This is a genomic window from Chthoniobacterales bacterium, assembly GCA_036569045.1.
GTDB lineage: Bacteria > Verrucomicrobiota > Verrucomicrobiia > Chthoniobacterales > JAATET01 > JAATET01.
Genome location: DATCRI010000041.1, coordinates 1 through 54,641, shown reverse-complemented (window position 1 = coordinate 54,641; position 54,641 = coordinate 1). Strand labels below are relative to the sequence as shown.

General features: G+C 62.8%; 49 protein-coding genes. 42 read left to right on the top strand and 7 right to left on the bottom strand.

Features of this window, described 5'->3' with window-relative positions:
- The coding region (locus VIM61_08375; GenBank protein ID HEY8900414.1) for a metallopeptidase family protein at positions 1–277 on the top strand (277 nt) is incomplete at its 5' end.
- Positions 278–358: 81 nt separating this feature from the next.
- On the opposite strand, the gene VIM61_08370 is transcribed toward VIM61_08375, so the two are convergent.
- Complete coding sequence (locus VIM61_08370; protein ID HEY8900413.1) at positions 359–2,080, bottom strand: serine hydroxymethyltransferase; 1,722 nt, start codon at positions 2,078–2,080, stop codon at positions 359–361.
- Between the two features lie 132 nt (positions 2,081–2,212).
- On the opposite strand from VIM61_08370, the gene VIM61_08365 reads away from it, so the two are divergent.
- The 6 genes from VIM61_08365 (at position 2,213) to VIM61_08340 (ending at position 6,378) form a co-directional block, all read left to right on the top strand.
- Positions 2,213–2,755 (top strand): L,D-transpeptidase family protein, encoded by a 543-nt coding sequence (locus VIM61_08365; GenBank protein HEY8900412.1) that lies wholly within the window; start codon positions 2,213–2,215, stop codon positions 2,753–2,755.
- A 69-nt stretch (positions 2,756–2,824) separates the two neighbouring features.
- Positions 2,825–3,313 carry a hypothetical protein gene (locus VIM61_08360; GenBank protein ID HEY8900411.1) on the top strand — a complete coding sequence of 163 codons (489 nt, stop codon included), beginning with the start codon at positions 2,825–2,827 and terminating at the stop codon, positions 3,311–3,313.
- Complete coding sequence (locus VIM61_08355) at positions 3,310–4,080, top strand: hypothetical protein (GenBank protein HEY8900410.1); 771 nt, start codon at positions 3,310–3,312, stop codon at positions 4,078–4,080. The genes VIM61_08360 and VIM61_08355 overlap by 4 nt, the downstream gene beginning before the upstream one ends.
- A gap of 56 nt (positions 4,081–4,136) precedes the next feature.
- Positions 4,137–5,342, top strand: a complete 1,206-nt coding sequence (locus VIM61_08350; protein ID HEY8900409.1) for an AI-2E family transporter — start codon at positions 4,137–4,139, stop codon at positions 5,340–5,342.
- A 252-nt stretch (positions 5,343–5,594) separates the two neighbouring features.
- The gene (locus VIM61_08345; GenBank protein HEY8900408.1) at positions 5,595–5,924 is read left to right on the top strand and encodes a YbjQ family protein; all 330 of its coding nucleotides are present in this window, start codon (positions 5,595–5,597) and stop codon (positions 5,922–5,924) included.
- 124 nt (positions 5,925–6,048) lie between these two features.
- On the top strand, positions 6,049–6,378 hold the full coding sequence (locus tag VIM61_08340) for a hypothetical protein (protein HEY8900407.1): 330 nt from the start codon (positions 6,049–6,051) through the stop codon (positions 6,376–6,378).
- Positions 6,379–6,390: 12 nt separating this feature from the next.
- On the opposite strand, the gene VIM61_08335 is transcribed toward VIM61_08340, so the two are convergent.
- Genes VIM61_08335 through VIM61_08325 form a run of 3 tightly spaced genes read right to left on the bottom strand, consistent with a single transcriptional unit; the run spans position 6,391 to position 9,241 of the window.
- On the bottom strand, positions 6,391–7,083 hold the full coding sequence (locus tag VIM61_08335) for a glycosyltransferase family 2 protein (protein HEY8900406.1): 693 nt from the start codon (positions 7,081–7,083) through the stop codon (positions 6,391–6,393).
- A gap of 56 nt (positions 7,084–7,139) precedes the next feature.
- Positions 7,140–8,597, bottom strand: coding sequence for a glycosyltransferase family 39 protein (locus VIM61_08330; GenBank protein ID HEY8900405.1), 1,458 nt, complete (start codon positions 8,595–8,597; stop codon positions 7,140–7,142).
- The gene (locus VIM61_08325; GenBank protein HEY8900404.1) at positions 8,594–9,241 is read right to left on the bottom strand and encodes a phosphatase PAP2 family protein; all 648 of its coding nucleotides are present in this window, start codon (positions 9,239–9,241) and stop codon (positions 8,594–8,596) included. Before VIM61_08325 ends, VIM61_08330 begins: the two co-directional genes overlap by 4 nt.
- 34 nt (positions 9,242–9,275) lie before the next feature.
- Between VIM61_08325 and VIM61_08320 the strand changes: the two genes are divergently transcribed.
- A complete protein-coding gene (locus VIM61_08320; GenBank protein HEY8900403.1) occupies positions 9,276–9,980 on the top strand; it encodes an outer membrane lipoprotein-sorting protein in 705 nt (234 codons plus the stop codon).
- 9 nt (positions 9,981–9,989) lie between these two features.
- Here the strand turns inward: VIM61_08320 and VIM61_08315 are convergent, their stop codons facing one another.
- From VIM61_08315 to VIM61_08305, 3 genes are all read right to left on the bottom strand, one after another.
- The gene (locus tag VIM61_08315) at positions 9,990–10,226 is read right to left on the bottom strand and encodes a histidine kinase (protein ID HEY8900402.1); all 237 of its coding nucleotides are present in this window, start codon (positions 10,224–10,226) and stop codon (positions 9,990–9,992) included.
- Between the two features lie 151 nt (positions 10,227–10,377).
- Positions 10,378–11,742 (bottom strand): sugar transferase, encoded by a 1,365-nt coding sequence (locus VIM61_08310; GenBank protein ID HEY8900401.1) that lies wholly within the window; start codon positions 11,740–11,742, stop codon positions 10,378–10,380.
- 57 nt (positions 11,743–11,799) lie between these two features.
- A complete protein-coding gene (locus tag VIM61_08305; GenBank protein ID HEY8900400.1) occupies positions 11,800–12,705 on the bottom strand; it encodes a WecB/TagA/CpsF family glycosyltransferase in 906 nt (301 codons plus the stop codon).
- A 119-nt stretch (positions 12,706–12,824) separates the two neighbouring features.
- Here VIM61_08305 and VIM61_08300 point away from each other — a divergent pair, with 119 nt between their 5' ends.
- From VIM61_08300 to VIM61_08135, 34 genes are all read left to right on the top strand, one after another.
- Positions 12,825–15,203, top strand: coding sequence for a hypothetical protein (locus tag VIM61_08300; GenBank protein ID HEY8900399.1), 2,379 nt, complete (start codon positions 12,825–12,827; stop codon positions 15,201–15,203).
- 10 nt (positions 15,204–15,213) lie between these two features.
- Positions 15,214–16,011: a polysaccharide biosynthesis/export family protein gene (locus VIM61_08295; GenBank protein HEY8900398.1), complete on the top strand. Its 798-nt coding sequence runs from the start codon at positions 15,214–15,216 to the stop codon at positions 16,009–16,011.
- Between the two features lie 46 nt (positions 16,012–16,057).
- The gene (locus VIM61_08290; protein ID HEY8900397.1) at positions 16,058–18,121 is read left to right on the top strand and encodes a polysaccharide biosynthesis tyrosine autokinase; all 2,064 of its coding nucleotides are present in this window, start codon (positions 16,058–16,060) and stop codon (positions 18,119–18,121) included.
- A gap of 36 nt (positions 18,122–18,157) precedes the next feature.
- Positions 18,158–19,018 (top strand): ABC transporter permease, encoded by an 861-nt coding sequence (locus VIM61_08285; protein ID HEY8900396.1) that lies wholly within the window; start codon positions 18,158–18,160, stop codon positions 19,016–19,018.
- Between the two features lie 37 nt (positions 19,019–19,055).
- Complete coding sequence (locus VIM61_08280; GenBank protein ID HEY8900395.1) at positions 19,056–20,330, top strand: ABC transporter ATP-binding protein; 1,275 nt, start codon at positions 19,056–19,058, stop codon at positions 20,328–20,330.
- Positions 20,327–21,301 (top strand): hypothetical protein, encoded by a 975-nt coding sequence (locus tag VIM61_08275; GenBank protein HEY8900394.1) that lies wholly within the window; start codon positions 20,327–20,329, stop codon positions 21,299–21,301. Before VIM61_08280 ends, VIM61_08275 begins: the two co-directional genes overlap by 4 nt.
- Before the next feature lie 9 nt (positions 21,302–21,310).
- Positions 21,311–22,594, top strand: a complete 1,284-nt coding sequence (locus VIM61_08270; GenBank protein HEY8900393.1) for a glycosyltransferase family 4 protein — start codon at positions 21,311–21,313, stop codon at positions 22,592–22,594.
- Complete coding sequence (locus VIM61_08265; protein ID HEY8900392.1) at positions 22,591–23,496, top strand: glycosyltransferase; 906 nt, start codon at positions 22,591–22,593, stop codon at positions 23,494–23,496. The genes VIM61_08270 and VIM61_08265 overlap by 4 nt, the downstream gene beginning before the upstream one ends.
- Before the next feature lie 68 nt (positions 23,497–23,564).
- Entirely contained in the window at positions 23,565–24,806 is a 1,242-nt protein-coding gene (locus VIM61_08260; protein ID HEY8900391.1) for an acyltransferase, read from the top strand.
- A gap of 45 nt (positions 24,807–24,851) precedes the next feature.
- The gene (locus tag VIM61_08255) at positions 24,852–28,163 is read left to right on the top strand and encodes a PEP-CTERM sorting domain-containing protein (GenBank protein HEY8900390.1); all 3,312 of its coding nucleotides are present in this window, start codon (positions 24,852–24,854) and stop codon (positions 28,161–28,163) included.
- 2 nt (positions 28,164–28,165) lie between these two features.
- Positions 28,166–29,092 (top strand): hypothetical protein, encoded by a 927-nt coding sequence (locus tag VIM61_08250; GenBank protein HEY8900389.1) that lies wholly within the window; start codon positions 28,166–28,168, stop codon positions 29,090–29,092.
- Positions 29,093–29,094: 2 nt separating this feature from the next.
- Positions 29,095–29,976: a DapH/DapD/GlmU-related protein gene (locus tag VIM61_08245; GenBank protein ID HEY8900388.1), complete on the top strand. Its 882-nt coding sequence runs from the start codon at positions 29,095–29,097 to the stop codon at positions 29,974–29,976.
- A 310-nt stretch (positions 29,977–30,286) separates the two neighbouring features.
- Entirely contained in the window at positions 30,287–31,162 is an 876-nt protein-coding gene (locus VIM61_08240; protein ID HEY8900387.1) for a hypothetical protein, read from the top strand.
- An 86-nt stretch (positions 31,163–31,248) separates the two neighbouring features.
- A complete protein-coding gene (locus VIM61_08235) occupies positions 31,249–32,361 on the top strand; it encodes a hypothetical protein (protein HEY8900386.1) in 1,113 nt (370 codons plus the stop codon).
- Positions 32,362–32,382: 21 nt separating this feature from the next.
- The gene (locus VIM61_08230; protein ID HEY8900385.1) at positions 32,383–33,474 is read left to right on the top strand and encodes a Gfo/Idh/MocA family oxidoreductase; all 1,092 of its coding nucleotides are present in this window, start codon (positions 32,383–32,385) and stop codon (positions 33,472–33,474) included.
- A complete protein-coding gene (locus tag VIM61_08225; GenBank protein ID HEY8900384.1) occupies positions 33,471–34,559 on the top strand; it encodes an NAD(P)-dependent oxidoreductase in 1,089 nt (362 codons plus the stop codon). Before VIM61_08230 ends, VIM61_08225 begins: the two co-directional genes overlap by 4 nt.
- The gene (locus VIM61_08220; GenBank protein HEY8900383.1) at positions 34,556–35,476 is read left to right on the top strand and encodes a glycosyltransferase family A protein; all 921 of its coding nucleotides are present in this window, start codon (positions 34,556–34,558) and stop codon (positions 35,474–35,476) included. The genes VIM61_08225 and VIM61_08220 overlap by 4 nt, the downstream gene beginning before the upstream one ends.
- Positions 35,473–36,597, top strand: coding sequence for a glycosyltransferase family 9 protein (locus VIM61_08215; GenBank protein HEY8900382.1), 1,125 nt, complete (start codon positions 35,473–35,475; stop codon positions 36,595–36,597). The genes VIM61_08220 and VIM61_08215 overlap by 4 nt, the downstream gene beginning before the upstream one ends.
- Positions 36,590–37,501, top strand: a complete 912-nt coding sequence (locus VIM61_08210) for a glycosyltransferase family 2 protein (GenBank protein ID HEY8900381.1) — start codon at positions 36,590–36,592, stop codon at positions 37,499–37,501. The genes VIM61_08215 and VIM61_08210 overlap by 8 nt, the downstream gene beginning before the upstream one ends.
- A gap of 3 nt (positions 37,502–37,504) precedes the next feature.
- Entirely contained in the window at positions 37,505–38,431 is a 927-nt protein-coding gene (locus VIM61_08205; GenBank protein ID HEY8900380.1) for a hypothetical protein, read from the top strand.
- Between the two features lie 4 nt (positions 38,432–38,435).
- Positions 38,436–38,810: a hypothetical protein gene (locus tag VIM61_08200; protein HEY8900379.1), complete on the top strand. Its 375-nt coding sequence runs from the start codon at positions 38,436–38,438 to the stop codon at positions 38,808–38,810.
- A 6-nt stretch (positions 38,811–38,816) separates the two neighbouring features.
- Positions 38,817–40,040 (top strand): hypothetical protein, encoded by a 1,224-nt coding sequence (locus VIM61_08195; GenBank protein HEY8900378.1) that lies wholly within the window; start codon positions 38,817–38,819, stop codon positions 40,038–40,040.
- Complete coding sequence (locus VIM61_08190; GenBank protein HEY8900377.1) at positions 40,037–41,662, top strand: GMC family oxidoreductase; 1,626 nt, start codon at positions 40,037–40,039, stop codon at positions 41,660–41,662. Before VIM61_08195 ends, VIM61_08190 begins: the two co-directional genes overlap by 4 nt.
- Positions 41,659–42,672 (top strand): glycosyltransferase family 4 protein, encoded by a 1,014-nt coding sequence (locus VIM61_08185; GenBank protein ID HEY8900376.1) that lies wholly within the window; start codon positions 41,659–41,661, stop codon positions 42,670–42,672. The genes VIM61_08190 and VIM61_08185 overlap by 4 nt, the downstream gene beginning before the upstream one ends.
- Before the next feature lie 4 nt (positions 42,673–42,676).
- The gene (locus tag VIM61_08180; protein HEY8900375.1) at positions 42,677–43,921 is read left to right on the top strand and encodes a glycosyltransferase family 4 protein; all 1,245 of its coding nucleotides are present in this window, start codon (positions 42,677–42,679) and stop codon (positions 43,919–43,921) included.
- A gap of 83 nt (positions 43,922–44,004) precedes the next feature.
- On the top strand, positions 44,005–45,210 hold the full coding sequence (locus VIM61_08175) for an acyltransferase (protein HEY8900374.1): 1,206 nt from the start codon (positions 44,005–44,007) through the stop codon (positions 45,208–45,210).
- A 102-nt stretch (positions 45,211–45,312) separates the two neighbouring features.
- The gene (locus tag VIM61_08170) at positions 45,313–46,425 is read left to right on the top strand and encodes a Gfo/Idh/MocA family oxidoreductase (GenBank protein HEY8900373.1); all 1,113 of its coding nucleotides are present in this window, start codon (positions 45,313–45,315) and stop codon (positions 46,423–46,425) included.
- Positions 46,426–47,703, top strand: a complete 1,278-nt coding sequence (locus VIM61_08165) for a hypothetical protein (GenBank protein ID HEY8900372.1) — start codon at positions 46,426–46,428, stop codon at positions 47,701–47,703.
- A gap of 4 nt (positions 47,704–47,707) precedes the next feature.
- Positions 47,708–48,958, top strand: coding sequence for a glycosyltransferase (locus VIM61_08160; GenBank protein HEY8900371.1), 1,251 nt, complete (start codon positions 47,708–47,710; stop codon positions 48,956–48,958).
- A 49-nt stretch (positions 48,959–49,007) separates the two neighbouring features.
- Positions 49,008–50,228, top strand: a complete 1,221-nt coding sequence (locus tag VIM61_08155) for a glycosyltransferase (protein ID HEY8900370.1) — start codon at positions 49,008–49,010, stop codon at positions 50,226–50,228.
- Positions 50,225–51,373: a glycosyltransferase family 4 protein gene (locus VIM61_08150; protein HEY8900369.1), complete on the top strand. Its 1,149-nt coding sequence runs from the start codon at positions 50,225–50,227 to the stop codon at positions 51,371–51,373. Before VIM61_08155 ends, VIM61_08150 begins: the two co-directional genes overlap by 4 nt.
- Positions 51,374–51,512: 139 nt before the next feature.
- Entirely contained in the window at positions 51,513–51,950 is a 438-nt protein-coding gene (locus tag VIM61_08145; GenBank protein ID HEY8900368.1) for a DapH/DapD/GlmU-related protein, read from the top strand.
- Between the two features lie 41 nt (positions 51,951–51,991).
- Positions 51,992–52,807 (top strand): glycosyltransferase family 2 protein, encoded by an 816-nt coding sequence (locus VIM61_08140; GenBank protein ID HEY8900367.1) that lies wholly within the window; start codon positions 51,992–51,994, stop codon positions 52,805–52,807.
- A 222-nt stretch (positions 52,808–53,029) separates the two neighbouring features.
- On the top strand, positions 53,030–54,641 hold a 1,612-nt coding region (locus tag VIM61_08135), incomplete at its 3' end, for an AAA family ATPase (GenBank protein HEY8900366.1).

Genomic DNA, 54,641 nt, shown 5'->3' with positions numbered 1-54,641 from the left:
CGAGCGGGTGTCGGTGTTTGTCGAGGATCGGCCGGGGGCCGATGACCTGGCGCATGGCGTGGGGGCGGACTGGCTGGGGATTTTCGAGGGCGCGAGCCACTCCTACCTGGACCTGCCGGATCCGCCGCGCATCCGCATCTGGGTGGACAACCTGTGGACCTTTGCGGGCGGCCGCGAGCGCTGCTTCCGCCGGGAGGTGCGGGTGACCCTGCTGCACGAGATCGGGCATTACCTGGGGCTCGACGAAGCGGGCGTGGCGCGGCTGGGGCTGGAGTGAGGAGTCATTGGTCAATGGTCATTTGTCATTGGGAAAGCGCGCGAAGAGCTCCCCCAATGACCAGTGACGAATGACCAATGACTAGCTCGGCAGCGGGAACTGCGCGGTGAAGGTGGTCACGCGCTTGCGCACGGCGGCGAGGGCGGCCTCGTCGTTGCGGGCCTCGAGGGCGGCGTGGATGAGGTCGGCGATTTCCATCATTTCCTCTTCCTTCATGCCGCGGGTGGTCATGGCCGGCGTGCCGACGCGGATGCCGCCGGTCTTGCTGATCGGCTCGGTGTCGAACGGGATGGCGTTCTTGTTGACCGTGATGGCGGCGTGATCGAGCGCGGTCTGCGCCTCGACGCCGGTGAGGCCGCGGGGGCGGAGGTCCACGAGCATGACGTGGTTATCCGTGCCGCCGGAGGTGATGGGGTAGCCGAGGCGGGTGAGGCTGGCGGCGAGGGCCTTCGCGTTGCTGACGACCTGCGCGGCGTAGGCTTTGAACTCGGGCTGGAGCGCCTCCTTGAGGCAGACGGCCTTCGCGGCGATCACGTGCATGAGCGGGCCGCCCTGGATGCCGGGGAAGGTGAGCGAGTCGATCTTCTTCGCGAACTGCTCCTTGCACAGGATGATGCCGCCGCGGGGGCCGCGCAGGCTCTTGTGCGTGGTGGTGGTGACGAAGTCCGCGTAGGGCACGGGCGAGGGGTGCGCGCCGCCCGCGACGAGGCCGGCGATGTGGGCCATGTCGACGAAGAGGTAGGCGCCGACGGAATCGGCGATCTCGCGCATGCGCTTGAAGTCGATCGTGCGCGGGTAGGCGGAGGCGCCGGCGGTGATCATTTTCGGCTGCACCTCGGCGGCGGTTCTCGCGAGGGCGTCGTAATCGATCATGCCCGTCTCGGGGCTGACGCCGTAGTGGGTGACCTGGTAGAGCTTTCCGGAGAAGTTGGCCTTGTGGCCGTGGGTAAGGTGGCCGCCGTGGGCGAGGTCCATCGTGAGGATTTTGTCGCCGGGCGTGAGGACGCTGAAATAAACGGCGGTGTTCGCCTGCGAGCCGCTGTGCGGCTGGACGTTCGCGTGGTCGGCGCCGAAAAGCTCCTTCGCGCGAGCGATGGCGAGCGCCTCGACGACGTCGACGTGTTCACAGCCGCCATACCAGCGTTTGCCGGGGTAGCCTTCGGCGTATTTGTTCGTGAGGCACGAGCCCTGGGCCTCCATCACGGCGCGGCTGGTGTAATTCTCGGAGGCGATGAGCTCGATGTGCTCGGCCTGACGGCGGGCTTCGGCGTGGATGGCCTCGGCGATTTCGGGGTCGACGGCTTCGACGTGGGGAAGGGTTTCGCTGGATTCGGTGATCATGGGTGATTGTTTTTCGAGGAATTCAAGAATGCCGGGTAGGGCGCGTTTAATGGTGTCCTTGCAACGCGCGTAGACTTCATGTCCCTGCCCGATGGGGTCGGGCACGTCGAGGGGGCCCCCCTCGAATTCGCGGAGCAAAAAGACCTTGCCGGAGGCGCCGGGATAGAGCGCCTCGAGGATGTCGCGATGGTCGCGCGTCATCGTAAAAATGGCGTCCGATTCGCGGACGAGAGCGCTGGTGACGGGCTGGCTGCGCTGGCGCGAGATGTCGATGCCTTCTTCTTTCCGAAGCACGCGCACGCCCTCGAGGCTGGGCGTCTGGCCGGAGCTCGCGCTGGTGCCGGCGGAGGCGACGGCGAAGTGATCGTCGAGCTTGCGGGACTTCACGAGCGCGCGGAAAAGGCCTTCCGCCATGGGACTGCGGCAGATGTTTCCGGTGCAGACAAAAAGAATGCGTTTCATGCAAGGCGACCTCCGGGCGCGTTGCGACCGGGGCGAGGGGAGAAGGTAAAAGCTCGGGCGGCCAAGTCAATCGATTCCCCCGATGGGCGCGCGGGGTTGACGCCCGGGCTCGCGCAGTGTCTTTGTTCCCGCATGAAATTTGAATTTACCAAGGTTTTGGGGAAGGCGATGCGGCTGGCGGCAGTCGCGCTGGTCGGCATCCTTGCCGGCTGTGCCACCGTTCCGGAGCTCGGCATGCTGTTCGACCGGGACACGTCGCAGCATTCGGTCATCGTCCGGCTGAAGGAGCAGAAGGCCTATCTCTATCGCGAGGGCAAGGTCGTGGCGATCTCCCCCGTCTCCACCGGTCGCGAGGGCTACGGCACTCCCGCGGGCAAATACCGCGTGACGCAGAAGGACATCGACCACCGCTCCACGCTCTATGGCGCCTACGTGAAGAATGGCCGGGTCGTGAAGGCGAACGTGAATGTGCGGAAGGACAAAAAGCCTGCCGGTGCCACTTTCGTCGGCGCTCCGATGCCGTATTTCCTGCGCATCAACGGCGCCGTCGGCCTGCACGCCGGGCACGTGCCCGACTATCCCGCCTCGCACGGCTGCATCCGCCTGCCGCAGCGCCAGGCGAGGCGATTCTTCCACGCGGTCGAGGTCGGCACGCCCGTTTTCGTCTATCGCTGAGGAAGTCGTCCCAGCGCCTGCAATCGACGCTTGTCCCCGCGGAGTCGCGTGGCCTAATTTGGAGGCTTGATGGCCGACCGAGACGCCTGGGAGCAACCCCTCTACCGCTTCGCCGCAGTTCTTCTGCAGGACGCCGAACTCGCCCGCAAGATTACCCTCGAGACGCTCGAGGCTGCGGTGCTGAAACCCCCGACGCATGACGAGGAACGCCTGGCGATGTTCCTTTTCCAGGCCGTCCGCCGCCGGGCGCTGAAGTCCCGAGCCACCGGGACGACCGGAGGAACCGCGCGCGGCGAGCTTCCGGCCGGCCCTGCCGACGTGGTCGCTCGCGCGACACCCGCCCGGGTCGAGGCGGCACTGCACGCTCTGCCGGAGCCCGGCCGCAGCGCGCTCGCTCTCCTCGTGCTCGACACGATGGAGGCCGACAATGTCGCGAAGCTGCTCGGCCTCGGCGAAGCGGAGTTCGCGAATATCCTGCATGGCGCGCGACTCGCCCTGCTCGCGGCACTTTCCGTCGAGGAGCCTGCTCCGACCACGCAGCCGGAGATCGCGCCATGAACATTCGCCAGGCCCGCCAGATCCTTCGCAGCTATCGTCCCAGCGGCGAGGACGACAACGAACGCGACGTCCGCGAGGCCCTCAGGTTCGCCGCGAAGAATCCCGCGCTCGATGCGGAATTCCAGTCGCAGCTAGCCTTCGACCGCGCGCTCGCGGCCCAGCTCGAGGCGCTCCCGCTTCCCGCCGGAGTCGACACCGCGCTCGAGGACGTCGCCCTTCGCCTCGAGGCCCGGCGCGTGCGGCGCTTTTCGTTTCGCGACCCCGCGATGCTCGCGGTGGGGCTCGCGTTCCTTTTCCTTGTGGCGTTGATTGCGTGGATGTTCGTCGGCCAGGGCTCGTTTGCCGGCATGCAGGAAGTTTCCGAGATGGTCGTCGCCGGCGATGGCGCCGGGCCCGACCAGTTCAGTGAGATCGAGACCAACGCCGGCGCGCTCACCGACTGGTTCGTCATGAAAGACTTCGACGGCTTCACCGTCGCGAAGGGCCTGGAGGCTGCCCCGGTCGTCGGCGTGCGTCTTTTCAAATACGAGGAGGTGCCGGTGGCCGTCGCCGCGGTTGCAAAGCCCAAGGCGCTCATCTACGTGCTCGCCGCCCAGCCGCTGGGCATTTCTCTCCCGGAAGGGCAGTGGCGCACGGCGACCTACGGACCGAAACGCAACCGCGCCTTCGCCATCCAGCAGATCGGGCCGATGGCATTTATTCTCACGCTGCGAGAGGGCGGCGAGGCCGAGCTGAAGCAATATCTCGGCACGCTTCCCGGCCATTGAGGCTCCGGCCTCCGCCGCAGTTGCCGCGCGCCCGAAAACCCGCTACAGCCAAGCGCATGATTTCTCCCAGCCGGTTCCAGTGGAAAATGTGGTGGCTCGCGCTCACCGTGCTGGCCATCGCCATCACCCTCTCCGGCATTTACTACGCGGGCAGCTACATCCTCACGGCCATCGGATTTCTCCAGCCGGTCGTCCTGCCGCTTGCGATCGCCGGCATTCTCTCCTACCTGCTCGACCCCGTCGTGAGCTGGCTCGCGGACCGCGGCTGGAAGCGCCTCTGGGCCGTCATCACGGTCTTCCTCACGGTCATCGCGATCCTTGCTGGCATGGTCCTCTGGGTCGTGCCGACGATTCACCGGCAGGGCGACAGCTTTCGGCAGAACCTGCCGACCTACAGCAAGCGCGCCCAGGATCTCCTCAAGTCCACGGTCGACAACGCAAAGCACCTCGCCGAGCGTTTCCAGCCCGTCGAGGCTGGCGAGAAGGCGGCCGATCCCTTCTCAGCGGCGATTCAGCAGGCCATCACCGAAAGCACCGACGCGATCCAGAAAAAGGCCGGCGAGCTCCTCGGCAACGCCGGCGGCTTCCTGTGGAAGAGTATCGGCAGCACGCTCGGCGTCCTCGGCGCGATGCTCAGTCTCATCCTCGTCCCGATCTTCCTCTTCTTCTTCCTGAACGATGGCCCGCAGATCGGCGCCACGTGGGCAAACTACCTCCCGCTGCGAGCTTCGCCGCTCAAGAGCGAGCTCGTCTCCCTCATCAGCGAGATCAACAGCTACCTCATCAGCTTCTTCCGCGGCCAGCTCCTCGTCAGCCTCATCGACGGGGCGCTCATTGGCACCGCCCTCCTCATCATGGGTCTCGACTTCGCCGTGCTCATCGGCCTGCTCGTCGGCGTCCTCGGGCTTATTCCCTACGCCGGCACGCTGATCTGCTGGATTCCCGCCGTGCTCATCGCTACCGCGCAATTCGGTGACTGGGGCCACCCGATCGCCGTCACCATCATCTTCATCGTCGCGAACCAGCTCGACGGTCTCTTCATTGCGCCGAAGATCGTCGGTGAATCCGTCGGCCTGCACCCGCTCACGGTCATCATTTCCGTTCTCGCGTGGAGCCTCGTGCTCGGCGGTCTGCTCGGCGCGCTGCTCGCCGTGCCGCTCACTGCCACGCTCAAGGTTCTCCTGAAGCGCTATTTCTGGGACCGCGATCCGGCGCTCGCCGTCCCCGAAGGCCCGCCCGGCCCGATCACGCCGCCGGTGTGAGTCTCGCGAAATCTCCGCGGCGCAGTGGGACGTGGCGCGGGTCGTGATTTCAACGACAGTCTGTCGGCATTGGTAGTGTCCTGATTTTCTCTTTGCCTTGGTGAGGGACACTGATCCAATGGGCATATGAAGAACACGAACCTTGGCGAGCTCAGCCCACGCGAGAAAATCGTTTGCGGATTTCGACGCCTTCGAGGGGAAACAAGAAAACGGAAACCAAGGAAAGACTGATCGCTCGCTCCTATTGCTTTCATGAAGACCACGACGGGGTTCGACTTCGAAGGTTACGTCATCACCGATTACAAGGGGCTCGTCCGCGGGATTACCGTGCGTTCTCCGACCCTCGTGCAGGGGCTGTTGGGCGGCTTGAAGAGCATCGTTGGCGGGCGCATCGGCGCCTACACCGAGATGTGCGAGCAGGCGCGCCAGCATGCCCTGGATTCGCTCATCGAGCATGCGACGCAGCTGGGGGCGAACGCGATCATCGGGGTTCGTTACGACGCATCGGAAGTCGTCAGCAGGGAATCGGCGACCGAGGTCCTGTGCTACGGCACCGCGGTATCCATCCGGCCCCGGTCGTGAAGGAGGGATTTTCAACAGCGCCCGCCAGGAGCTTCGGCAGGGACGGGGTCGGGGAGTGGGAAGTTCCGACTGTGAAAACGGGCCGGTGCCGGGAGGCTTCTCGATCGGAAAGAACGGCCCGCCGATGAATCCGCCGAAGAAGCCCTCCCGTCGCACTGCGCCGGCGCCGCGTCCGATCATTCACGCGATCCAGGTTTACGACGGCGAGAAGTTTGGATTTCCGCTCGCCGTTTTCGAGGGCACGGGCCAGTTCCAGGACATTGCCAAGGGCGACACGCTCGACGGCGGCGACTGGCCACCGATCAATGGGCACAAGCACTACGCTCGCATTTATCGCATCACCGCGATTCGCCACACGCTCACCACGAATGCCGACGGCAGCGTGAAGCATCTCAAAAGCCTGTTCGTCGAGCCGGTGGTCTCGCGCTCGAGGAAGGGCACTGCGCCGGAGTGAAGTAGCCGGAGACTATTCGTCGCGCAGCTCGTAGCTGATGTGCCGGCTCTGGAGCCAGCGCACGCCGAACATGTCCATCGTCGCCTTCAGGGCGCGATTGCCGAGGCCATATTTGCTGACGCCGAACTGGCGCGCGCGGTGGTTCACGGGAATCTCGACGAGCTTGAAGCCGGCGTTCTTGACGAGCGCGGGAATGAAGCGGTGGACGCCCTTGAATGGCACCAGCGCGCTTGCGCATTCGCGGCGCATGGCCTTGAGGGTGCAGCCGGTGTCGCGAATGCCGTCGCCAACGAAACGGCTGCGGACGTAATTGGCGATGCGGCTGGTGATTTTCTTGCTGAGGGTGTCTGCGCGCCGGGCGCGGTAGCCGCAGACAAGATCGGCGCCCTTTTCGATTTCGGCGACGAGGCGCGGAATGTCGGCGGGATCGTTCTGCAGATCGCCGTCGAGCATCACGATGATGGCGCCGCGGGCGGCGGCGATGCCGGCGATCATGGCGGCGCTCTGGCCCTGGTTCCGGACGAAGCGGAGCAGGCGGACCTCCGGCGCGGGTTTCACGGCGGCGACGGTGCCATCGGTGGAGGTGTCGTCGACGAGGATGAGCTCGTAGTCCATGCCGTCGAGCGCGGCGGCAATCTCGGATTGAAGAATCGGGACGTTCTCCTCTTCGTTATAGAGCGGGACGACGACGGACAGGGACGGCATGGACGGTGAATGAAAGTGAGTCAGCGCGGCGGCGAGGCAGGAGGCAGGCCGAAACGCTAGAGCGGCATCGTTTGATAATCTTCGCAAAGATACACGCGCAATTTGCGATTGCCGGGAAGGGAAAGGGTGGCGCGGGGGGTGACGCGGGCGAAGGCGCTCGTGATCGTCTGCGGCAGGTCAGTGGGCTCCTCGTCGGTGAGATACAGGGCGCTGTGGCCGAGGTAGAGGTTCTGAGCCTTCAGCTCCTGAAAGTATTCATCGGGCGCCTTTTTGACGGGAACAAAGTCGTCGTAGCGCGGCCAGAGGCCGAACTGGTTCGAGAGATCCTGCGACTCGCGAAGGAAGACCTCGCGGGTTTCGCCGTTGGGCGAGCGGGAGAGATAGTAACTGAGCGCGGCGGTGGCTTCGGGATCGGGCGCGATGACGAAGAGCGGGAACGGGTATTCGCTTTGGATCTCGGTGAACAGCGGGTTGATGGCGTCGGCGACGCGGTTCCAGGGGGTGCCCGGACGGGAAAACGGGAAGGCGATGGTGGCCGCCGTGAGGACGAGGGCGATGGCGCCGATGCGGTGAAGTCTTTTTGCCTCGAGAACGAGATTCGTGGCGGCGGTCGCGAGCAGGAGAATGACAGGCAGCAGGGGGAGGGTGGCGGAGTCGCCGTGCATGATGTCGCGCAGCCAGAGCAGGAGGAAGGGGGCGAGAAGACAGGCGAGCAGTCGGGGCCGAGTGTGAATGCGCGCGGCGCGGACGATCTGGACGAGGGCGAACACGGCGACCGCGGCCGCGGGAAGGGAAACCTGCCCGATGCTCGAGGCAAGCGCGGGGAGGATTTCGGTCCACTGCGGGGTGAATTCCGTGCGCCAGGTGCCCAGGGCGGTGGCGGGCCAGTGGTTAGCCTGGTTCCAGAGGAGGGCCTTGGCAACTCCGCCGGCGGCGAAGAGGACGAGGAAATAAAGGCCGGGACGCCGCCACTGACCGCGGTAGCGCGGGGTGAGCGTGATGGCGAGAAAAATGCCGGGGATGAGCGCGAGGGAAGCGTAGGAAAACTGGACGGCGGCGGCCAGGGAGAGTCCGGAGAGAATCCACCACGGCAGGCCGCGTTCGAGCGCACGCACGAGCAGCCAGAGTGCGAGAGCGGTGAAAGCGAGGGTGGGCATTTCCGGACCGGCGTGCACCGCGGCGGTATTGAAGATCGGAAGGGCGTTGAGGGCCACGGCGGCCCAGAGCGCGGTCGCGGAGCCGAACCACGCGCGGCCGAGGCGATAGATGCCGAAGGTCGCAAGGGCGGCGAGCAGGGGAAAGGCCAGCCGCAGACCGAGGGGGCTGTTTCCGGGCAACAGGGAGCCGACATGGACGAGCGCGGCGGTGCCACCGGGGGCGTCGAAGAAAGCCCAGTCGAGGCGATCCGCACACATCCATTGGTAGGCCTCGGTAGGAGTGATCGGCAGGACCGCGGCGGCCCAGAGGCGCACGATCGTGACAAGGACGAGCAGGAGCGCGGGCAGGTGTTTCATCCGGCGAGCAGGCTGGGATGGGCCGCAAAAAGGCGCGGCACGACGCGACCGGCAAATCGACGCCAGATCGCCTCTGCCGCCGCGAGCACGAGACAGGCGAGGGCCGCCCCGATGAAGGCGGCGACAATGACGTCGGACGGATAATGAGAGCCGGTATAGATGCGCGAGTAGGCGATGAGCGAGGCTGGCAGGAAGTAGAGCCAGCCCCAGCGGCGGTAGAAGACGGCGAGAACGACGGCGAGCGCGAAGTTGTTCGACGCATGGCCGGAGGGAAACGAGATGCCGCGCACGGGCTGGATCGACGGGCTGGAGTATTCGACCTTGGCGGGTTTGCCGAGAGCGAGCAAGCGCGGGCGCGCCTTCTGAAGGTCGACGATGCGCACGCCCTCGAGCACCTGATGCGGACGTGGCCGGCCGACGTTGCCCTTGATGGCGTCAACGATCACGCCGTCGGTAAGACCGACCGTGAGGCCAATGCAGACGAGCGCCGCACGGCCGCGAAAACCGCCGAAGGCCAGCAACAGCAGGCCGCCGACGAGGGCGATCGGCCACCAGAAATCCCAGCTCGAGATCGCTGCCATGGGCAGGTCGAGCGCCGGATGGGCCCAGTGCCCGTTGATGAGAAAAAAGATGCGTTGATCCATCGAGCGATGGGCGGGATATTCCGCCCACCTTCCAATGAATCTCCGTCCCACTCAAGCTTCGAGCGTCCTTCTCTCCGTCCTGCTGCTCGCCGCCGGCGCGATGACCGGACGGGCGGCGCAAGCTCCCAGTGCGGACGAGATCCTCCGGGCGGCGCGCCTGAGCCCGATGAGCCAGCAGGAAACGCTTCGCGGAGAGTTGAGCGGAGATGCCGGAAAGACGCCCTTCATTCTCGCGCTGGAGAACGGCGTGGTGAGCTACACATTCACGAATCCGGACCAGCAGATCCAGCTTGTGCTCGGCGAGGATTCCTCGGAATTGCGGGAGCGCAAGGGCGGGAAAACGTCCGAGATCAAGCCGGCCCGTTACGACGAAAAGGTGCGCGGCACCCCGATCACCTTCGAAGACCTCGCGCTGCGCTTCCTTTACTGGCCGCGCCCCAAATTGCTCGGCGAGGAAATGGTGGGCGTGCGGAAGGCGTGGAAACTCGAGGTGCAGGCGCCGCGTGGGCAATCCCAATACGGCGTCGCCCGGTTGTGGATCGACGAGGAAAGCGGCGCGGCCCTGCAGATCGAGGGCTACGGCATGGACGGACGCATTCTCAAGCGCTTCAAGGTGATCTCGCCGCAGAAGATCAACGGCAAGTGGATGCTGAAAACGATGCGCGTGGAAACCTACGATCCCAAGACGCACCAGATCGTCGACCGCACGTATCTGAAGGTTCTCGGTGAGGCCGGCTAGCGGCGGGGCCTACTTTTCGGCCTCGGCGGTGGCGCGAATCTCGGTCAGGTGATTCATCACGCCGACAAGCTCATCAGCCGAGGATTGGAGGAGTTCCACGAGACGCTCGCAATCCTCGAGTTCCGGCGCGGCCCGATTTTCCAGGCTGCGGCGCAGCGCGTCGGAAAACATGAGAGCGGCCGTGAGCTGCTGGCAAAGGCCGTCGTGCAGGCGCTGGCGCAGGTCGGCGGCGGATTCGGCGTTCATGGCTCGGAGGATGAACTGTTGCGCCGGGCACGGAAGTTTGCAAGGCCGGACGCGACCGGGCAGGGCCGGAGGGGACCGAAAGAGAAGACGCCCCGCGAATCTCTCCCATCGAGACGAATTCACGGGGCGCCCAGGGAAAATTTTGAAGTGGCTACAGGGCGGTCTTCGGGGCCTTGATCATCTGGAGCGCGGTGCGCACGACGATCTGAAAGTCGAGCCAGACGGACCAGTGCTCGAGGTAATGGATGTCCGCGCGGGTGCGCTTGATGACGTCGCGGTCGTTGCGCGTCTCGCCGCGGTAGCCGCGCACCTGAGCGAGGCCGGTGATGCCGGGCTTGATGAGGTGGCGCACGCGGTAGTCGGTGCGGACCTGGGCAAACTCGTCGTCGTGGGCGCGGAGGTGGGGGCGGGGGCCGACGACGCTCATGTCGCCGAGGAGCACGTTGATGAACTGCGGGAGCTCATCGATGCTCAGTTTGCGGAAGATGCGGCCGGCCGGATAGATTCTCGGGTCGCCGGCGAAAGCCTGCTGCGTCTCGTCGGGATTCTCCACGCGCATGGTGCGGAATTTCCAGATGTTGAAGAACCGGCCGTTCAATCCGCAGCGTTCCTGCACGAAGAACAGCGGGCCGGGAGACTGCCAGCGCTGGCAGATCCACACGACGAGCGAGATCGCGGGAACGACCGTCGTGAGAACGATCGAGGCCACGCAGATGTCGAAGATGCGCTTGAGCATGCGATTGAGCGGGCTTTCCAGCGGCTCTTCGCGCAGCGCGAGAAAGCAGAGGCCCTGGTCTTCCCAGAGACTCATTGGGCGCCGTCGCGCGTGGTTGATCTGAAAGGATCGCACGAGGCGCACACCCTTCGTGTCGCAGAGACTCTGCAGTTCCTGCATCTCCTCACGGGATTCATTCATGTCCCCCGAGCGGAGGACGACATTGATTCGGTAATGGTCGAGGATGCGCGCGAGGCTGCGGGATTGCCCCAGCACCTTGAAACCCGCGACTTCGCTCTTCGTTGGCGCATCGTCGGTGGCGATGCCGATGACCTTGAAGCCGAGCGAGCCGCGCTCGTTCAGCCAGCGTTGCACGCTCATCACTCCGTCCTTCGACGCATAGATCAGCACGCGGAAGATCGATTTCCCGCGGAATGCCCGCTTGATCAGCCACGAGGTGACGTAGCGATTCGATACGAGCAGCACGACGAACAACGTCGGCGCGAGGGTCACGAGAAATGTGCGCGAGACGGTGCGGTCGTCACTCAGCCAGAAGTAAAAGAACAGGACGAAGAAGACGATGGACGTCTGGCGGAAGGCCACCCGCGGCTTCCACTCGCGCTGGTTCGCGCCGATCATGCTGTGCTGCGCCCGCATCGTGCGCAGATGATCGTAGACGAGACCGACTGCGATGATCGTGCTGTAGAGAATGTATTCGCCGTTTCCGACGAGGAAGCCGCGCTCCAGAACGGAGGCGAAGATCCAGTAAAGCGACCAGAAGGTCGCCAGACCGGCGATCACCCGAAACAAGCCGATCAGGTGAATGATTCCCTTTACCCGTCTCGAGACCATGCGCGCTTACGCTTCGGACATTTCGCCAATCGCCTCGTCGGAGAACTCCTCCTTGACCGGACCGGGAATCTTGCCACTGAACCAATGCTGGGCCAACACCTGCACGAGGCTGAGGGCGCCCAGATAACGCGGCACGAACACCTTGGGATTATCGATGCAGCGAACCAGCCACCCGAGCTTGGCGCGATCCGCCCAGGTCGGGATGTGCGCCTGCACGCCGGTGAGGAAGCCGATGGCCGCGCCGATGCAGAGGATCGTGGGACGATACGAGAGACTGTTCCGCAGATGGAGGCCGAGCCGTTCCTGCACGCCGCCGCCGATGCACAGCACCACGAATTTTGGCCGGGCCTTTTCAATGCGTGCAACGAGGTCCGGGTCTTCGAGAAAGCCTTCCGAGGAATACTGCGGCGCGATGTGGCAGGCGTCCTGATCGACGAGGATTCCCTCGGATTTGTTCAGCCAATTCAGGTTGTGCTCCATCTGGTCGGCCGACGGCATCACCCAGAACGTGGCTTCCGGCTTCCGAAATTCCTCATGCTTGATCACGGCCTGAAGCACGCGAAGTCCCGAGTAGCGGGGAATCCGGCCGCCCGTGAGCATGCGCCACAGGAGAACCATTGCGCCGCTGTCGCCGAACGCCAGATCCGCCTGTTGGAGCGCCTGACGATAGGCTTCGCTCTTCCGCATGTCCTGCGCGATGCCGGGGCCGGAGGGAAAGACGGACAATCCGCCGCCGTGGGCCAGCTTGTCGATGGCCTCGTCAAAGGTTCCGGCGAAAAACTTGATCCCGAGAAGGGGAGTGGTCCGGGCCGGACGCGAAATGCGACGCTCCGGAGCCTTGGGCTCGAGTCGAAGACTGGAGACCGAGTTGCGATTCGTGAATTTTAAGAGGCGATAAGTGATGGTTTTCATTGCGATTCCCTGAGCAACGACACCGGGAGGCCAGGGGCTCTCTCCGATGGTATTCTTCTCGAGCTATACGCGCGGGAATTGCGGACTTGCGAAGAAAGTGAGGAAAAAGTGACGCGCTTGTGATCAAAAAGATGCATGCGCATCCTTTACAGAGAAGAATGCCGGATTTTGTGGTGAAAAACGGACAAGGTGCCGCGGACGCCTCAAAGATTTTTGGTCAATTTCGCAAAAGTGCGGGCGTATACGAGGGGAAATGGCCGTGCCCACACGCAAATGCTCGCTTCCGGCATCGATTTGGCAGCGAGATTGTCAGTTGGCGCGGACTCGATCAGGGAGTCGTCCGGCTTCGGAAGTCTCCTGGCACGCGTATTTTCGGCCCTCTTAACAGAGAAATTTCGCAAACTGTCTCTATGGAGGTCAAAAAGATTCACTTTTTCTGCAAGTTTGCTCGCCTTGTCCGTATCCTTTGCGGTAGAAAACACGAAATTGGAAAATTTGGTGAGAATCACTCAAGGAACACCAACATCGCCGATCGGGGCCGTCTCAAGCGAAGTCTTGTGCGGAGGGCTGCTCAGTCGGGGGATCACGGGTTCTTCCAGTTTTTTGTTGTAACGAGAGACATAGCGCCTGGCAGCGCACCCAAGCGGGCATCTACCGGATTGCTTGGGAATCTGCCAGGGCCACAGCTTCGGGTCCTGAACGAAGCGCCTGAGTCACATTTGGAAGGTTTCGCGGAAAGGACCGCGATTGACCAAGGGCGGCAGCATTTTTCCAAAATCTGGCCCCGAGGCACCCTCCCGAACGGATTGAAAAACAACATAAAACGGAACGAGCGCGGTGGGGCAGGTCGAGGACCTGTCTGGAACGCGGCGAGCCAAATCACAATGAAGAACAAGCGAATGGTTGGAGCGCTGAAAGCGATTTGCTCGCGGAGCGAGAGGCTCGATTTCGTCGAGGGAAAGCCCTCCTGCTTGATTTCCAATACGGCGATGTCCGCCCACTCGAAGTCCTCGATCGAAGTCCTCCCGGGACGGGGGGCCTTCTGGGGCGTTTTTCTGATCGCTCTGGTTCCGATGCTTGCGGCGAACGCGCAGACGGTTGCGCCGACGACGGTGGAGCAGGCCGTGTTTCGCTACCGCTGGGTGGGGGAGCCGGCCGATCGCGGAACGTTGCCTTCCTCGATTTATCAGGCTGACGACACGCGGGGTCTGGCAGGGTTTCTTCAGGCTCTTCGGACGGCCGCGGCGGCTCAGGAGGAAGGATCTGCGGGAATGGGCCTTCGTCTCGGCCCCGTGATTGTTCACCCGGCGGTAACTTTGGGTTGGGAATATTCGGACGAGAATGCCGACGCCACTGAGGGAAAGAAATCGTCCAACAACAGCGCTTTCATCGTCCCGGCTTTGACCGTCGGTTATTTCCGAGAAGTTGGCCCTTGGACGGTGGATGCGCGCTACAGCGGCAGCTATACGTTTTACACGGATCCGAATTACAATTCTTCGGGTGGCGGCGGCGGCGATAACCCGTTTCAGAACACGGCATCGCTCCTCCTTGGTCTCGAGGGAAGCCGCTACACGATCCAGGCCAATGCGGGCCTGTCCTATGGCAGTGGTTTCAATATCGAGTCTGGTCAGAACGATACTCAGCTGAGCTGGACGGGCTCCCTCACGGGAGATTACCAGCTGACCGAGGACGCGAAGATCGGCGGCTCGCTTTCTGCCAGCCAGGATATCATTTCTCAAACCGAAACGTCCCCGACCGGCACCCTCGGAGCTTATGAGGGCAAGGCTTACGCGGATTATGCGTGGACCGGCAAAACCCGGTTTCGGCTGGAATTGGGCGCCGGGCAGGATTCGCAGGGACTGAGCGAGAACTCCAATCAATCCCGCCAATACGGCCAGATTCTCGGAATCGTCATTTACGAGCCGACCCCCAAACTGAACATCTCCGCCGGAATTGGTTGCCGGTATGTCAGTGGCACCGGTGGCGGTGAAGCCGAGGAAGTGGGCTTCCGTCCCGCCTATCGCGTGAAGGCCAGCTATCAGATCACGGAAAAGACCTCCGCGTCCGCGAGTCTTGGAATGGAAGGCACCGACCTTCGCCCGTCTTTCAACTTCCAATGGACCTGGGAACCTCGCCTGAACACGTCGTTCGCGATCAATGTTTACCAGACTCAGGAATATTCGACGGTGCTGACCTCGCAGGCCCGGGTGACCCGCGGTGTGGCCGCCAGCATCGCGCAGACCTTTTTCAGTCGGGCGCAGGTCACGCTCTCGGGAGGCTTCGAGCAATGGGATTACGTGGGCACGACGAACGACGCCGAGGGCGTGACGGATAATCAGAATCAGGCTCGGAATTTTGCCTTTGTGAGCTGCGGTCTTTCCTACCGCATTCAGGACTGGGTTTTCCTCAACGGCCTTCTCTGGATCGGATCCGACCGGGATGGCCAATCCTCTTCTCCGCAAGTCCGGGCCAATGTCGGCCTCACCTTCACCTACTAAGTTAAGTCACATGAAAACCACCCTTATTCATCGGATCTCCACCCGGGCCGTGCTGGCCTCGGCCGTGATCGCCGCGCTTTTGGGAGCGCGTCCGAGTGTCGCCCAGACATTCTCCCAGCCGTTTCGACCCGACGAAATCAACCAGGCGGGCGCCCTCTCCAAGACGATCCCGACTCCGACTCCCGTGACGGCCTCGGCTACCGCGACGGACAGCGCTTCGCCCGTGGCGACCCCGGGAAGTGTCTTCATGCAGCCGGAAGTTCGGGCGGCCCTGCCCGTTGCGCCGGCGACCGCGATGCAAACCACGGATAGTGAATATGTTCTGACGCCAAACGACTCCATTGAGATGTCGATCTTCCGGGAGTCGGACCTCACAACCCGTGCGACGATCTCCCGCGACGGCACGGTGCAATTTCCCCTCATCAACGACGTCAAGGTGGCGGGATTGACGATCAAGCAGGCCCGCAACCTCATCCGCGATCGTTACAACGCGGACTATCTCGTAGAGCCCCAGGTTTCCCTCGGCGTCACGAAGTTTGCGGAGCGGAAGTTTACCATCATTGGGCAGGTTAATAATCCCGGCACTTACACGCTGAACAGCGGAGAGGGGATCAATCTCATCGAGGCGATCGGCATGGCCGGCGGTTTCACCCGCATTGCGGACAAAAGAAACGTGATGGTCAAACGCGGCAGCGGAGGCACCGCCCAGACCTTTAAGATCAACGCCAAGAAGATGGTCGACTCCTCGGCAGCGCCGATGGAGATCGTCGCCGGAGACGTCATTAGCGTGGGAGAGAGCTGGTATTAAGTAACCCGCCGAATTTCGAAACTCGAAGCACCCAAAAGTTAATATTATGGCAACACAAGACGAAGAAAATCAGGAGATCTCCTTCAACTGGAGAGAATACCTCGACGCGGTCCTCAAGCGTCTCTGGCTTCTCGTTCTCACCGTCATCGTTGGCGGAGTCATCGCCGCGGTCCTCGTGAGCAAGCAGGTCGCGACGTTCGAAGCGCGCGCCGTGCTTATGATTGCCGACGATCAGAACCGCGTCCTCGACACGGTGAAGCCGGTGGTGGAAGGGCAGTTTCAGAACGCCGAAATGATCAACACGATGATCGACGGCCTGATCAGTTATTCCTTCGCCCAGCGCATCGTGGAGCATCTCCATCTGAACACGGATCGGGATTTTCTCAGCGCAGCCGGAATCGATGACAAGTCGCTCTCGGTGGAGCGCGCCGCGCGAATCCTGAATTCCATGGTCAAGGCGCAATACCGCCTGAATACCAAGCTGCTGGACATCTTCGTGACGACCCGGGATCCCCGCGAATCGCAATTCCTCGCGAATAGTTACGCCAAGGAATACGTCGCCTTCATCGTCGAGCAGCGCACGAATGCCACCCAGTCGGCCAACCAGTCTCTGGTCGATGAAGCCGCCCGGCTTCGCGAGAAGATGAAACTTTCGGACGCGAAGATGCAGCAGTTTCGCGAGAAGGAGCGCACTCCCTCCCTTGATGCGAAGCAGGAGGAAGCGCAGCTGAAACTCAACGACGCGGCCAAGCGCATGGCCGCCCTCGAGGAGCAGGTGTTGCAGATCAGGCGAGATCTGGCCGCCGCCCGGGTGAGCGCCGATTCACCGGAAGAGCTTCTCCGCCTTCCCAGTGTGGCCAACGAGCCTCGCGTGGCCGCTCTCACGGCCTCGATCTCCGAGCAGGAGCGCAATCTCAACGAGATTTCCCAGACCAAACGGCCGAAGCATCCTGTCTACATCGAGGCCAAGAGGAATCTCGATTTCACGGTCAACGAGCGGAACGAGATCCTGAAGAGCATGATCGGCATTCTCGAGATCACCGAGAAGCAGACCGAGGCCCAGCTGGCACAGATGAAGGAGGTTCGTGCCGGTTACGAGGACTCGTTGCTGCAGGTCTCTTCCAAGTCGATCGAATACAACACCTTGAAGCGCGAAATCGACAGCGACAGCGCGATGTATGCCTCGGTCCTCGAGCGCCTGAAGGAAGTCGACATGACAAAGGCCTTCAACAGCATCCCGGTGCAGATTCACCAGCTTGCGGACGAGTCCACGATGCGGTCGTCGAGCGCGATCAAGACGATCGGAATGGGCCTGGTTGGTGGCCTGGTCGTCGGAATCGCCATCGCCGTGGGGCTTCACATGCTCGACGGTTCGGTGAAGTCTGTCGACGAGGCCGAGAAGATCAGCGGTCTTCCGGTCGTCTCCACCGTCCCGCTCATCAAGGGCAAGACGGACCTCATCGCCTTCAATGTTCGCCGTGGCCAGGCCGCGGAGGCGTTCCGAACTTTGCGCGCGTCGCAGACGGTTCAGCACTCTGGGGATGCCAAACAGCGCCGCGTGTTCTTGTTCACGAGCTCCATCCCGAACGAAGGCAAGACCTTCGCGAGCTCGAACTTCGCGGTGACCCTCGCGCAGCAGAACCTGCGCACGCTTCTCATCGACGCGGATCTGCGCAAGCCCACGCTGGCTCGCCTGTTCTCGACGAAGGACACGGAGGCCGGCCTCGCCGAAGTCCTCGCCGGCACCTCTCCGCTCGAGAGCGTGGCCCGTCCCACCGAGGTTCCGAATCTCACGCTGCTCACGGCCGGTCGTCTCGTGGACAATCCCTCGGAATTGCTTTCCACCTCGGCGTTCCGCGAGCTCCTGACGAAGGCGATGAAGAACTACGACCGCGTCGTCATCGACTCTGCCCCGTGCATCGCGGTGAGCGACACCTACCTCGTCCTGCCCTACGTCGACGCCTGCTGCCTCGTGGTCCGCGCCTTCTCGACGCCCAAGGCGATCCTGAAACGGGCGATCAAGAGCCTCAGCGAAGCGAAATATCCCCGCGCCAACGTGGTGCTGAACGGCCTGCCCGGCCGCCAGCTCGCCTATCCGGGTTACTACTAAGGCGGCGAGTTTGAAGAACTTACGAAAGAAAACGAAATGAGCGAAAACATCCTCGATTACGAAGTTCAGATCCGGCCACGGCGGTCGCTCTGGGACGTCGACTGGCAGGGAATCTTCCATTACAGCGATCTGCTCTGGCTTCTCGTCCGCCGGGACTTCGTCTCGAAATACAAGCAGACGGTGCTCGGGCCCGCCTGGATGGTCATCCAGCCCCTGCTGACGACCATTGTGTTCACGGTGATTTTCGCCAAGGTCGCGAAGATTCCGACGGACTCCGTTTCGCCGGTGCTCTTCTACATGAGCGGCCTGCTTTGCTGGAACCTGTTCGCCCAGATCTACAGCGGATCGGGCAACGTGCTCCAGTCGAACGCCCACCTCTTCGGCAAGGTGTATTTCCCCCGCATCATCGTGCCGATGGCGAACGGCATCTCGGCATTCATCCCGCTGGCGATTCAGTTCGTTCTGCTGGGAGTCACCTATCTCGTGGTCGACCTCTTTTCCTCCACGGCCCACCACGTTCATCTGGGCTGGCAGATCGTGCTTTTCCCGATCTTTGCCCTGCAGGCGACGCTCGTCGGGCTGGGCTCGGCGCTGATCTTCTCGTCACTCACAGCGGTCTATCGCGACCTCCAGCACATGCTGGGATTCATGGTCCAGATCTGGATGTATCTCACGCCGATCATTTATCCGGCCAGTCAGTTTCCGGAGCAGTATCGCTGGATCGTGCAGTTGAATCCCATGACCGTGCCGGTCGAGGGCGCCCGCTGGACGCTTCTCGGGGTGGGGACGCTTTCCCCGCTGGCCGTCACGATCTCGTGGGTGATGGCCCTGGTCATCTTCTTCGCGGGCTTCCTGTGGTTCAACAAGATCGAACGCAGCTACGTCGACAAGGCCTGACGCCGGCGCGCATCGCAAATTTCAAATAGGGGAAACCATGTCCAAGCCAATCATCGAAGTCAGCAACCTGTCGAAACGCTACAATCTCGGAGAAATCGGGGCCGTTTCGCTGCGCGACGCGCTGGAGCGAGGCGTCAAAAAAATCACGGGCCGCGGGAACAACGCCAAGCCCCAGCGCGGGGAGTTCTGGGCGCTGAACGGCCTTTCGTTCGACGTCCAGCCCGGCGAAGTCATCGGCCTGATCGGTCGCAACGGCGCCGGCAAGAGCACGGCGTTGAAGATTCTTTCCCGCATCACGGAACCGACCAGCGGGTATGCGACTCTTCGTGGACGCGTCGCGAGTCTGCTCGAGGTTGGCACGGGTTTTCATCCCGAACTCAGCGGCCGGGAGAACGTTTTCCTCAATGGCGCGATCCTCGGCATGAAGAAGTCCGAGCTCGCCCGGAAGTTCGACGAGATCGTCGCCTTCGCCGAGATCGAGAAGTTCATCGACACGCCGGTGAAGCGTTACTCGAGCGGCATGTATGTCCGCCTGGCCTTCGCGGTCGCGGCGCATCTCGAGCCCGAGATTCTCATCGTCGACGAGGTGCTCGCGGTCGGTGACCAGCGTTTCCAGCGCAAGTGCATCGGAAAGATGCAGGAAGTTTCCAGCAAGCAGGGCCGCACGATTCTCTTCGTGAGCCACTCGATGGAAACGGTGATGCGCCTCTGCAATCGCGCCGTCTTGATGGACGCGGGCAAGGTGATCGCCGACGGCACGCCTGCCAGCATCGTGCCGAAATATTACGAGGATACCGACCAGGTGCTCGCCCCGGGTTACGACCTGAATCTGCTCAGCCGTCCGCGGAAAAAGAAGAACGTCGCCCAGTTCGCATCGTTCCGTTACGACGTCGTCGGCGATCCCTCCGCCAGCCACCCGAGCCCCGGGTCCGAGTTGGAGTTCACCGTCACGATCAATGCCGAGCAGGCCACGACCGTGGGCGGTCTCGCGCTCTATTTCGAGACGACCAACGAGGTGAAGGTCCTCAATTTCGACATCCAGCGCGTGATGGATGGCGCCCGCCTCGAGGCCGGCAAAAACACGTTCGTCGTGCGCACGCCGCCGATCCCGATCAACTCGATGACGCTGCGCGCTTCGCTCTGGATGGCGGATGCCTCGAAGACGGAGGTCATCGACGAACTGCACGGCATCTGCAATCTCGACTTCATCGAAGGCGCGGGCATGGAGCTTGGAGCCTCCCGGAATCAGGACGCGCTCCTGCTCCTTCCGAAGACGACGCTTTCTGTGCAGCCCGATTACGTCGTGGCATGAGCCGAGTGATTCGCAATCTGGAACGCGCTTCCCGGCTGCTCTGGCGGGTCGGTCGCGGCATCGGAACGCTCGAGCGCGATTTCTACGCCCGGGTTGTGATGCCGAAGCTCGCCAGCGTGCCTGCGCCGGCGGCGCCGAATCTGAACGTCGACGTCGTCTCGCTCGTCTGCGCCTCGGCTGTCGACATGGCGATCTGGACGGCCCGCAGCCTCGACTATTTCTCCGGCTACCGCTGGAGCCAGGTGTGGATCGATGATGGCACGCTCACGCCGGCCATCGTCGAGCGCGCCAAGGCGGCGTTGCCCCGCCTCCGGGTGATCTCTCACGTGGAAGGGCAGGACATCCTCGCGAAACTCCTCGCGCCTTACCCGACCTGCCAGCGCGCCGCGGCGGACCATCCGATTTTCCGTCGGGCATTTCTCCTTGCCGAAGTCATGCGCGGCGACCGCGCCGTGTGCGTGGATACGGACGTGCTGTTCTTTGCCGATCCGAAGGAAATCCTCGCCTGGGCCACTGCGCCGGTGGCGACCGCGCGGTTCATGCACGATCCCATTACGTTTTACTTCCCGCGACTCGGGAAGCTGACCGAGTGGTATGGCAGCCCGGTCACGGACCACGTCAACGGCGGCCTGAACCTCGTGCCGGCCGGCTGGCACGACCTCGATCTCACCGAGCGATTCCTCGCGGCATTCTGGGACACGCCACGCCGCTCCTGGCACATCGAGCAATCCATTCTCGCGCTGCAAATGACTCGGCTGAACGGCACGGCGCTCTCGGGAGAGCACGAGGTCAGTTTCCTGCCCGAGCGGCTGCCGTATTGCGTCGCCCGGCATTACGTGAGCGCCGGCCCGGTGCGGGACTATTTTTACACGGAGGGAATCGCGCTTCTCAGTCGCTTTCTCCTCGCGAAGCCGGACACCGGCATCGGAGCCCATTCGCGGGCGACCGAGTCCGCCGTGCTTCTCGCCTGAACGAAATCGGTGCGCATCGCCTTTCTCAGTTTCGAATTCCCCCCCGAGACCGCCCACGGCGGCATCGCGACCTACACGGCCCAGGCGGCGGATCTTCTCGCCGAGCGCGGTCACGAGGTGGAGGTGTTCGCCGGTGGTGCGGCGACCTCCTCGTTCGAGCGGCCTTCGGGCGTGAAGGTTCACACGGTGGGCTGCACGGACAACTGCCGGTTTGCTTTTCCGGCCGGGCTGGCATTCGCCCTTCGACACGCGGAAGCGCCCTTCGAGGTGCTCGAGGCTCCCGAATACCAGGCCGAGGCCGAGTTCGCGATCCGCTTTGCTCCGGAAATTCCGCTCGTCATTCGCATGCACTCTCCCGCCGGCCTGCTTTCGGAAATCAACACGCCCCGGAACCTGCGGAACCTGAAATTTGCCGAGGCGCTCCCGCAGTTGCGGATGTTCGTTGGCGCGTTGCGGAAGCGGGAAGCGCTCCCGGATTTGAAACTCGCGAATCCGGCCATCGTGAGTGGCCGCGAGACCGAGATGCGCGAGCTCGCTGTCGCCCGCGAGAGCGATGAAGTCGTGAGTCCCAGCGGGGCTCTGCGCACCTACGCGATCGATCAATGGCAGCTTCCTGAGAATCGGGTGGCGCATGTGCCGAATCCCTTCGCGCCATCGCCCGTGATGCTCGATGTGCCGCCGGTGGACGAAGCCCCCACGGTTGGCTTTTTCGGACGTCTCGAGGTGCGCAAAGGCATCAAGACCCTCTCGGCGGCGATCCCGCGCATTGCGCAGGCGGTGCCCGGAGTGCGCTTTCTCTTTGTGGGAAAAAGCACGCCGCTCGAGGGGGGAGAGGACGCCGCGGAACAGCTGCAGGCGCTCTGCGCGAAGCTGGGGATCGCCGCGGAATTTCCCGGACGTCAGCCTTCGGAGAGCCTGCCTGGCTGGTTCGGCAAAGTCCGCGTCGCGGTCTTCCCGAGCGTCTGGGAAAACTTTCCGTATGTCTGCCTCGAGGCGATGGCGGCGGCTCGCGCGGTTGTCGGAAGCAATGCCGGCGGCATGAGCGACATGATCGAGCCCGGCAAGACCGGCCTGCTCATCGCGCCCGAGAATTCCTCGCAACTCGCGGATCACGTCATCCGCCTGCTGGGGGATGTTCCGCTTTGCCGCACGATGGGGCAGGCCGCCCGGGAATCGGTGCTCGCCCGGTATTCCGCGGCCACGATGGGGCCGCAGATCGAGGCGAGCTACCAGCGGGCGATCGCCCATCGCCGGCAGGCTGGTCCCCGCAGACAACCCTGGATGCTTTCATGAGCACGCCCGTTCTCAGCGTCATCATTCCCGTTTACAACGTGGGCACTTACCTCGAAGGAGCTCTGCTCAGCGTCAGGAATCAGACGTTCTCCGACTTCGAGTGCATCGTGGTGAACGACGGATCCACCGATGACACCGCGCAAGTGCTCGAGCGCGTGGCCGCGGCCGATCCGCGGATGAAGGTCCTCACGCAGAAGAACAGCGGGCTGGTGGCTTCGCTGAAAAACGCCATCGCCGCGGCGAGGGGAGAGTTCCTTGCCCGCATGGATGGAGACGACTTCTGCACGCCGGATCGCTTTGCGAAGCAGGTCGAGTTTCTGCGCGCTCATCCCGAGGTTGTTTGCGTCGGCGCCTGCGTCGACATGCTCGATCCCAGGGGCCGCCGGTTGAAAACCTATCGGCCGCCCGAGAAGCACGCGGCCATTCTCGCGGAGTTGCTCGCCGGAAACGGCGGCGCGCTCATTCATCCCACGGTGACCTGTCGCAAGGCGGCCGTGGATCAGATCGGCGGCTACAGCACGGCCTTCGCCGGCTACGGCGAAGACTGGGACCTCTTTCTGCGTCTCTCGAAACTGGGGCGCCTCCACAATCTTCCGGAAGTGCTTCTCAAATACCGCCAGCACGCGAAGAGCTACAACCAGACCCGCAGCGCGGCGCAGATCGAAAGACTTTCCTCGGCGGTGCGCGATGCCCGGCTTGCCCATGGCCTCGAACCACTCGCCAGCATCGGCAGCGTGAACGACCAGGACTCCGTCTTCCGCCAGTGGGCGCTCTGGGCGCTCGAGGGCAACGAGCCCCGGACCGCCGTCCTGCATGCGGCGGCAGGCGTTCTCAGGGCCCCGCTCGAATACCGCTCGTGGTCGCTCTTTCAATACGTCGTTCGTCAGGGCCTGCGGGCTTGAGACGCGGCGCGGCACCCGCGGGCGCTGTCCCCGGGGCCTTTCCATCTCCGACATCCACCCATCCGTTCATGAAAACTATGACCTATTCCCCCGTGGGCGCTTCCCAGTCGACCCGCAGCGCCTCTCCGAATCATCTCGCCTATCATCTGGCCTATCTCGATGGCCTTCGCGCCCTCGCGGCGCTCGCCGTGGTCTGCTGCCACGCGCGGCTTCCGAACTGGGACCAGTGGCCGCTCGGCTTCGCGATCACGAATCGCCTCCGGATGTTCTCGCTCTACGACAATCTTGGGCATTTCGCAGTCGACCTGTTCATCGTGCTCTCCGGCTTTTGCCTCATGCTCCCGGTCGTGCGGAATGGCGGCGTGCTGCGCGGCGGCGCGGGATTGTTTTTCAAGAAGCGGGCGATTCGCATCCTGCCGCCTTACTTCGCGGCCATGGCGGTCTCGCTGCTGCTGATCGTCCTGTTCATCGGCGACAAGACGCACACCCCGTGGGATGCCAGCCTGCCGGTCGGCGGGTGGGACATCATCGCGAACCTCTTCCTGCTCCAGAACTTCTCGATGCACCCGGGCGCCATCAATCATGCGCACTGGTCGATCAGTCTCGAGTGGTGGATCTACTTCCTCTTCCCGGCCATGATTCTCCTCTGGCGCGGAATCGGTCCGCTGCGGTCGACGTTGATCAGCCTCGCGGCGTCTGCGGTGATCGTAGCCGGTTGCTTGGGACTCTTCGGCAAGGGCTTCACGTTGCAATACGTCGGCCTTTTCGCGCTCGGCATGCTCGGAGCAAAACTTGCCCAGCTCGGGGCAGAGTCTTCCCGCGAGAAGCTGGTGCGCGGCGCCGGGTTGCTGGCCTTGATCGCGCTGACGATCGGGGTGCTGGGCCTCAGCCGGTTTGGCGTGCAACTCATGGGGGGCACTGTGGGGCCGGTGATCATCGACTATTTCGTCGGCGTCTGGGCGATGACCCTCCTCGTCTATCTTGCGCTGACTCCGCGCGGATGGCTTCGCCGGGCGCTGTCGCTGCCGCCGCTCGTTTTCGTCGGCACGTTCGCCTACAGCATCTACCTGATTCACGCGCCGTTGCTGCAGATCCTGTGGCAGTATGGGCTTGATCCCCTCGGCTTCAGTCCGCTGACCACCTACGTCCTTTTCAAGGTGTCCGGTATCTCCCTCGCGATTGCGGTGGGCTACGTCTTCTACCGTCTGGCGGAGCGTCCGTTCATCCAGATCAAGCAGGGGCAGGCCGCTCGGACGACCACCCCGATCTCCGCCCTCTCCAATCAGCGCGTTGAAGTTTCGCGGGCCTGATTTCCTCCGGTTCGTCGTTGTCCCACGCGTTGTCTCCGTTTGTGTATGAATCGTCGTCTTCTGTTTCGTTCCGTCGGCGCCCTTGACCGGGCGATCTGGGCTGTTGCCGCAATGGGTTGCGGGTTTTCTCTCCAGGCGGCCAACGTGTCCTCGACCTGGAGCGGGGCGGACGGATCGTGGGAATCCGCGGCCAACTGGACGAATCTTCCCGCGACCGCGCAGGCGCCGAACAACGGCAATGGCGGCTTCACCTACGATGCGCTCCTCGGCAACGGATCCGCGATCACGCTGGGCAGCGACGTCACCATCCAGAAGTTTACGCTGGCGGCGGGAACGCTCACCGGCGCGGGAAATCTGACGGCGCTCGACACATTCACCTGGAACTCCGGGACGTCGAGCGGCTCCGGTGTGCTGAATGCCAGCGGAGGCGCGGCCCTGAACTTTGGCAGCAACGGCGCAACCCTGAGTCAGCGCACGCTCAATCTCGGAGCGGGAAAAACTTCGACGTGGACGGGCGCCGGTGATCTCTACTTCGGCGCCGGCGCCACGCTCAGCAACGCGGGCACGTTCAACATCCAGAATGACCGGGCCATGCAGTTCAATAATATCGGAACGCTGGGACTGCTCTCGAACTCCGGAACGCTGACGAAGACCGTCGCCACGGGCGCGACGAACATCAACGTCACCTTCACGAACACCGGCAGCGTCGCGGTGCAGAGCGGAACCCTGAACTTCAATCGCGGCGGCTCCAGCAGCGGCTCGATCGCCGGTGCGGGCACCGTGGGTTTCGGCGGCGATAGCATGAACCTCACCGGCGGTTTTGCCATGACCGGCGCGACCGCAGTGACTGCGGGCACGGTGACCTTCAACACGGCGTCGGCCGCGAGCACGGGATCGCTCCTCCTTAGCGGCGGGGCGATCACGGGGGCCTCCACGCTGAACGTGACCGGCGCCATGACGTGGCTCGGCGGCGCGATGAGCGGCGCGGGCATCACCAACGTGGGCGGAGGTTTGACCATCAATGTGACCGGCAGCACGTTCGGCCTGAATCAGCGCACGCTGAATCTGGCGGCCGGCCAGACGAGCACCTGGAGCGGGGCGGGGGACATGTTTCTCTCCGGCGCCACCATCAACAACGATGGCACCTTCGATTTCCAGGCGGACCGATCCATGGTCCAGAACGGGCAGGCCCAGTCGACGTTCAACAATACCGGCCTGCTGACGAAAACCGCAGGCACCGGGACGGCGACGGTGGGCATCGCGTTCACGAATTCCGGGGTCGTCGATGTCCAGAGCGGCACGCTGACCTTCAACGGCGGCGGAACGAGCACCGGCACGATGCAGGGTGCTGGCGCGGTCGCCTTCGGCGGAGACGGCAAGGTTATGACGATTACGGGTTCGTATCAGGTCGCCGGGGAGACGAAGATCGGCGGCGGCTCGGTCGTGAACTTCAATACGGCGGCGCCCATGACGACTGGCAAGCTCACCGTGAATGGAGGCGTCGTCGGCGGAACAGCCGTCATTAATGCCAGCGATGTGGTGACGTGGACGGGCGGTTCCATGACCGGCGCGAGCGTGATCAACGCGAACGGCGGAATGGTCATCAATCTCGCCAGCAATACCGGCACGCTCAGCCAGCGCACGCTCAACCTCGCTGCCAACCACACGACGACATGGCTGGGCACGGGAGACATCTCGCTCGAAACCGGCGCCACGATCAAAAATTCCGGTCTCTTCGACATTCAGAACGACCGTTCGATTTTCGTGCAGACATTTTCGGAGCCCTCCTTCCTCAACAGCGGCGTCCTCGCCAAGTCGGCGGGAACGGGATCCACCTCGATCTTTGTGACGATTCTCAGCACGGGGGAGATTCATCCCGAGGCCGGCCGGCTGATTTTCGCGGGTGGAGGAAGCAGTTCCGGCGCGATCGTCGGGGCCGGCAGCATCGGCTTCAGCGCGGGAACGATGGATATCAGCGGATCCTACACGGTCGGAGGCGACACCCTTATCAGCGGCGGCACGGTCAATCTTCACCCGGCGTCCTCGGCGAGCAGCGGATCTTTGACGCTGACGGGAGGCACCCTCACGGGCTCGGCCGACCTCCTTGTCTCCGGCTTGTTCGACTGGCAGGGGGGAACGCTCTCCGGTGCCAGCGTGCTCAATGCCAACGGGGGAATGACCCTCAACTTCCAGGGGATCGGCGGCGGCCTTAGCGGTCGCACGCTGAACCTCGGAGCAGGCAAAACGTCCACGTGGAAGGGTATCGGCGATCTCTTCCTCGACTCCGGCGCGGTGATCAACAACCACGGCACCTTCGATTTGCAGAACGACCGCACGATCGAGCAGATTGGCGAGGTGGCGTCCGCGTTCAACAACACCGGCACCCTCATCAAATCCGCCGGGACGGGCAGCTCCACGATCGGCGTGGCATTCAGTAACTCCGGCACGGTAAGTGTCCAGTCGGGCACGCTCGTGGTGAAAGCCGCGCTGGCGCAGGTTTCCGGGACGACGCTGACCGGCGGCACCTGGATCGTCGGAAACCTCGCGACGCTCTCGCTTCCCACCGTCGGAAATATCGTGACGAACAAGGGCGACGTCCGGCTGGCCGGGGCGAACTCCGTGTTCACAAACATAAGCACTCTCGCGAATAACCAGGGCGCATTTCGCCTCTCGGCGGGACGGTCCTTTACAACCGTCGGATCGCTGACGAATTCCGGGACGGTCTCCGTGGATGGCGCCGGCACGCACCTTGCGGTCTCGGGCGCTTACACCCAGACGGCGGGCAGCACCGATCTCGGATCGGGCGGCGGACTTCTCTCGGCAACCTCCCTCTCGATCCAGGCGGGCAGTCTCGTCGGATCGGGATCGATCGCCGGCGCCACCACCGTGGCGGGAACCTTCTCTCCCGGGCACTCCGCGGGCGGAATCTCCATCGCGGGCAATTTCACGCTCACCTCGACCGCGCAATCGTTCTTCGAGATTGGCGGCCTCGCGGCCGGTTCGGGCTACGACGTGCTCACGCAGACCTCCGGCACTTCGCTCACGCTCGGGGGCACCCTCACGCTCACTCTCATCGGCGGATTCGAGAATCAGATCACCGCGGACGATTCGTTTGAGATCGTCCTCGGAAATGGCGGCACCCTGCACGGACAGTTTGCGAATGCGGCAAACGGCATGCGGCTCACTACGGCGGACGGGAAGGCATCGTTCGTCGTCAATTACACGGCGAGCGGCGTAACGCTCACGGATTTCTCGGCCGTGCCCGAGCCTGCCCCGGTGGCGCTCCTGATCTCCGGCGCCGCGCTGGCATTCTTCGCGGTCCGTCGCCGTCGCTCGAAAGCCGAAGTCTCCGCATAACCATGAAGACGCCCGTCGTTCTCATCATCTTTAATCGACCGACGCTCACGCGCTGCGTATTCGAGCGGGTGCGGGCCGCCCGGCCGCCGAAGCTTCTCATCGTCTCCGATGGCGCCCGGGCTACGCATCCGGGCGAACCGTCGCTTGTCGAGGAGTGCCGGTCGATCGTCGAAAAGGGCGTGGACTGGCCCTGCGAGGTTCTCACGAATTATGCCGGGAGCAACATGGGATGCATGGATCGCATTCGCAGTGGCATCGACTGGGCGTTCGGCCTCGTCGAGGAGGCGGTCATTCTCGAGGACGACTGTCTGGCCGATCCGTCATTCTTCGAATTTTGCGACGACATGCTCGAGCGCTATCGCGACGACGAGCGCGTGATGAACATTGGGGGAACCAATTTCATCGCTCCCTATCATCGTCCGCGGACGAGCTACTGGTTCAGCCGTCACCCCTGGACGTGGGGCTGGGCGACGTGGCGCCGCGCATGGCGCCATAACGACTTCGAGATGGCGACCTGGGACGAACGCCAGGACGCCCTGCGACGCTCCTTCGCGAGCAACTGGGAGGCACAATACTGGCTCTCCACCTTCGAGCAGGCCCGGCGGAACCTTCGCGAGACGAACTGCTGGGACTTCCAGTGGAACTACACGTGCCGTTCGCTCGGGGGGGTCGCCGTTGTGCCGACCAACAATCTCGTCGAGAATCTTGGTTTCTGCGGCGGAGGAACGCACGAGTTCGTCGACATGGAGCGACTGGTCGTTCCGACGCAGCCGCTCGGCGCTCTCGAGCATCCCTCGCGCATTTCGGTGGATGCCTACGCCGACGATCTTTGGACGCGGGTTTATGCGGGCGTGCCGATCAGCGTGCTGAACAATCTCAAGGCGCGAATCCGCGTCGGCCGCGACCTGTTTGGCGCACCACTTTCCTGATCGTGAAATCCGCGACATCAACGTTGAAGTCGGCCGTCCGTCGGCTTGATAACGCCCTGCGTTTTCCCAGGACAAAGGTCGGTGCGAACACCTTCATCCAGCCCGGTTCGAAGGTCGCACCCGGGGCCGAGATCGGCGCGGATTGTGCAATTTTTCGAAGCGAAATCGGCGCCGGAACGACGATCGGCGATGCCGTGACTCTCGCGGATGGATCGCGAATCGCCGGAAGTGTTCTCGGGCCGGGATGTTCCCTCGAATCGGGGGCGATGGTGTTCAATTCCACTCTGGCGGATCACGTCGGCGTCCAGACACGATGCGAGCTGACCGATGTGCGAATCGGGCGGAGCTCCTACGTGGGCCGCGAAACGTATCTGAGCGACGTGACCGCCGGGGCGTTTTGCTCGATCGGCCCGCGCACGATGATGGGGTTCGGAGATCATCCGGCGGATTTCCCCTCCACGGCTCCGGTTTTTTATTCGACGCGCCGTCAAAGTGGCCTGACCTTCGCGGAGCGTGATTCGTTCGTGGAGCGTCGGCCCATCACGCTCGGCGCCGATGTCTGGATCGGGGCTCACGTCTTCGTGCGCGACGGGGTGACCATTGGCGACGGGGCCATCGTGGCGGCCGGAGCCGTGGTGACCAGAGACGTGCCCGCCTACGCCATCGTGGGAGGCACTCCGGCGAAAGTCATCCGAATGCGTTTCTCGGACGAGATCGTCGACCTCCTGAAAGAACTTCGCTGGTGGACCTGGCCGGATGACTTCCTCCGGGCTGCCCAGCCGTCCATGAGTCAAAACGACATCGGGGCATTTCTTCGATGGGCCGAACCCAGATTCCCGATCGTTCGTGATTACTTCGAGAGCAAGTCGGTCCCGTCGCCGTAAAAAGCGACCTCATTCTCTTTCTCCATCGTGAAGAGAGGTGGGTTTTCTACCAAGCCAGGCCGTCAGGCTGGCGAAGTCTTTCATCCCCCATGGAACGATCGCAGCCATTACCGCCGTTCCCTTTATTGAAATGGGTGCGAACTATCGAAGCGACAAGGCGTCATTGAGGTTTCAAGGACGCCTTTTTTCTGACCTCGTCAGTGTGGATTTGGAAAAACTGCGGCTTATCTGGTCAAAAATGTGCAAGTCTCGCGGGTTGGTTCGTCATTAAAGAGCCGTCCAATCGAGTTTCATCGCCAACACCAGAATCATGAAGAACGACTGTTTGATTTTCGTCCACAAAAGCGAGAGCTGGTATCTGTATTACACCGTCAAGCAGGCCCGATATTTCAATCCGGACGCCCGGATTATCCTGATCACCGACTGTCCGCAAAAGAAGCTCCGCCCCTACGCGGAAATTCACAATATCGCGGATTACTGGTCCGGCGCCGAGGTGATGGAGGAAATCTACCAGCACAACAGTCCCTTTACCCGCGAGTATGAAATCATCAATTTCCAGCGGTGGTTCGTGGTGCGCGATTTCATGCGGCGGAATTCCGTCGATCGCGCCATCTATGTCGATTCGGATCTGCTGGTGTGCGACAGCCTGTTCCCGGATTTCGACCGCCTTGGGGATGCCCAGCTCGGCATTGTCGGCTACCAGGGGCCCTACACGATGCTCATCCCGGACGTGAAGGTCGTCGCCGATTTCTGCGACTTCATCGAGTTCATGTATCGCGAGGAGGGCGAGCTGCTGACGGCCCAATACAACGAGTGGAAGAAGGTTACTCCCAATGTCTCGGTAACCGACATGCATGCGCTCCACACCTTCATCTCGCGCAAGGGACTGAAGCCACTCGATCTCAGCCAGGTTTTCGAGGGGGCGATGTATGATACGATCGTGCAGGAGAGCGACGGCTTGAAACTCAAGGACGGCTCGAAGGACGTGCGGTGGATCGGTGGTCACGCGTATGTCGAGACGGCGAGTTCCTCGCAGAAGATCCGGATGAAGACCCTGCATTGCCAGGGGGCTGCGAAGGGCCTGATTCTCAAGCTGTTTGCGGCGAAGGATTTTGGCTACTACCGCGACCGGGTGACCTTCAAGGTCAGCGAAATCGCGACGAAAGCGGGTCTGCGGTCCGCTTGATTTCTACGTCGGGGAAGATGGGGGAACCAATTCACCAAAATAGCGAGTCCGAGCCAGCGGGCCGCCGTCTCGTTTATTTCGGCCACATGCCCGGGGAGGGGACCGGCAGCCCGATCATCGTGTATCGGCACCTTTGCCGTCTCGCCAACGAAGGCTGGCAGATCCACGTCGTGGCCGAGTGGGGGCAGGACGATGCGATTTGCCGCAAGCATGGCTGGTCCGTTCGCACGCTCAGCCATCGCAAGCCGTGGTGGCCGCCCTATCATCCCGATCAATCGCTTTCCCGCGCCGTTCGCACCCATTTGTGGGCGGGTGAGATTCGCCAATGGATCGGCGGTCGACCGGACGCGGTGCTGACCTATCTTTCCGCTTTCAGCGACACGCTCTCGATCGCCGCGGTGGGGTTTGCGAAGCGCTTCCGCGTGCCGCTCACCACGATCCATCATGACGACACCCGTTGCTTTGCGAAGGATCCTGCCGAGGGCGAGCGCGCCCACCGGCGGCATCAGTGGATCCTCGAGAATTCCTCGAAGTCGCTGTTTGCCTCTCCCGCGCTCGCGGCCTGCTTTCAGCTCCCGGTCGAGGGAGTTCGCGTGCTTGCGCCCATTCCCGAGGGATGGAGCGAGGCGGCCGCCTGGAATGCCGGGCGCGGGCAGGGAGTGCGGATCTATTATGCGGGCGCGCTCTGGCCGGCGCAGTTCCCATTGCTGGCCCGCCTGGGCCGCGCTTTGGATTCCATCGGTGGGCGCCTGGTCGTGCTCTCCCGGGGAACCCCCGAGCTCCGCGCGCTGATCGAGAAGGAGCCCATCGAGTGGATGGACCTGTTTCCGTCCAATCGGGAGGCGCTCGAGCATCTCACCGAAAACGCGAGCGCGTTGCTCGTTTCCTACGCTGACACCGTGGCGGACATGCCGTGGATCGCGACGAGCTTTCCGAGCAAATTTGTCGAGTATTCCCACCTGGGTCTGCCCTGCGCGATCGTCGCTCCCCGGGAGAGCGCCATCGCCCGCTGGGCCGAGAAGGCCGCTTTCCCGGACGTTTTCCACCCGGATCAGCTCGATGCGTTCACCTGCTGGGCGGCGTCGCTCAAGCAACCGGAAGCGTGGAGCGCCTCGGCCAGCTCCGTCCTCACCCACGCTCGCGGCGAGTTTCACCCCGGAACGATTCAACGCCACCTCGAGGAATCCCTTCTTGGCTAAACCGTTCGCCCTTCCGCTTTGATGAAAGTCACTTCCACTCCTGTTCCTGTCGTCCTGGTCGGCTGCGGCGCCGTCTCGCAGGCGTTCTACGCGCCGGCGTTGCGGGTTCTTTCCCAAAAGGGCGACCTTTCCGTGGTCGCTCTCGTGGACCCGCTCGTGCCCGCGCGAAACCTTCTTGCCGAGACCTTTCCCGACGCCGTTTGCGCGGATCGTCTGGAGGAAATCTCGGCTCCGGAGGGGGCGCTCGTTATTATCGCCACTCCGCCGCGCTTCCATGCGACGCAGACAATGGAGGCCTTCCGACGCGGGTGGCATGTGCTCTGCGAAAAACCGATGGCTTCCTCAACCGCCGAATGCGAGGAAATGATCGCCGCGGCCGAGGCTTCGAAGCGCCTTCTGGCGATCGGTCTCTACAAACGCTTTTTTCCGTCCAGCCGCTACATCAAGGATCTCGTGGCGGGTGGTCAGCTCGGCGCGCTTCGGAGATTTTCGATCGTCGAAGGTGGCCCGTTCAAATGGCCCGCGGCGACTCCCTCGTTTTTCAACAAGGCGCAAACCCCCGGCGGCGTGCTGCTCGACATCGGTGTGCATACGCTCGACCTGCTCACGTGGTGGCTCGGTGAACCGGAGTCGTTCACCTGCGAGGACGACGCGATGGGCGGCCTCGAGATCAATTCCCACGTCAATCTCGTGTTCCCAAATGGCGCGAGCGGATCGGTGCACCTCAGTCGCGATTGGGGGACGGCCAACGAATATCGCTTCGAATTCGAGGGCGGAATCGTGTCCTGGAAGGTCAACGATGCGAACAACCTCACCGTCCAGCTCGCGGGCACGAGCGCCTCATTCCAGGCTCATCTCGCCAATCCCATCGCCGATCTGGAAGACGTCCTGCCCCGCCACTCTCTCGCGACGAATCCGCAAAGTTTCATCGCCCAGCTTCAGAATGTGATCGGCGCCCTGCGGGGCGAGGAGCCGCTTCTCATCGACGGCTCGGAGGGCCTCCGCTCGCTGCGTCTCATCGAGGCCTGCTATCGCAAGCGCACGCTGATCGAACAACCCTGGTTCTCCGCGGTCGAGACCGCCCGCGCCCGGGAACTTGCTCTCCAGCCATGAAAGTCGCCGTCATTGGAGCCAACGGATTCATTGGAAGCCGCATCGTCGAGCAGTTCCACCTCGGTGGAAAGCACGAGGTCATCCCCGTCGTTCGCAAGCCGGCCAGCCTCGCGCTGCCGGCGCGTTTCTCCCTCGAATGGCGACTCGGCGACGCTCTCGACGTCGACTCGCTCGCGGCCGCGCTGAAAGGCTGCGACGCCGTCGTGCACGCCGCGATCGGCGATCCGCGCCAGATCGAAGCCATGCCCGAGATTCTTTGCGATGCCGCCGCGAAGGCTGGAGTCGCGCGGGTCGTCTACCTCAGCAGCGCCTCCGTCCACGGTCAGAACATTCCGGCCGGCTCGACCGAGGAAACCTCGCTCCACACCCAGCACGCGCTCGAATACAACAACTCGAAGGTCATCGCCGAGGCCGCGTTTTTCGATGCCGTGCGGAAGCACAAGCTCACCGGTTACGCGCTGCGTCCCGGCGTCGTGTATGGTCCGCGCTCGCGCTGGATCGGCGATCTCGTGCAGGAGCTTCGCACCCGCCAGGCATGGCTGCACAACGGCGGCGCCGGCATTTGCAATGGTATCTACGTGGACAATCTCGTCGCGGCGATCGCGCTTTGTCTCGAGGCTCCGAACGGCGACGGCGAAGCGTATCTCGTCGGCGACGAAGGGACGACGACGTGGGCTGATTTCTACCACCGCGCGGCGGATGCCTTCGGAATCTCGCGGGAGAATATTCATGACGTGAAGGATCTGCCCGTCTTCCGGAAATCCTTTCGCGAGCGGGTCGAAAAGACCGTGCAGAAACCGTGGGTGCAGTCCCTGCTGCCGGCCGTTCCGGGCCAGTGGAAGCGCGCGACCAAGACCCTGCTTGCATCCTGGAATCCCCCAGGCGGGCCGGACGCGTGGTCCATTCCCGGCCGGACGCCGCAGCCTCACATCACCGAGGAAATGGCGCTTCTTCAGCAAAACCAGTGGAAGTTGCCGCACCAGAAGGCGTCCCGCGTGCTCGGCTACAATCCTCCGGTGACGTTCGAGGAGGGGATGCGTCGCAGTCTCGCGTGGTTGAAATTCGCGACGGAGGTCGGCGCGTGAAAATCAGCGTCCTCATTGCGGCCTACAATGCCGGAGCGTTCATCGCCCGGGCCCTCGAAAGCGTGCGCACGCAGCGGCACGCCGACTGGGAATTGATCGTGGTCGAGGACGGTTCGCACGACGACACCGAGGCGCTCGTGGCAAAGTTTGCGGCGTCGGTCTCGCAGTCGGTGCGATACGACAATGCGGGGGTGAATCGCGGAGTGGCCGCGGCGCGCAATCGCCTGCTCGAGCTCGCGGAGGGCGAGGCCTTGGCCTTCCTCGACGCGGACGACTGGTGGTCTCCCCGGCACTTGGAATCGATTCACGCAGCTCTGGAGACGGGCGCGGATCTGGCCGTCGCCGGCATCGAGCTCTTCGATCTCGTCACGGATCGCCCGCTGGGTCGCTACGCGCCGCCGGAGCAGCTGTTCCTCGATCCGACCACGGCGCTCTTCGAGAACAGCTGCATCATGACATGCTCGAGCATCGCACTCACCCGGGCCATCGTTGCTCGCGTCGGCCGGTTCGACTCCTCGTTCCAGATCGGTGAAGATCGCGACTTCTGGGTGCGCTGCGCCCTTGCCGGGGCTCGCTTCGCCGACGCGCGGGACGTCACCTGCCACTACGCCAAGCACGCCACCAGCACGATGGGGAAGACCCTGCTCTGGGCGCAGCAGGAGGTGGCGTTCTACGAAAAATACCGCGCCATCCGGGAGGTGCCCGACGTGCTTCGGCGCGATCGGCTCGCGCATTGCCTGGCCAACTTCGGCCGGCTGCAGCGGGCGGCCGATCCCGTCGCCAGCACCTGTTCCCTCTGGCGGGCGTGGAAGCTGGCTCCCTGGCGGCCATCCCTCGTTCCCCAGCTTGTCTTCTCCGCCGGTTCGGCACTCCGCCCCCGGCGCCGTGGTCCCAAATTCAAAACATCCCGTCCATGAGTTGGAAACGTAATCTTGTCGAAAATCTGGTTCGTGCCGTCTCGCTGGTCTCGCCCTCGTCGCCGCTCCCGGTTTCCCCGAAGCGCATTCTCGTTCTGCGGAACAACGACATTGGCGATCTCCTCGTCATCAGCGCGCTCTTCGAGGCGCTGAAGCGGAAATTTCCGGAGGCGAAGATCATCGCCGCCGTCGGGTCGTGGGCCTGTCCCGTCATCGAGAACAATCCGTTCGTCGATGAAGTCTTTCGTGTCACCGCACCATGGCACAACAAGGCCATCTCCGGGCAAACGGATGGCAAACGCTTCGCGTATTGCTTCTCGTCCCCGGAGGTGGCCGAGTTGCGTGCCAGGAAATGCGATGTCGGCATCGATGTGCTCGGCAGCCCCTTTGGCTCGTTCATGATGATGCGAGCCGGCATTCCGTATCGTCTCGGGGTGCGCGGTTACGCCGGAGGCTGGTCTGGCTGCCACAAATGGGTGGAGTCGGATGGCGAGACCTACGTCGGCCGCGGCGCCTTGAAGTTCGTCGAGTTGCTTGGGGCGAGCGAAGCGGAATTGCCCTCGGTGAAACCGCAGCTTTATCTCTCCGCGGCCGAGGTCGCGCGTGGTGAAGAGCTTTGGGGCGATACGACCGGCAAGCTTCGGCTCGTCATGGGCGTCGGCGGCGGCTTCCCCGAGAAATGCTGGCCGCCGGAGCGTTTCCGCGAATTGCTCGAACTCCTCGAAGAGGATGGGGGCTTCGTCGTGAAGCTCGTCGGCGGCAAGGTCGAGGTGCCCATGGGCGAATCACTCGCCAAGGGCCTGTCCGGGGTGGAAACGCTCTGCGGGAAAGTCTCGCTTCGGGAAACGTTCGCACTGACTGCCGCGGCGGATCGCGTGGTCACCAATCCCAGCATGCTCATGCACGTGGCCGCCGCCTTTTCCGTGCCGGCCGTGGTTTCGATGGGCCCGTTCTTTCCCTCGGTGATCGAGCACAATCGGCTCTGGATCTGCAACGACATCACCACCGTTCTCGGCTGCGAAGTGAAAGCCAATCGTCATGAGGTCGCGACGGCTCGCGAAGTCTTCGACGCCTTGAAAGCCCTTCAAAAACACTCAACCCCGCCCGCTGTCCATGTCTGAACCTCAGATCAGTATCTGCATCCCGGCCTTCAAGGCGGAGAAATATCTGCTCGAAACGCTCGAGAGCGTGCGGGCGCAGACCTTCGCGCATTGGGAACTCATCGTCGTCGAGGACGGTTCCCACGATCGCACCGAGGAGATTGTTCGCGAGTTCGCCGGAAGCGTCGATCAGCCAGTGCGCTTCGAGCGGCATCCCGAGAATCGCGGATTGCCCGCCACCCGCAATACCTGCATCGCCCGGGCCGTTGCCCCGTTCGTGGCGTTGCTCGATTCGGATGACCTCTGGACCCCTGACCATCTCGCGAACCTGGTCCAGCGGGCATCCGAGACCGGGGCCGACCTCATCCACTCCGGAGTCGTTCTGTTCGCGAGCGAGACGGGCGAGGAGATCGAGTTACGGGTCGCCTCCGAAAAGGCGATCGACGAGTTCCCCCGGTCCCTTTTCCTGGCGGACTACGCCATCCAGCCATCGTCTGTTCTTCTCCGTCGTTCGCTCTGGGGGGAGACGGGAGGCTTCGACCCGAACTGCCGGTATGTCGAGGACCGCGAATTCTGGATGCGACTGGTGCGCGCGGGTGCGCGGGTGAGCTACGTGCCCGCGATCACCTGCCGGTATCGCCAGCACAGCTCCGCGATGAGCAAGAATGCCGCCGCGATGGCCCTCGGCTGTGCCGAAGTTTTTGAACGCAACGCCGATTGGCAGGCCGTGCCCCTCGATCTCCGCCGGCAAAGCGCCGCGGAGGGCTGGTGCTCGGCCGGACGTATTATCATGAAAGAAGATCCCACCCTCGCGCAGGACTATTTTGGTCGTGCCCTCCGCCATGCCTCAGGCTCTCCCCGCCTGCTCGCCTACTGGTTTGCGGCCACCGTCCTGGCCATCTCCAAACGCCGCCAGAGGATTTGATCGATGAGGACAGTCGTCTGCACGCTCTTCGAGGGGCATTACCATTTCGGCGTTGGCGCGCTGGCGAACTCGCTCTTTGTCTCCGGTTACCGCGGCATTCTCTGGGCAGGTTATCGCGGAGACCTGCCCCCGTGGGGCAACCCGGCGGCCGCTCCGAAGTCCGGCATTCATCATGTCGAGATCGCCGACGGTTTTTCCATTGCCTTTGTGCCGCTGAAAACCGGGGTGCATTTCACCTATTTCAAACCCTATTTTCTGGATCAGGTTCTTGATGAACTCGATCTGGAATGTGACGCAGCGATCTATATCGATCCCGATATCGTTGTTAAGGGACCGTGGCATTTGCTCAATCGCTGGCCCCGAGATGGAGTCGCTCTGGTTCACGACGTTCATTCCTTGATGCCCGAGCGCCATCCGATGAGGCTGGCTTGGCGCGACTTTCTGACAGCTCGGAAAATCTCGGCCGACTTCCCTCGAGATCGATACTACAGCGGGGGATTTGTGGGCATTTCTCGATCCCAGCGAAACTTCCTCGGCGTCTGGCGCGAGATCGTGGAGATCGTCCAGTCCGAGATCGGCGTCGATGCCATCAAACATGGTGATGCCGGGGAGCTCTTTCATAGTGCCGACCAGGATGCCCTGAATATCGCTCTGATGGCGTGCGACACACCCGTCAATGCGGCTCACAGCGAATCGATGGATTTCGCCACTGGCGGCTACTTGCTGTCTCACGCGATTGGAACGCCGAAGCCCTGGCAGGGTGGATTCATTCGAAGGGCGTTGAAGGGGGTGCCCCCAGGGCTGGCGATCAAGGCTTTCATGCGGCACACCGAATCGCCGATCGATCTCCTCGATTCGGCGACGCGCCGGAAACTGCGATGCTCGGTGACCATCGCCTCAGCGATTGGGCGCTTCTACGGCCGGGCATAGGGGAATGACGACGATGCTGCTGGAATCCATCGCCGAACGGGATGCCTCTTGGGAACGGAAGCTGCGTCTCCTGACGGTGTCTGATCGCCCGGATCTTCCCGGGGCCTGCGCCCTCGTCGACAGCGCCTTCGACAAGGGATCTGCCGGTAAAGTGGATGTGTTCGTGACCAGTGAGGAGGCCACGACTGCCGCTATCCCCGCGGAGGGCGTCGCCGATCCGCAGCTTCCGCCGACTTCCCCGGCCCCGGCCGGGTTGCCGATCTCGTTCGGCTGGGCCGGCGTCACAATCGATTTTTTCCTCAGCGGATTCTGCATTCACCAGCGCAGGGAGCGCTCGGCGCGCGTCTCGGAGGCGCGCCTGTTGGCCAACCCCAGTTGATTCATCGTGAAGATTACGCACATCGTTCCGCGCTTTTGGCCGCAGTTTGACGGGCTGGGGGACTACGCCCGCATGCTCGGCCGGCATCTTCAGGAGGAAAGTGGCATCGAGAGTCGCTTCCTCGTGGGAGATCCCGCGTGGCGCGCGTCGTCCGGGGATTTTCCCGACGGAACGTCGCTCGAAATTACCGCGGTGTCGCAGCAGACGGTCGCCGGCCTGCTCGAGCGACTTCAAGGCGTGGAGACGGTCGTGCTGCACTACGTCGGCTATGGCTATCACAACCGCGGGATCCCATTCTGGATCAATCGGGCGATGAAGACGTGGAAGCAGTCGTCTCCCGCGCATCGACTGATCGTGGTGTTTCACGAACTGTGGGCTTCGGGCCCGCCGTGGAAGAGCGAATGTTATCTCGGGTGGATCCAGCGACGTCTCGTGCGGGAGCTTCACGACCTCTGCGATCTGTCGGTGGCCAGTGTTCCGCTGGCGTTGCGCCGATTGCAGGCTCTTCGACGGAAGGAAACCATTCTCCATCCGGTGCCCTGCAACATGGGTTCGGAATCCGGCCATTCGCGCAAATGGCACAAGGGCGGGCCGGTGCGGCTCGCGCTTTTTGGAATGCCGACCCAGCGCGAAATTTCGCTGAAGAGCCATCTCAGGCTCGTTGCCGCCTTGCACGAGGCCGGACTGGTGGAGGCGGTGAACGTGATCGGGAAGGATGCCCGATCCGGCGACGACCCCTCCAACGAGGTGCGCATTCTGCGGGGAATTCTGCCCGAGGAACGCATCCACATCGTGTCGAACGCCACGCCGGAGCGCGCCGGCCAGGCCCTCGCGGAGTCCGATTTGCTGCTCTCGTTCTATCCGTCCCGCTGGCTCTTCAAGTCCGGCTCCTCCATGGCGGCGCTGGCCAACGGAGCCATCCCCGTGCTGCCGGAAGGCCGGGATTTGGAAATCCTCGCCGAAGGCCGCGAGATCCTCGTGTGCTCCGGCGAGAAATCCTCGATCGCCGGAATTCTTTCGCAGATCCAAAAGCCGGGCGGACTAGGGACCATCGCCCGCGGCGGCTACGACTGGTATTGGGCGCACGCCGACTGGCCGATTCTCACGCGAAAACTCGCGGCTGCGCTCGAGCGCCTCACGAACTGCGGCGCGCAGAAAAATGACAAATCGCGTCTCGCCACGGTTGGCGGAACGCCCTTAATCCCTACGCAGGGTCGAATGGAAAAATGAAAACGGATCTTCAGGACGTGCCCGCAGGCACGAATTTTCGGAGCGATGTTTGTATCGTGGGCGCCGGGGTGGCGGGGCTGCTCCTTGCGACCCGTCTGGCGAAACTGGGATTCTCCGTGAACCTGCTCGAAGCGGGTGGGGGAAATCTCGAGGAGCGCAGCCAGGAACTCTACAATGTCGCGATGGCAGAGGCGAATTACGCCGGCGCGACCGAGGCGCGCTTCCGGGTCTTCGGCGGCTCCTCCACGCGCTGGGGCGGCCAGTTGCTTCCGCTGCCCGACGAAGTGTTTCAGGGGCGGGACGCGCTTGGCGGCACGGGCTGGCCGATCTCCCGCGCGGATATCGAATCCTATTACGCCGAGGTGCAGGATGTGATGGGGGTGAACACGCTGCCCTTCACCGCCGATCTGTTGAAGACAAAGGGACACGCCACGATCCTGAATTCGCCCGATATCCGGCTGCGCTTTTCGAAATGGGCTTCGTTCTCCCGCCGCAACCTCGCCCGCACGCTCGGCCGCGAGTGTCTCGCATCCGGCTCGATCACGGTCTTCCTTCACGCCAACGTGGTCGCGATCGAACTCCGCGATTCGGCCGATGCCGTTCAGTCCGTGACCGCTCGCGATTACGAAGGCCGGGAGTTTGTCTTTCGCGCTTCGGAATTCATTCTCACGGCGGGAACGATCGAAACCTGCCGCCTCCTGCTTGCGTCCCGCAGCGTCCAGCCTGGGGGCGTTGGGAACGGGAACGATCTCGTCGGCCGGTATTTTCACGATCATGTCTCGGTGCCGTTCATCACGCTTGCCGGTCCGGCTCGGGCGGAGGTGCTCCGCCGGTTCGCCCCGTATTTCTTCGACGGCACGCTGCACACTCCGAAGCTCGAGGCCTCGCCCGAACTCCAGGCGCGCCACGGAATGCTCGCCGTGATGGCGCATATCGCGCTCGAGGAGCCGGAGGAATCGGGCCTCGGCGCCGTCCGGCAGGTGCTTCGCTCGCTCCAGCGGCGCGAGTGGCTGACGCCTCCAGGGAAACTGCTTCTCGGGCTTCCGCGAGGCGCCGTCGACATCGCCTCGGCCTGGTATGGCATGAAATTTCGTCAGCGCCGTTACGTGACGCCGGGCGCGAAGGTGCAGATCAAGATCGATACGGAGCAAATGCCGTCGGCAATCAATCGCATTCGCCTCGAGAATCGCGTGGATGCCGTCGGGATGCCGAAGGCCGTGATCGACTGGCGCGTTTCCGCGGACGAAAAGCGCACCGTGGCGACCTTTGCGGGTGAGTTGAAGCGCATCTTTGCGGCCGAGGGGATCTCCGGAATGGTCTGGCCGCAGGACGTTCCCGCGGGAATGGATGCCGCGATCAGCCACAGCCACGACACTTACCACTCGATGGGGGGCACCCGTTTTGGTGCCTCGGAGCGCGAGGGAGTCGTCGATGCGGATCTGCGGGTGCATGGCGTGGAAAACCTTTTCGTGGCGAGCTGTTCGGTGTTTCCGAGCGGGGGAAGTTCCAATCCCACGTTCACGCTCATGGCGCTGACCCTGCGCCTGGCGAAGCATCTGAACGCGCGGCGGAATTCCGTAGCCACCGCGACTTCGGTCGCTGCGGAGGTCGCCGCCTCGTGAAGATCCTGCTGGGCTCTCACGCGTTTCTTCCCATGCTCGGGGGCATCGAGGTCATCTCCAATGTCCTCGCGGAGGAGTTCGTCAAGGCGGGCCACGAGGTCCACCTCATCACGCAGACTCCCGGCGACGGCGCCGACGCGTTTCCCTTTCAGGTGACCCGTCAACCCTCGGCCGGCAAGGTGCGGGAGCTTGCCCAATGGAGCGATGTATTCTTCCAGAACAACATCAGCATCCAGACGCTCCTCGCCGCGCTGCCCGTGCAGCGAAAGATCGTGATCGCCTACCAGACGTGGATCCGGCGCACGGATTCCAAGCCGTCGCTGCTCCACTGGTCGAAAGCCCAGATCTCCCGACTGATTCCACGGAATGTCGCGATCAGCCGGGCGATCGCGGACACGATTCCCGGTCGCAGCGTGCTGATCCCCAATCCCTACGATCACCACACCTATCGGCCGATCGAGGGAATCACGCGGGATCGCGATCTCATTTTCGTCGGGCGGGTGGTTTCCGACAAGGGTGCGGACCTTCTGCTCGACGCCCTCGGAAAACTCGCCGTGAAGGGACAGCGTCCGAATCTCACCATCGTCGGCGTCGGCCCGGAGGTCGAGCCCTTGAAGGCGCAGGCCGCCGTGCTCGGAATCGCCGGGCAGGTTCACTTTGCGGGGCCGCATCGCGGCGAAGCGCTGGCCCGCCTCATGAACCAGCACCGCGTTCTCGTGGTGCCCTCGCGCTGGGCGGAGCCTTTCGGCATCGTGGCGCTCGAGGGAATCGGGTGCGGATGCGCGGTGATCGGCTCGGCGGATGGCGGCCTCGCGGACGCGATTGGCGCGTGTGGCGTGACCTTCCCGAATGGCGATGTCGATGCCCTGGCGAATGCCGTGGAACGGCTGCTTGGTGATCCCTCGGCCATTCCGCCATTGCTCGCCGCCGCCCCGGAACATTTGCACCGGCATCGCGGCGACGTGATCGCTGGCCGGTATCTCGAGGTCTTTTCGGAGCTGGTGCGCTGAAGTCATGGTGATCCTTTCACATCCGACCGGGAACGCGAATGTGCGGCACGCCGCCGAGGGGTTGCGCGAGGCCGGCCTGCTCTCCGAGTTCTGGACCTGTCTCGCTCCGACGGAAAAAAGCGCCGTGATGCGCATGCTTCCGGGAGGCGTTCGCGCGCAGTTTCTCCGCCGCCAGCTTTCTCCGGAACTCACGCCCTTCGTGCGCACTCGCCCCTGGTGCGAGCTTGGCCGGTTCGTCGCCTCGCGCCTGAAAATTTCCAGTCTCACCCGCCATGAGGTCGGGCTTTGTTCCGTCGACGGCGTCTATCGCGACCTCGATCGGGCCGTAGCCGCTCGGATTCGCCGGCAGCCTGCCGGGCTGAAGGCTGTTTACAATTTCGAGGACGGCTCGCTGGAGACATTCCGCGCGGCGCAGGCGCTCGGCCTGAAGCGGATTTACGATCTCCCCATTGCCTACTGGCGGGCCGGTCGAAAAATTTTTCTCGAGGAGGCGGAGCGCGAGCCCGAGTGGGCCGCGACGCTCGACGGGTTGAGCGATAGCGCGGACAAGCTCGCTCGCAAGGACGAGGAGATTCGCCTCGCCGATTGCGTGCTGGTGGCCAGCTCGTTTACGAAGGCCACGCTGGAACTCGCTCCGGATGCTCCCCCGGCCGTGCACGTGGTTCCCTACGGCGCGCCGGTATCGGCCGCAGCGCCGGTGAATGAAAAGCGCGTCGGACCTTTGCGGGTTTTGTTTGTGGGCTCCCTCGGGCAGCGCAAGGGCACCTCCTATCTTTTGCGCGCCTGCGAACGCCTCGGTGCGGCCGTGAAGCTGACGCTCATTGGAAACCGGGGAGTCGGGGAGTGCGGCCCGCTGGATGCTGCGCTTCGGCGTCACCGCTGGATTTCGTCCTGCCCGCACTCCGAGGTGCTCGGGGAAATGCGTCGGCACGACGTCCTCGTTTTCCCGTCGCTCTTCGAGGGGTTCGGTCTCGTCATGCTAGAGGCCATGTCGCAGGGCATGACGGTCATCACAACGCCGCACACGGGAGGACCGGATGTGCTCACCGATGGCGAGGACGGGTTCATCGTGCCGATCCGGTCGGAGGAGGCCATTGCCGAACGTCTGGAGATCCTGGCGTCGGATCCCGAGCGCCTGCGGGCGATGAAAGACGCTGCGGCGCGCACGGCCGCGACACTTTCCTGGGCGGCATATCGCACAGAAACCGCAAGAATCGTCAGCCAGAGCGTAATAGGGAAAACCCGATGACGAATCTCCCTGCCATTTTCCGCGGTGACCCGTCACCCGGCCGAGCGAGCCGCCGCCGGTCAGACTCTTTCACTTCTCCGGTCATGACCAGCGGAGCCCGGCCGCATCTCGCCTTCCTGGACGGCATGCGCGGCCTCGCCGCGTTTTACGTGATGCAGTATCATGCACTGTCCTATGTCCTCTTCGATGACAAGGCTTCCGGCGTGAGTGCGGAGGCCCTTTTTCTGCTTCGCCAGGGGCATTTTGGCGTCGTGCTTTTCATTGTGCTGTCCGGGTATTGCCTCATGCTGCCGGTGGCGAAATCAGGCGAACTCCGCGGCGGATTACGCGAGTTCATCTTCCGGCGAGCGAAGCGCCTGCTCCCGCCTTATTTCGCAGTCTTGTTCCTGTGCGCCGTGTTACTTGCCGTGGCGGTCAGTCTGGGCATGAAGCCCGCGAGCGAACTCTTCGACGTGCGAGCATGGGTGACGCACCTGTTGCTTGTGCACAATCTGGATCCTCAGACCATTGTCGCGATCAACGGGCCATTGTGGAGCGTGGCTTCGGAATGGCAGATCTATTTCATTTTCCCATTGGTGTTGCTTGGAGCGTGGCGTCGATGGGGAAACGGTGGCGCTCTGGCGATCGGCATTGCCCTCGGAGTTGCTCTGGCGATTATTTTCCCGGGGATTCGCGCCGCTTGCCCGTGGTTCATCGGTCTGTTCGCCATGGGGATGATCGCGGCGACCGTGAATTTCCGTGACGGCTCCGGCCGACTCGCCCGGGTGCCCTTCGGATGGCTGGCGACCGCTTTTTTCGTGGGATCCTATGTCCTGATCCGGTGGAATCCTCACTGGGTGCTCCAGCAAGATGGCGAGATTCCTCCCCTCGTGACGATCCTGCCCGACTTCCTCGTCGGGATCGGCTGCCAGCTCCTCATTCTCGCCTGTGTGCGGAATCAGGAGCTGGGTCGACCTTCGTTCTGGACGCGTCTGCTGTCCTCGAAGCTGCTCGTCACTCTGGGCGCGTTCTCCTACAGCCTCTATCTGATCCACTCTCCGATTCAGAGCGGACTCGCCGCGCTCCTGAGCAAGGTGCCCCTGCCGTTCCTCAGTTTCGAGCCGGTCCTTTTTGGGTGCCTGCTCGTGGCCAGCATAATCGCCGGCGGGGTGTTCTTTCTGATGGTTGAGCGACCTTTCCTGCATTCGCGGTCCGGTCGCCATTCCGAACAGTCCAATCTCGATGTGGTTCCGATCGACGGTTCTCGTGCGACCTGCCAGCCTGCACGGGCGTTGATCGAAGGGAAGTAGTGAACTCGCAAAATCAGATGCCAGCCGTCGATCAGGCGAGAACTTTTGCCGATTTCCGCAGAGCCTCATCACGCGCCGCCCGGGGGCCGGTTTCCGTCTATCATGCTTGAATCTCTACGCTCGAAGTTTCGTCCAGCTCCCTCCGCCTCGGACATCAAACTCGGTATTGTCGGCTGCGGCGTAATGGGCACACGTCAGGCCCGGATGTTTCGTGGCCAGCCGGGATGTGCGCTCGTCGCCGTGGCCGACAGCTCTCCGATCAAGGCGGCCGCCGTCGCCCGGCGCTACGGCGTTTCGCGGGTCTTCTCGTCGCTGGACGAACTGCTGGACGGAGTGAAGGTCGATGCCGTGAGCATCGTGACGACGGATGCCAGCCACGTCCCGCTGGCCCTCGAGGCGCTTCGCCAAGGCAAGCACGTATTCTGCGAAAAGCCGCTCGCCCTGAGCGCGCCGGAGGCCTTTCAGCTCGCCGAGGTTGCGCGCAAAGCCGGCGTCATCAACATGGTCAACTTCTCGTATCGAGCCATGCCCGCGATTCACAAGGCCCGGGAACTCGTCCAGAGCGGGGCGATCGGGCCGGTCATTCATGTCGAGGCGAGCTATTTGCAGGATTGGCTGGGCAGCTCCGACTGGCGGAATGACGAAACCAATCTCTGGCGCCTCTCGAATCGACACGGCAGCAAAGGCGTGCTCAGCGATCTCGGGATTCACGTTATCGACTTCGCTTCCTATCCCGTCGGTGATGTCGCGAAGGTGAATTGTCGCCTGACCAGCTTTGGGGATCTCAAGGGAGCCCCGGTCGGAGACTACGATTTCGAGGCCAACGACAGCGCGGTGCTGCATATCGAATTCCAGAACGGAGCGCTCGGCGTGATTCACACCACGCGATGGGGGACCGGCCACAAAAACTCGCTCCGACTGCGCATTTTCGGCGAACGAGGCAGCATTCTGATCGATCTCGACGCGTCGAAGAATCACCTCTGGCTGTGCAATGGCCCCCGCTTGAAGAGCGCCCGTTGGCAGAAAGTCCGCTGCCCCCGCACCCCGACGAACTACCGGCGCTTCCTCTCGAGCATCCGAAGTGGAGTGAACGATCAGCCCGACTTCGAGCGAGGAGCTCAGATTCAACAAATTCTCGATTGCTGCGAGCAGTCGAGCCTCTCGGAAACCACCGTGCGGGTGGGGGAGACGGAGCCAACCCCGGTGGTCAGCTAAATGGCGAATATCAAGCGACTCATCTGGATCTATTTCTGGTTGCTGCTCTTCGAGGGCGCACTCCGGAAGTGGCTTGTCCCGAGTCTGGATACCGTCCTGTTGCTCGTGCGGGATCCGATTGTCGTGGTCATCTATCTCCTCGCGATGCAGCGAGGCGTCTTTCCTCGCAACGGCTTCATCATGGTCGGGGTCCTGCTGGCCTTCCTGTGCGTCGTCTTCACGATCTTTGCGGAATGTCCGGTCGTGGTCGGCGTCTTTGGAATGCGGGTGAACTTCCTGCACGTGCCGCTGGTGTTTGTCATCGGCCGGGTGTTTGACCGTTCGGACGTCATCAAGATCGGTCGCTGGCTGCTGCTGATCTCCGTGCCGATGGCGGCGCTGATTGTCTATCAATTCCGGTCTCCGCAGGATGCCTGGATCAACAAGGGCGCCTTTAACACTCATTACGATACGGTGCGGCCATCGGCGACGTTTCCGTTCGTGACCGGCACGGCTATCTTCCTCGCCTTCGTCGCCGCATTTCTCGCATATAGCTTCATTCAGAAAGGGCGCTATCCGCTGTGGTTGCGAATGGCCGCGTTGCCTGCGGTGATGGGCTCCATGGCCGTCTCCGGCAGCCGTCTTGCGGTCATGTCCGTCGCGGTCGTCGTGGCAGCCGCGGTCGGCGCCACGGTCGTGCGTGGCAAGGGCGTCGGCGGGGTGCTGGCCGCGTGTCTGGCAATCGGCGCCGCGTTCCTGGTGCTTCAGCACACCAGTTTCTACAAGGAGGGACAGGGGCAGCTCGACCAGCGCTTCGTCGATGCGAATCCCGACCAGACGAACCAGACGGCTTTCGTGACCTCGCGATTGACCGGTGACGCTGGCGCGGCTTTCGAGATCATGGAACGCACTCCGCTGTTTGGAAATGGCAGCGGACTCGGAACGAGCGTCGGCGCGCAGTTGACGATGGGGCAGCGCGTGTTCCTTGGTGCGGAGGGCGAATGGGGCCGGCTGATCTGGGAAAGTGGCGCGTTGCTGGGTGGCGCGTTGATCCTGTTTCGCTGCTGGCTCGCGGGTATCGTGGGGTGGAAATCGCTCCAGGCGCTTCTCGCTGGAGAGTTCCTTCCGATCCTGTTACTCAGCTCCTGCATTGTGAATTTGATTCAGGGGCAGTGGGGCGTGACGAACGTGCAGGGGTTTGCCTGCTTTCAGGCGGGGCTGGCTCTCGCTGCCTGTCGTTCGCCGAAGGTTTCCTCGAAGACCACCATTGCCGAGCCTTTGCCCGCGGTGACGACTTAAGTTTATGACGCCTTCCGATTTCCTGCCCGCCTTCTCTACCTCGAGAATGACGGACGCTCACAAGCATCCGTATCGGGTCGTTCTTATCTGCAACTTTCTTCCGGACCGTCAGGAGAGCATCCTGCGCTACGGGGACATGCTTTTCGATTCCCTGAAGGCCCGCGGCGTTCCGGTCGCGCGGATTCGCCCGCGGGCAACGGTGCTTTCGGCAATGCCTCGCCTTCCCAACGCGCTGGTGAAGTGGATCGCCTACATCGATAAATTCCTTCTGTTCCCGCACTCGCTCTCCCGGCTCGCCCGGCTGGAAAATGCGCGCGCCGCGCGCGAGTCCAATCCGCCGGTGATCTACCATATCGTCGACCACGGCAACGCCTCCTACGTGAGTTGTGTGCTGGATCAGCCCCACGTGGTCACCTGCCACGACGCGCTCGCCATCCGCAGCGCTCTCAACGAAATCCCCGAGAATCGCACGAAGTGGTCGGGCCGGATTTTTCAGAACTGGATTCTCAGCAGTCTCAAAAAAAGCGGGATGGTGGCGTGCGTCTCCACCCAGACCGAGAGGGAAATTCAGCGTGTGGCTGAGCTCGATGCCGGGCACACGGCGGTCATTCCCCACGCGCTCAACTACCCGTATCACGTGCTCCCTCCGGATGAAATCGAGACCCTGCTCGCTCCGCTCTGGCGGATCGTGAAACTCGAGCCGCCGGTCCGCTTCCTTTTCCATGTGGGCGGGACCCAGTGGTATAAAAACCGCGGCGGCCTGCTCGATATCTTCGCCGAGATCAAAAAGATCAGTCCCGTTCGCCGCGTTCTCGTGATCGCGGGGAAGCCCCACACGGCCGAGAACGAGGAAAAGATCAAGGCCCTCGGCCTGGAGGGCGATGTCTTCTACGTTGGCGAAGTCACGTGCGAGCAATTGAACGCCCTTTATGCGAGCGCCGAGGCCCTGCTTTTTCCGTCTCTCGCGGAAGGCTTCGGGTGGCCGCTCATCGAGGCTCAGATTTCCGGCTGCCCTGTTTTCACGACGAACGCCAGTCCGATGTCCGAGATCGGCGCGGACGCCGCAAAATTCTTCGACCCCAAGGATCCCGTGGCGGCAGCGAAAATCGTCGTGGAGGGCCTGCACGACCGCGATGGAATGGTCCGGCGGGGGCTCGTCAATGGCGCCAAATACTCGCAGGAGGCGATGGTGGAGTCCTACCTCAGCCTTTACGATCAGGTGATCAGCAAATGGAATCAACGGGCGACTGCTTGAACACAATTTCCTGCAGCCATTCCGCGGGCGGCGATCTTCGGTTGCCCGCATGAAAATCCTGCATGTCATCGACTCGGCCGATCCATCGGCCGGAGGCCCCGTCGAGGCCATTCGAAACCTCGTGGACGCGCACGAGGCCCGCGGGCATGAGGTTTCCGTCGTGACGCTCGATCCGCCGACAGCTCCCTGGCTGCAAACCACTGCCGGCACCTGGCACGGCCTTGGCGGGAATGCCGGCGGGTTTGCCTTCAGTCGCACGCTGGCCTCGTGGCTCAGAAAGAACCGCGCGACCTATGACATTGTGATCATCAATGGCCTGTGGAAGTTTCCCGGGCTGGCTGTCTGGTGGACGCTACGCGGAAATTGCCCCTACCTCGTGTATCCGCACGGGATGCTGGACCCCTGGTTCAAGACGCATTATCCCGCGAAGCACTTGAAGAAGGCGATTTACTGGGCGTTGTTCGAAAACCACGTCATTCGCGACGCGGCCGCGGTGTGCTTCACCTGCGAGGAGGAGCGATTGCTGGCGCGCGATACGTTTCGACCCTATCGCTGCACGGAGCGGGTGGTCGGGCTCGGCATCGTCAGTCCGCCGGAGGACGTGGCGACGCAATGCGCGGCCTTTGACGGCGAATATCCGGCGCTGACGAAAAAGCCGTTCCTGCTCTTCCTGAGCCGTCTGCACGAAAAGAAGGGCGTGGATCTGCTCTTGCGCGGATATGCCGCCCTCACGAAATCCGACTCGAAAAACGTCGCACCGCTCGTGATCGCGGGACCGCCGTTCTCGGAGGCTTACCTCGCCGAATTGAAATCCCTGGCCCGTTCCCTCGGTCTCGAAATCGGGAACGGGAAGGACGTCCCCGGAGGATCTGCTCCCGTGGTGCATTTTCTGCCGATGCTGCGGGGAGATCTCAAATGGGGCGCGTTTCGCCGGAGCGAGGCGTTTGTCCTCCCGAGTCACCAGGAGAACTTTGGCATCGCCGTGGTCGAGGCCCTGGCCTGCGCAAAGCCCGTGCTGATCTCGAACAAGGTCAATATCTGGCGCGAGATCGAAAGCGATGCCGCCGGTCTGGTGGAAGCCGATACCGAGGAGGGGACGCTCAAGATGCTTTCCCGATGGACCCTGCTATCTCCCGTCGACAAGTCCGGCATGGCCGAAAACGCCGTGAAATGCTTCCGCCAGCGGTTTCACATCGACGCCGCGGCCGACACCCTCCTCGAATTGATTCGGGAAGTTGCGCCTGCCCGAACCGCCATTTTGCCGTCATGAAAATAACCATCGTTCAAGGGCCCTATTTTCCCGTTCCGCCGCTCAATGGCGGGGCCATCGAGAAAGTCTGGTTCGGGCTGGGCAAGGAATTCGTTTCCCGCGGGCATGAGGTCACCCATTTCTCCCGCTGCGATACCCGCCTGCCGAATCTCGAAGTCATCGATGGCGTGACGCATCGCCGCGTCCCGAGTTTCGATCGACCGAAGAGCATGCTCGGGACGAATTTCTTCGACCTGCTCTACAGCCTGCAGGTCGTGCCGCGGCTGCCTCCCGCCGACATCCTCGTGACGAATACGTTCTGGCTGCCCGTGCTGGAGCGCCGTCGCTCGCGGGGCAAGATCTACGTCCACATTGCGCGTTTTCCCCGCCGGCAAATGGCGCTCTACCGGCATGTCGCGCGGCTCCAGTCGGTCTCGAACGTCATCAAGGATGCGGTGGTCGAACAGACCCCGGAGGTGGAACCGATCGCGCGGATGATTCCGAATTCGCTGCCTTTCGACTTCGAAATTCCCGAGTCCGTTCCCGTTCGCACCCCGGAGCGCTTCGAGATCGTTTACATCGGGCGCATTCATCCCGAGAAGGGAATCGAGATCCTGCTGGAAGCCTTCGAGAAGTTCCTGGCCATGACCAGGATCCCGACGCGATTGCGTATCGTCGGGCCGGATGCCCAGCATTGTGGGGGGGGCGGCGAGGAATATGGCCGGAGCCTGCGGGAGCGGGCGGCTCCTCTCGGAAGCGCCATCGAATGGTGCGCGCCGGTTTTCACCTCGCAGGAACTGCAGGCCTATTACAGCAGTTCCCACGTGCTGGTTTATCCTTCGATCGCGGCCAAGGGAGAGGCATCCCCGCTCACGCCCGTCGAAGCGATGGCCAGCGGTTGCGTTCCGATCGTGTCGAATCTCAAATGCTTCGCCGATTACCTCGAGGACGGCGTGAATGGATTCACGTTCGAGCTCGCGCCCAACCCCACCGACAATCTCGCGGCGGTCCTGAACAAGGTCTCGCTGCTTGGGGAGGGATTGCGCCCGGTTCAGCAAAAATGCCTCGAGGTCGCCGAAACTTATTCGCTCAAGAATGTCGCCACCCAATACGAGAACGACTTCCTGAGCCTTCTGGAAACGACGCCTGAAAAATCCACCCGGTGAGTTTCTCCGATTTGCATCCCATCTTCGAGGCAGAGGTATCATGGCGCTGACGACGCACGATCAATCCGCCGTCTCTCGCGGGGCCTCCCCATGGACTTTGCGCCAACGGCTCGGCCTTCTCGCCTGGGAATATGTCTGGATGGCTCTTTGCATCTGGACTCCCAAGCCCTTCTACAAATGGCGATTGCTCGTGCTGAAGACCTTCGGCGCGCAGATCGAGGGAACGCCATTCGTGCATCAACGGGCTCGGATCCAGATCCCGTGGAACCTCACGCTTGGGGCGGAGGCCAGCATCGGCGACCGGACGAATGTCTACAACCTCGGCCCGGTCATCATCGAGCGTCGCGCCGTCATTGGGCAGGAGGCCTACCTGTGCACCGGCACGCACGATCTTTCGCTGCCATCGATTCCCCTGCAAACGGCGCCGATTCACATTGGCGCGGATGTTTTTCTGGGAGCCCGGGCTTTCATCATGCCAGGCGTGCGAATCGGAGAACGGGCGATCGTTGGGGCCTGTTCCGTTGTCACAAAAAACGTGGCTCCGGGAGTCACCGTAAAGGGAAACCCCGCCCGCTGATCGAGGGTTAAAGAAATACAGGAAGGAAGTTCGGAAAATCCATGGATGATCTCACAATCGTTGTTCTGACCAAGAACGAGGAGCGGGACCTGCCGAATTGTCTGGCGGCTCTAGCGGGGCTGGGCACCCTGGTGGTGCTCGATTCCGGCAGCACCGATCGCACCCTGGCCATCGCCGCCGAGCACGGCGTCACCGTCTGGGAGCATCCCTTCGAATCCTTCGGCAAGCAGCGCAACTGGGCTCTCGACCGCCTTCCTCACGGCTGGACGCTCTTCCTCGACGCTGACGAAGTCGCGACGCCCGAGTTCAAGGCCGCAGTGGTGGCAGCGATGACGGAGGCTCCCGCCGAGGTGGCGGGATACTATTGCTGCTGGAAGATGATGCTCGACGATGTCTGGCTGAAACGCGCGGACAACTTTCCCAAATGGCAGCTTCGGTTGGTGCGAAATGGGCGGGTGCGATTCATCGACGCCGGTCACGGCCAGAAGGAGGGCGAAGTGCAGGGCCGACTCGATTGGATCCGCGAGCCTTATTTGCATTTCGGATTCAGTAAGGGATGGAGCGCCTGGATTGATCGGCACAATCGCTATTCCTCGCTGGAGGCGCGCGATCGGCTGGCGGCATCCGGCGGGATCAGGGACGTTTTCACCCGGAACGCCTCGCTCCGCAACAAGGCGCTGAAACCGCTGGTCAGTCGGATTCCGTTCTGGCCGCTGATTCGCTTCACTTACACCTACCTGCTTCGTGGCGGATTTCTCGAAGGTCGACCAGGTTTCACCTACACCGCCATGCTTGCGATCTACGAATTCCTCATTCAGACCAAAATGCGGGAAATTCGGCGGCAGCGCATTTCGTGAATTGACAGGGGATCGATTCCAGATAAATACCAGACAACTGTTTCTGTGGTGGAAAATAAAACACACATTCCAAATCCTGAAACAGGATCCCTCTTTATCGACCGCGTGATTCTCCGTGCGGGGGATTCTGTTCTCGAGAGATTGGATGGGCTTTTCTTACGACAGGAAATTCGGCAGAAGTGCCTTTCGTTCTGAAACGAAACGAGGGCTGGGCGATTGACGATGGGGAAAACAACTCTGCTTTTTACGGACATTGAAGAGTCCACGCTTCTCCTGGAGAAATCTCCGGAGCGTTATGTAGAGACGTTGCGTCTTCATCACGAGATCCTGCGGGATGTCGCCCTCGAGAGGGGAGGGCGTGAATTTCAGGACGCGGGCGATGGCCTGTGGTTTGCCTTCGACGTGCCGATCGAGGCCGTTCGCGCGGCGATCGCCATGCAGGCCCGGCTCGCGGCCGCGGACTGGACCCCGGAAATTGGCATGCCTCGGGTGCGGATGGCCCTTCATCTGGCGGACGCGGAATTCCGTGACGGCCAGTATCGCGGCCGCGCCGTGCATCAGACATCGCGCCTCGTGGCGGCCTGCCATGGCGGGCAGGTCCTCACCATGGGGTCGCTTCAGGAAGCTGTTGCCGGAGCCGAGGATATCGGGCTGACCTCGCTCGGAACCTATCATTTGCGGGGATTCAAGAAGGCGGAGCCGCTTTTCCAACTGGATCCTGCAGGCACGTCGAAAACCTTCCCGCCGCTGAAGGTTGGCCACGCGCGTCGCCACAACCTGCCGGAGAATCGCGATCCTTTCTTCGGGCGCGCCGCGGAGCTGGCGGAGATCGAAGGGATTCTTCGCCGGAAAAACTCCAGCGTGCGCCTCGTCACGCTCACGGGGCCGGGCGGCATCGGCAAGACGCGGATGGCGCTTGCGGTCGCGCGGCGATTGCTCGGCGCCTATGATCACGGAGTCGTTTTCGTTCCGCTCGTCGAGGTGACGAAGGCGGAGGCGATTCCGCACGCGGTGCTTCTCGCTCTGGGGGCGAAGCCTGACAGCACGAAAAATCCGATGGAGCAGATCGATCAGCTCCTCGGGGAAACGCCCACCTTGCTGGTGCTCGACAACTTCGAGCAGTTCCTTGGGGAAGGCGCATTGATCGTGCACCATCTGCTTGCGAAGGTCCCTGCGTTGAGGCTCCTGGTGACGTCGCGGTCCTCGCTGGGGCTTGCCGGCGAACGCAAATTCCATTGCTCGACGCTGGCGGTTCCTCCGACGGCGGAGACGAACCCGGACATTCTCAAGAAGTTCGATTGCGTCCAGCTCTTCCTCGAGCGGGTGGGGCAGGTGCGTTCCGAGGCTTCGCTCGATGCGTCCGAGATCGTCAAGGTGGCCGAGGTGTGCCGCCTCCTCGATGGCATGCCGCTCGCACTCGAACTCGCCGCCGCCCAGATGAAGGTGTTTACCGCAGGCGAACTCGTCGAGGCCCTCCGCGAAAATTTTGCGATGCTCGCCTCGGATTCGTTGCAAGGGCAGCGCACGCTCGAAGCGATCTTCGACTGGAGCCGACGGCTGCTGCCGCCGGACATCGCCAAGTTTTTCCTGACCCTCAGCCTGTTCTCCGGCGGGTGGACCGCGAAGACCGCCGCCGAGATCAATGGCATCAGCCACGAGCTCGCGCTGGGCTACATCCATTATCTGCTGACCTGTTCGCTGATTCACGCGACCGAGAAGGCGGGCGGAATTCGCTTCGACATGCTCGAGCCGATTCGGCAAATGGCCGACGCCAGGCTCGGCGCGGATCGCGGCAAGGCGCTGCGCCGTCACAGCGAATATTTCCGGACGCTTG

Excerpts from the sequence above, each read along its gene's own strand:
- VIM61_08165 (HEY8900372.1), top strand. The coding sequence starts at position 46,426 with ATGGCGAATATCAAGCGACTCATCTGGATCTATTTCTGGTTGCTGCTC.
- VIM61_08230 (HEY8900385.1), top strand. The coding sequence starts at position 32,383 with ATGAAAGTCACTTCCACTCCTGTTCCTGTCGTCCTGGTCGGCTGCGGC.
- VIM61_08140 (HEY8900367.1), top strand. The coding sequence starts at position 51,992 with ATGGATGATCTCACAATCGTTGTTCTGACCAAGAACGAGGAGCGGGAC.
- VIM61_08180 (HEY8900375.1), top strand. The coding sequence starts at position 42,677 with ATGGTGATCCTTTCACATCCGACCGGGAACGCGAATGTGCGGCACGCC.
- VIM61_08250 (HEY8900389.1), top strand. The coding sequence starts at position 28,166 with ATGAAGACGCCCGTCGTTCTCATCATCTTTAATCGACCGACGCTCACG.
- VIM61_08215 (HEY8900382.1), top strand. The coding sequence starts at position 35,473 with ATGAGTTGGAAACGTAATCTTGTCGAAAATCTGGTTCGTGCCGTCTCG.
- VIM61_08320 (HEY8900403.1), top strand. The coding sequence starts at position 9,276 with ATGAATCTCCGTCCCACTCAAGCTTCGAGCGTCCTTCTCTCCGTCCTG.
- VIM61_08255 (HEY8900390.1), top strand. The coding sequence starts at position 24,852 with ATGAATCGTCGTCTTCTGTTTCGTTCCGTCGGCGCCCTTGACCGGGCG.
- VIM61_08155 (HEY8900370.1), top strand. The coding sequence starts at position 49,008 with ATGAAAATCCTGCATGTCATCGACTCGGCCGATCCATCGGCCGGAGGC.
- VIM61_08335 (HEY8900406.1), bottom strand. The coding sequence starts at position 7,083 with ATGCCGTCCCTGTCCGTCGTCGTCCCGCTCTATAACGAAGAGGAGAAC.
- VIM61_08190 (HEY8900377.1), top strand. The coding sequence starts at position 40,037 with ATGAAAACGGATCTTCAGGACGTGCCCGCAGGCACGAATTTTCGGAGC.
- VIM61_08240 (HEY8900387.1), top strand. The coding sequence starts at position 30,287 with ATGAAGAACGACTGTTTGATTTTCGTCCACAAAAGCGAGAGCTGGTAT.
- VIM61_08275 (HEY8900394.1), top strand. The coding sequence starts at position 20,327 with ATGAGCCGAGTGATTCGCAATCTGGAACGCGCTTCCCGGCTGCTCTGG.
- VIM61_08225 (HEY8900384.1), top strand. The coding sequence starts at position 33,471 with ATGAAAGTCGCCGTCATTGGAGCCAACGGATTCATTGGAAGCCGCATC.
- VIM61_08295 (HEY8900398.1), top strand. The coding sequence starts at position 15,214 with ATGAAAACCACCCTTATTCATCGGATCTCCACCCGGGCCGTGCTGGCC.
- VIM61_08345 (HEY8900408.1), top strand. The coding sequence starts at position 5,595 with ATGAAGACCACGACGGGGTTCGACTTCGAAGGTTACGTCATCACCGAT.
- VIM61_08280 (HEY8900395.1), top strand. The coding sequence starts at position 19,056 with ATGTCCAAGCCAATCATCGAAGTCAGCAACCTGTCGAAACGCTACAAT.
- VIM61_08325 (HEY8900404.1), bottom strand. The coding sequence starts at position 9,241 with ATGGATCAACGCATCTTTTTTCTCATCAACGGGCACTGGGCCCATCCG.
- VIM61_08200 (HEY8900379.1), top strand. The coding sequence starts at position 38,436 with ATGACGACGATGCTGCTGGAATCCATCGCCGAACGGGATGCCTCTTGG.
- VIM61_08170 (HEY8900373.1), top strand. The coding sequence starts at position 45,313 with ATGCTTGAATCTCTACGCTCGAAGTTTCGTCCAGCTCCCTCCGCCTCG.
- VIM61_08350 (HEY8900409.1), top strand. The coding sequence starts at position 4,137 with ATGATTTCTCCCAGCCGGTTCCAGTGGAAAATGTGGTGGCTCGCGCTC.
- VIM61_08260 (HEY8900391.1), top strand. The coding sequence starts at position 23,565 with ATGAAAACTATGACCTATTCCCCCGTGGGCGCTTCCCAGTCGACCCGC.
- VIM61_08235 (HEY8900386.1), top strand. The coding sequence starts at position 31,249 with ATGCCCGGGGAGGGGACCGGCAGCCCGATCATCGTGTATCGGCACCTT.
- VIM61_08370 (HEY8900413.1), bottom strand. The coding sequence starts at position 2,080 with ATGAAACGCATTCTTTTTGTCTGCACCGGAAACATCTGCCGCAGTCCC.
- VIM61_08315 (HEY8900402.1), bottom strand. The coding sequence starts at position 10,226 with ATGAACGCCGAATCCGCCGCCGACCTGCGCCAGCGCCTGCACGACGGC.
- VIM61_08145 (HEY8900368.1), top strand. The coding sequence starts at position 51,513 with ATGGCTCTTTGCATCTGGACTCCCAAGCCCTTCTACAAATGGCGATTG.
- VIM61_08355 (HEY8900410.1), top strand. The coding sequence starts at position 3,310 with ATGAACATTCGCCAGGCCCGCCAGATCCTTCGCAGCTATCGTCCCAGC.
- VIM61_08160 (HEY8900371.1), top strand. The coding sequence starts at position 47,708 with ATGACGCCTTCCGATTTCCTGCCCGCCTTCTCTACCTCGAGAATGACG.
- VIM61_08175 (HEY8900374.1), top strand. The coding sequence starts at position 44,005 with ATGACCAGCGGAGCCCGGCCGCATCTCGCCTTCCTGGACGGCATGCGC.
- VIM61_08285 (HEY8900396.1), top strand. The coding sequence starts at position 18,158 with ATGAGCGAAAACATCCTCGATTACGAAGTTCAGATCCGGCCACGGCGG.
- VIM61_08265 (HEY8900392.1), top strand. The coding sequence starts at position 22,591 with ATGAGCACGCCCGTTCTCAGCGTCATCATTCCCGTTTACAACGTGGGC.
- VIM61_08360 (HEY8900411.1), top strand. The coding sequence starts at position 2,825 with ATGGCCGACCGAGACGCCTGGGAGCAACCCCTCTACCGCTTCGCCGCA.
- VIM61_08305 (HEY8900400.1), bottom strand. The coding sequence starts at position 12,705 with ATGAAAACCATCACTTATCGCCTCTTAAAATTCACGAATCGCAACTCG.
- VIM61_08365 (HEY8900412.1), top strand. The coding sequence starts at position 2,213 with ATGAAATTTGAATTTACCAAGGTTTTGGGGAAGGCGATGCGGCTGGCG.
- VIM61_08330 (HEY8900405.1), bottom strand. The coding sequence starts at position 8,597 with ATGAAACACCTGCCCGCGCTCCTGCTCGTCCTTGTCACGATCGTGCGC.
- VIM61_08290 (HEY8900397.1), top strand. The coding sequence starts at position 16,058 with ATGGCAACACAAGACGAAGAAAATCAGGAGATCTCCTTCAACTGGAGA.
- VIM61_08340 (HEY8900407.1), top strand. The coding sequence starts at position 6,049 with ATGAATCCGCCGAAGAAGCCCTCCCGTCGCACTGCGCCGGCGCCGCGT.
- VIM61_08205 (HEY8900380.1), top strand. The coding sequence starts at position 37,505 with ATGAGGACAGTCGTCTGCACGCTCTTCGAGGGGCATTACCATTTCGGC.
- VIM61_08150 (HEY8900369.1), top strand. The coding sequence starts at position 50,225 with ATGAAAATAACCATCGTTCAAGGGCCCTATTTTCCCGTTCCGCCGCTC.
- VIM61_08210 (HEY8900381.1), top strand. The coding sequence starts at position 36,590 with ATGTCTGAACCTCAGATCAGTATCTGCATCCCGGCCTTCAAGGCGGAG.